This is a genomic window from Burkholderia sp. S171 (genome assembly GCF_009766085.1).
Taxonomy (GTDB): Bacteria; Pseudomonadota; Gammaproteobacteria; order Burkholderiales; family Burkholderiaceae; genus Caballeronia.
This window is the reverse complement of sequence record NZ_LMUF01000039.1, coordinates 189,607-234,519: the sequence shown is the minus strand read 5'-3', so window position 1 is coordinate 234,519 and position 44,913 is coordinate 189,607. Positions and strand designations below refer to the sequence as shown.

Annotated in this window: 40 protein-coding genes and 1 pseudogene; 23 read left to right on the top strand and 18 right to left on the bottom strand. The window is 59.8% G+C overall.

From position 1 onward, the window contains the following. Positions 1-260: 260 nt before the first annotated feature. A complete protein-coding gene (locus GSQ93_RS21740; RefSeq protein ID WP_158937698.1) occupies positions 261-1,538 on the bottom strand; it encodes an SGNH/GDSL hydrolase family protein in 1,278 nt (425 codons plus the stop codon). 384 nt (positions 1,539-1,922) lie between these two features. On the opposite strand from GSQ93_RS21740, the gene GSQ93_RS21735 reads away from it, so the two are divergent. After that, entirely contained in the window at positions 1,923-3,125 is a 1,203-nt protein-coding gene (locus tag GSQ93_RS21735; RefSeq protein ID WP_158937697.1) for a class I SAM-dependent methyltransferase, read from the top strand. 33 nt (positions 3,126-3,158) lie between these two features. On the opposite strand, the gene GSQ93_RS21730 is transcribed toward GSQ93_RS21735, so the two are convergent. Beyond that, positions 3,159-4,421, bottom strand: coding sequence for a TIGR03862 family flavoprotein (locus GSQ93_RS21730; RefSeq protein WP_158937696.1), 1,263 nt, complete (start codon positions 4,419-4,421; stop codon positions 3,159-3,161). 322 nt (positions 4,422-4,743) lie between these two features. Between GSQ93_RS21730 and paaA the strand changes: the two genes are divergently transcribed. The 8 genes from paaA to GSQ93_RS21690 all read left to right on the top strand — a co-directional run bounded on the left by paaA (position 4,744) and on the right by GSQ93_RS21690 (position 10,976). Further along, positions 4,744-5,742 (top strand): 1,2-phenylacetyl-CoA epoxidase subunit PaaA, encoded by a 999-nt coding sequence (paaA, locus tag GSQ93_RS21725; RefSeq protein WP_158937695.1) that lies wholly within the window; start codon positions 4,744-4,746, stop codon positions 5,740-5,742. 15 nt (positions 5,743-5,757) lie between these two features. Next, positions 5,758-6,042 (top strand): 1,2-phenylacetyl-CoA epoxidase subunit PaaB, encoded by a 285-nt coding sequence (paaB, locus tag GSQ93_RS21720; RefSeq protein ID WP_158937694.1) that lies wholly within the window; start codon positions 5,758-5,760, stop codon positions 6,040-6,042. A 16-nt stretch (positions 6,043-6,058) separates the two neighbouring features. Next, a complete protein-coding gene (gene paaC, locus GSQ93_RS21715) occupies positions 6,059-6,859 on the top strand; it encodes a 1,2-phenylacetyl-CoA epoxidase subunit PaaC (protein WP_158937693.1) in 801 nt (266 codons plus the stop codon). A gap of 8 nt (positions 6,860-6,867) precedes the next feature. Further along, positions 6,868-7,395, top strand: a complete 528-nt coding sequence (gene paaD, locus GSQ93_RS21710) for a 1,2-phenylacetyl-CoA epoxidase subunit PaaD (protein ID WP_158937692.1) — start codon at positions 6,868-6,870, stop codon at positions 7,393-7,395. Positions 7,396-7,403: 8 nt separating this feature from the next. Then, on the top strand, positions 7,404-8,492 hold the full coding sequence (gene paaE, locus GSQ93_RS21705; RefSeq protein WP_158937691.1) for a 1,2-phenylacetyl-CoA epoxidase subunit PaaE: 1,089 nt from the start codon (positions 7,404-7,406) through the stop codon (positions 8,490-8,492). A 135-nt stretch (positions 8,493-8,627) separates the two neighbouring features. Continuing rightward, positions 8,628-9,443, top strand: a complete 816-nt coding sequence (locus tag GSQ93_RS21700; RefSeq protein ID WP_158937690.1) for a DUF1835 domain-containing protein — start codon at positions 8,628-8,630, stop codon at positions 9,441-9,443. 35 nt (positions 9,444-9,478) lie between these two features. Beyond that, on the top strand, positions 9,479-10,084 hold the full coding sequence (locus tag GSQ93_RS21695; protein WP_158937689.1) for a TetR/AcrR family transcriptional regulator: 606 nt from the start codon (positions 9,479-9,481) through the stop codon (positions 10,082-10,084). A gap of 226 nt (positions 10,085-10,310) precedes the next feature. Next, positions 10,311-10,976, top strand: coding sequence for a GNAT family N-acetyltransferase (locus tag GSQ93_RS21690; RefSeq protein ID WP_158937720.1), 666 nt, complete (start codon positions 10,311-10,313; stop codon positions 10,974-10,976). Between the two features lie 125 nt (positions 10,977-11,101). Here GSQ93_RS21690 and GSQ93_RS21685 read toward each other — a convergent pair whose 3' ends face one another. Beyond that, positions 11,102-11,605, bottom strand: coding sequence for an Lrp/AsnC family transcriptional regulator (locus GSQ93_RS21685; RefSeq protein ID WP_089166070.1), 504 nt, complete (start codon positions 11,603-11,605; stop codon positions 11,102-11,104). Positions 11,606-11,762: 157 nt separating this feature from the next. Between GSQ93_RS21685 and hppD the strand changes: the two genes are divergently transcribed. Together hppD and GSQ93_RS21675 are read left to right on the top strand one after the other, a co-directional pair. Continuing rightward, complete coding sequence (gene hppD, locus GSQ93_RS21680) at positions 11,763-12,866, top strand: 4-hydroxyphenylpyruvate dioxygenase (RefSeq protein ID WP_158937688.1); 1,104 nt, start codon at positions 11,763-11,765, stop codon at positions 12,864-12,866. 607 nt (positions 12,867-13,473) lie between these two features. Next, a complete protein-coding gene (locus GSQ93_RS21675; RefSeq protein ID WP_158937687.1) occupies positions 13,474-17,073 on the top strand; it encodes an indolepyruvate ferredoxin oxidoreductase family protein in 3,600 nt (1,199 codons plus the stop codon). Positions 17,074-17,156: 83 nt separating this feature from the next. On the opposite strand, the gene GSQ93_RS21670 is transcribed toward GSQ93_RS21675, so the two are convergent. From GSQ93_RS21670 to GSQ93_RS21660, 3 genes are all read right to left on the bottom strand, one after another. Further along, the gene (locus GSQ93_RS21670; RefSeq protein WP_158937686.1) at positions 17,157-17,855 is read right to left on the bottom strand and encodes a C40 family peptidase; all 699 of its coding nucleotides are present in this window, start codon (positions 17,853-17,855) and stop codon (positions 17,157-17,159) included. 554 nt (positions 17,856-18,409) lie between these two features. Then, positions 18,410-20,968 (bottom strand): ESPR-type extended signal peptide-containing protein, encoded by a 2,559-nt coding sequence (locus tag GSQ93_RS21665; RefSeq protein ID WP_158937685.1) that lies wholly within the window; start codon positions 20,966-20,968, stop codon positions 18,410-18,412. Positions 20,969-21,303: 335 nt separating this feature from the next. Then, positions 21,304-23,595, bottom strand: coding sequence for an NADP-dependent malic enzyme (locus GSQ93_RS21660; protein ID WP_158937684.1), 2,292 nt, complete (start codon positions 23,593-23,595; stop codon positions 21,304-21,306). A 508-nt stretch (positions 23,596-24,103) separates the two neighbouring features. Between GSQ93_RS21660 and GSQ93_RS21655 the strand changes: the two genes are divergently transcribed. Continuing rightward, positions 24,104-24,790, top strand: a complete 687-nt coding sequence (locus GSQ93_RS21655; RefSeq protein ID WP_158937683.1) for an orotate phosphoribosyltransferase — start codon at positions 24,104-24,106, stop codon at positions 24,788-24,790. 88 nt (positions 24,791-24,878) lie between these two features. Here the strand turns inward: GSQ93_RS21655 and GSQ93_RS21650 are convergent, their stop codons facing one another. After that, complete coding sequence (locus tag GSQ93_RS21650) at positions 24,879-25,583, bottom strand: response regulator (RefSeq protein ID WP_158937682.1); 705 nt, start codon at positions 25,581-25,583, stop codon at positions 24,879-24,881. 396 nt (positions 25,584-25,979) lie between these two features. Between GSQ93_RS21650 and GSQ93_RS21645 the strand changes: the two genes are divergently transcribed. From GSQ93_RS21645 to GSQ93_RS21620, 6 genes are all read left to right on the top strand, one after another. Then, positions 25,980-26,507: a YbhB/YbcL family Raf kinase inhibitor-like protein gene (locus GSQ93_RS21645; RefSeq protein WP_158937719.1), complete on the top strand. Its 528-nt coding sequence runs from the start codon at positions 25,980-25,982 to the stop codon at positions 26,505-26,507. A gap of 168 nt (positions 26,508-26,675) precedes the next feature. Then, positions 26,676-27,242, top strand: coding sequence for a flavodoxin family protein (locus GSQ93_RS21640; RefSeq protein WP_158937681.1), 567 nt, complete (start codon positions 26,676-26,678; stop codon positions 27,240-27,242). Between the two features lie 149 nt (positions 27,243-27,391). Beyond that, positions 27,392-28,345: an N-acetyl-gamma-glutamyl-phosphate reductase gene (gene argC, locus GSQ93_RS21635; RefSeq protein ID WP_158937680.1), complete on the top strand. Its 954-nt coding sequence runs from the start codon at positions 27,392-27,394 to the stop codon at positions 28,343-28,345. Positions 28,346-28,841: 496 nt separating this feature from the next. Further along, positions 28,842-30,293: a DUF2957 domain-containing protein gene (locus GSQ93_RS21630; protein WP_158937679.1), complete on the top strand. Its 1,452-nt coding sequence runs from the start codon at positions 28,842-28,844 to the stop codon at positions 30,291-30,293. Positions 30,294-30,404: 111 nt separating this feature from the next. Then, complete coding sequence (locus GSQ93_RS21625; protein WP_254073986.1) at positions 30,405-31,622, top strand: DUF2957 domain-containing protein; 1,218 nt, start codon at positions 30,405-30,407, stop codon at positions 31,620-31,622. 108 nt (positions 31,623-31,730) lie between these two features. After that, complete coding sequence (locus GSQ93_RS21620) at positions 31,731-32,567, top strand: OmpW family protein (RefSeq protein ID WP_158937677.1); 837 nt, start codon at positions 31,731-31,733, stop codon at positions 32,565-32,567. Positions 32,568-32,722: 155 nt separating this feature from the next. Here GSQ93_RS21620 and GSQ93_RS21615 read toward each other — a convergent pair whose 3' ends face one another. From GSQ93_RS21615 to GSQ93_RS21605, 3 genes are all read right to left on the bottom strand, one after another. Then, positions 32,723-33,088, bottom strand: a complete 366-nt coding sequence (locus GSQ93_RS21615) for a response regulator (RefSeq protein WP_158937676.1) — start codon at positions 33,086-33,088, stop codon at positions 32,723-32,725. Positions 33,089-33,098: 10 nt separating this feature from the next. Continuing rightward, entirely contained in the window at positions 33,099-33,527 is a 429-nt protein-coding gene (locus tag GSQ93_RS21610) for a hypothetical protein (protein WP_254073985.1), read from the bottom strand. Positions 33,528-33,860: 333 nt separating this feature from the next. After that, entirely contained in the window at positions 33,861-34,739 is an 879-nt protein-coding gene (locus GSQ93_RS21605) for an NAD(P)-dependent oxidoreductase (RefSeq protein WP_158937674.1), read from the bottom strand. Between the two features lie 111 nt (positions 34,740-34,850). Here GSQ93_RS21605 and GSQ93_RS21600 point away from each other — a divergent pair, with 111 nt between their 5' ends. Beyond that, positions 34,851-35,630: a Mut7-C RNAse domain-containing protein gene (locus GSQ93_RS21600; RefSeq protein ID WP_158937673.1), complete on the top strand. Its 780-nt coding sequence runs from the start codon at positions 34,851-34,853 to the stop codon at positions 35,628-35,630. A gap of 106 nt (positions 35,631-35,736) precedes the next feature. Next, positions 35,737-36,006 carry a hypothetical protein gene (locus GSQ93_RS21595; protein WP_158937718.1) on the top strand — a complete coding sequence of 90 codons (270 nt, stop codon included), beginning with the start codon at positions 35,737-35,739 and terminating at the stop codon, positions 36,004-36,006. A 250-nt stretch (positions 36,007-36,256) separates the two neighbouring features. Here the strand turns inward: GSQ93_RS21595 and GSQ93_RS21590 are convergent, their stop codons facing one another. The 5 genes and pseudogenes from GSQ93_RS21590 to GSQ93_RS21570 form a co-directional block, all read right to left on the bottom strand. Next, positions 36,257-36,568 (bottom strand): cupin, encoded by a 312-nt coding sequence (locus tag GSQ93_RS21590; RefSeq protein WP_158937672.1) that lies wholly within the window; start codon positions 36,566-36,568, stop codon positions 36,257-36,259. A 52-nt stretch (positions 36,569-36,620) separates the two neighbouring features. Beyond that, a pseudogene (locus tag GSQ93_RS21585) lies at positions 36,621-36,815 on the bottom strand (hypothetical protein); the annotation flags it as partial. A 183-nt stretch (positions 36,816-36,998) separates the two neighbouring features. Next, positions 36,999-37,310 carry a high-potential iron-sulfur protein gene (locus GSQ93_RS21580; RefSeq protein ID WP_158937671.1) on the bottom strand — a complete coding sequence of 104 codons (312 nt, stop codon included), beginning with the start codon at positions 37,308-37,310 and terminating at the stop codon, positions 36,999-37,001. 142 nt (positions 37,311-37,452) lie between these two features. Next, complete coding sequence (locus tag GSQ93_RS21575) at positions 37,453-38,553, bottom strand: NAD(P)/FAD-dependent oxidoreductase (RefSeq protein ID WP_158937670.1); 1,101 nt, start codon at positions 38,551-38,553, stop codon at positions 37,453-37,455. Between the two features lie 200 nt (positions 38,554-38,753). Then, on the bottom strand, positions 38,754-39,731 hold the full coding sequence (locus GSQ93_RS21570; RefSeq protein ID WP_158937669.1) for an AAA family ATPase: 978 nt from the start codon (positions 39,729-39,731) through the stop codon (positions 38,754-38,756). Between the two features lie 358 nt (positions 39,732-40,089). Here GSQ93_RS21570 and GSQ93_RS21565 point away from each other — a divergent pair, with 358 nt between their 5' ends. Both GSQ93_RS21565 and GSQ93_RS21560 read left to right on the top strand, forming a co-directional pair. After that, the gene (locus tag GSQ93_RS21565) at positions 40,090-40,593 is read left to right on the top strand and encodes a hypothetical protein (RefSeq protein WP_158937668.1); all 504 of its coding nucleotides are present in this window, start codon (positions 40,090-40,092) and stop codon (positions 40,591-40,593) included. A gap of 100 nt (positions 40,594-40,693) precedes the next feature. Then, the gene (locus GSQ93_RS21560) at positions 40,694-41,500 is read left to right on the top strand and encodes an endonuclease/exonuclease/phosphatase family protein (protein WP_158937667.1); all 807 of its coding nucleotides are present in this window, start codon (positions 40,694-40,696) and stop codon (positions 41,498-41,500) included. Positions 41,501-41,508: 8 nt separating this feature from the next. Here the strand turns inward: GSQ93_RS21560 and GSQ93_RS21555 are convergent, their stop codons facing one another. The 3 genes from GSQ93_RS21555 to GSQ93_RS21545 all read right to left on the bottom strand — a co-directional run bounded on the left by GSQ93_RS21555 (position 41,509) and on the right by GSQ93_RS21545 (position 43,875). Next, positions 41,509-41,922, bottom strand: a complete 414-nt coding sequence (locus GSQ93_RS21555; RefSeq protein ID WP_158937666.1) for a response regulator — start codon at positions 41,920-41,922, stop codon at positions 41,509-41,511. A 70-nt stretch (positions 41,923-41,992) separates the two neighbouring features. Continuing rightward, on the bottom strand, positions 41,993-42,976 hold the full coding sequence (locus GSQ93_RS21550) for an aldose 1-epimerase (protein WP_158937717.1): 984 nt from the start codon (positions 42,974-42,976) through the stop codon (positions 41,993-41,995). A 98-nt stretch (positions 42,977-43,074) separates the two neighbouring features. Further along, the gene (locus tag GSQ93_RS21545; protein ID WP_158937665.1) at positions 43,075-43,875 is read right to left on the bottom strand and encodes a phytanoyl-CoA dioxygenase family protein; all 801 of its coding nucleotides are present in this window, start codon (positions 43,873-43,875) and stop codon (positions 43,075-43,077) included. A 279-nt stretch (positions 43,876-44,154) separates the two neighbouring features. On the opposite strand from GSQ93_RS21545, the gene GSQ93_RS21540 reads away from it, so the two are divergent. Then, on the top strand, positions 44,155-44,913 hold a 759-nt coding region (locus GSQ93_RS21540; protein ID WP_254073980.1), incomplete at its 3' end, for a LacI family DNA-binding transcriptional regulator.

Sequence of the window (44,913 nt, the reverse complement as noted above, 5' to 3'; positions counted from 1 at the left end):
GCTACCCGCCGCACAGTCCCAACCCTCAGAACCCTGCCGCTTTCGCGTCGCTGCATCTGCAGCACAGAAACGAGATTATGAAGAATCTTTTTCTCCTTGTCAACAAGTTTGTGAGCGTTTGCTTTCAAACTTACCGACTTTGGAGGCCACCTGTTTCTTTAGCGGCCCTCGTTGCGAAACGAGGAGACGAATAATAGGCGATGGCACCCACTATGGCAAGGACATCTTCAAACTATTTTCGGGAAAGTCCGAACAACCGTTCAACGACCCTTCGCCAGCCCCATTTCGTCGATGGGAACGGCTTCCGACATGGCCGCATAACCCGCGTCGCTAGGATGGATATGGTCGCCGCTGTCATAGCGTCGCTGGAGACGATCCGGATGGGCCGGGTCGCGGAGTGCCTGGTCGAAGTCAATCACGCCATCGAATGCATGGCTTGAGCGGATCGAGTCATTCACTGCCGTCCTGATCGCCTCACGTTCCGGAGGCAGCGAGGCCGGCGTCAAGGTCGCGCCGTAGATCCGGACCCCGCGCTGGTGCGCCTGCGCAATCAGCCGTTGATACCCGCGCAACAGCGAATCGGCGGTCACGGGCGTATGGGGATCGTCGCAATCCAGGCCGGCGTGGGGGGGCATCGCGGGGAAATTGATATCGTTGATGCCGATCATCAGGATCACCGTGCGGACCCCGGGTTGGCGCAGCGCGTCGCGGTCGAATCGCGTCAAAAGCGCATCGCCGTAGCACGGTGACCCGCTCAGCAAGCGATTGCCGCTGATTCCCGCATTGACGACCGCGGTGCTGTCGATGCCCTTTTGCGTCAGCCGGCGCCCCAATGCGTCGGGCCAGCGACGGTTCGCGTTCGGCGTCGAGCGCATGCCATCGGTAATGGAGTCTCCGATTGCTACCAGCGCCCGCGCAGGCGTTGCGTCGACGGAAACGCTTGTCAGCCATACAAATTGCGTGAAGCGGGTGCGAAACGCGGCGGCGTCGGTATCGGAGGAATGGTTGCCTGGCGTCGATACGTAATTCGTCTGGTTCGCCACCCTATGCCACGCGGCCATTTTTTGACCCGCTCCCATATAGGTGCTGACGGCGAGCGGCTGGTGGGCGGCGACATCGAAGGTAATCGGGTCGCTGTCCATCTGGCCACCCGGCGCGATGGTCACGCTCGCCTTGCCCGCGAACGTCACAGGACGGCTAGTGCCCGCTCGGATCGCCGCCGCGCCGCCGGACACGGCGCGCGCTACTTGTACGCCCTCGATCACCAGCGGCGCCGTGCCGTACACATTGCTGAAGCGCAGCCGAACGTGGCGGCCGTCGATGGCGGGATACACAATCTGCCGAACCGTCCGGCCGCCAATCTCAGGCGCGCGATACAGCGCCGGCAAATCCGTCCGCTGCGGAATGGCCTGCAACGCCGTGCCCCAGGCGCTGACCCAGTGTTCGGCCGGTGCGTCGTCGGCGAGAGCGCAGGTGGATGACAGCAAGGAAGCAAGCAGCGTCGCGGCGGCAACGGCGGAAAGGGCGCGAAGGTTCATCGGGGAACGGGTGTTTTTGAGGGAAAAAACGATTGTGCCTGAACAGGCAAACCAGGCGCTTACAGTTCAGCGGATGATTCGCGGCGGCAGATGTGCGGTTTGGCTCGGCCTTGTGGCATGGCTTTCAGGACAAAGAGCCGCGGCGTCGTTCGGAGACCCGGAGACGGGGAACTCCGCGTACCGGAATCGAATTAGCGCCTGCGTTCATCCGACGCTAAATGTGCAAACGGACCTGCTTTCGCGCCGGTTGAAATCCCGTGGCGCAATTCCCAAACGTGTCTACCAGACGTCTTTTGTCGTCGAAAATCGGACCATTTTGTGAAAAGCCCTCAGAATGTCGGCATTCCGCCTCGCGGTTCTCACTTTGTCCGGTACTTATTCAGCATGCATTCCAAAACTTCTCCCAGCACCAGCGCCGCACCCTCCCAGATCCAATGGGAGGAAAAAGGCGAGAACCGTTCGGCGCTCTGGCACTCGGAAAGCGGAATCGCGCCGCCCAAACGCGTAGTGATCGGCGATGACCAGATGACCGCCGACTCCGCCTATCGGCTAGCTTGCGAAGGCACGGCCATTCTCTGGCGCGGCGATTTCCAAAATGCACGCCAATTGTTGCAGGCGGTTGCCCGACGCATCGAAACGCGGCCGAAAAAGTCCGCCAAAGCCAAAGCGAAGGAACGCAGCGCGGCCCCCGATGCACCGCCGGCCGCGCCGCCCGCCCCTGCAGAAGCGTTCAATTTGCATCGGCTCGCCCAGTCGCAGCGGGCGCGCACGCTCGGCATGCTGCTGTTGCCGCTGGACGCCGAATACGCCATTCCGCTGCGCCGTGCGCCGGTTGTGAAGGAGGCGTGTGAAGAGGCTTACGGCGCGGCAGCTGGTGAGTCGGTTGTGTCGCTGCGGGAAGTGCTGGGGCTGGTCGGCGCGCACGAGTGGCGCAAAAAGGGCGTGGACGTCGAGGCGCTCGGCGCTCGGATTCATCCCTACTACGGCGTGTTTTCGCCGGTGCGCGGCGAGTACATCAAGCTGATCGCGGATCAGCCGTTGCCATCGAAGGAACTGGCTTTCGATATCGGCACCGGCACGGGCGTGCTCGCTGTCTTGCTGGCCCAGCGTGGCGTGAAGCGGGTGATTGCGACGGAAATCGATGCCCGGGCGCTGGCGTGCGCACGCGAAAATATCGAATTATTGGGATATGACCAACAAGTAAAGGTGATTGAGGCCGACCTGTTCCCGGAAGGCCGTGCGCCGTTGATTGTCTGCAATCCGCCGTGGCTGCCGGCCCGGCCCAGTTCGGCGATTGAACACGCGATCTACGATCCGGAAAGCCGCATGTTGCGCGGATTTCTCGATGGCCTTGCTGCGCATCTGACGCCGGGCGGCGAAGGCTGGCTGATTCTTTCCGATATAGCGGAACATCTTGGTTTGCGAACGCGTGCGGAATTCCAGGAGTGGGTCGACCGCGCCGGATTGAAGACGGACGGCCGGATGGATATTCGTCCGCAACACCCCCGCGCCGCAGATAAAACCGATCCGCTTTATCACGCGCGTTCGGCCGAGATTACGTCGTTGTGGCGCCTCGTTCCGGCCTGAGCTTGTAGTTTCACGCGGGCGTTTGAACCCGGTTCACGCCCGCTGCTGCACATAAGCCAGCGCCGCCTCGCCCGCCACCAAACCGCTCGCGAAACACGCCGTGAGCAGATAACCGCCCGTCGGCGCTTCCCAATCCAGCATCTCGCCCGCGCAGAAAACGCCGGGCAGCGCCTCGAGCATCAGGTGCGAATCGAGCGACTCGAACCGCACGCCGCCCGCACTGCTGATCGCCTCGGCGATCGGCCTTGGGCGCGTCACGGTCAACGGCAACGCCTTGATACGTTGTGCAAGGCGTTCTGTATCGGCGAAATCTTCGCGGCTCAACACCTCTCGCAGCAAACCCGCCTTCACGCCCGTCAGGTTCAGACGACTCTGCAAATGGCTCGACATGGACCGAGCGCCGCGTGGATGCGTCACTTCATCGTGAACACGCTGCGGCGTCAGAGCCGGCAATAGATCGAGGAAAAACGTGCCATCGCCGGCGGCCAGGCGATCGCGGATACGCGCCGACATCGCGTAGATCAGACTGCCTTCAATACCTGTCGATGTCAGCAAACACTCGCCCGTGCGCCAGTCGATACCACCCTCCTCTCGCGGCAAACCGATCGCCACGGCTTTCAGCGGTTCGCCTGCAAAACGACTGCTGAAATGCTCGCTCCAGTCGATATCGAAACCACAGTTGGACGGCTTGAACGGCGACACGCCCACGTCCCGCGCTTCCAGATGCGGAATCCACGCGGCGTCCGACCCAAGTCGCGGCCAGCTTGCGCCGCCCAGCGCGAGGACAACGGCGTCAGCTTCGACCGAGCGCTCGCCCTCCGGCGTAGCGAACCGCAAAAGGGGTAAAGCTTCATCACCCCAGCCAAGCCACTTATGCCGCATATGGAACCGTACGCCCGACCCGCGTAGCCGATGCAACCAGGCTCGCAGCATCGGCGCGGCTTTCATGTCGGTCGGAAATACGCGGCCCGAACTGCCAACGAAAGTTTCCACGCCCAATCCGTGAACCCATGCGCGTAACGCGGTGGTATCGAAACGACGCAGCAACGGTTCAATTTGCGCCCGGCGCTCCGCATAACGCGACAGGAATAGTTCGGCAGGTTCCGAATGCGTGAGATTCATGCCGCCCTTGCCGGCCATGAGGAATTTGCGGCCGACCGACGGCATGGCGTCATATAGATCCACTTCTACGCCACCCGCCGCCAGCGCTTCCGCGGCCATCAAGCCAGCAGGGCCGCCGCCGATAACGGCAACGCGCGCGCGACGAATTTCTGAGGAGGAGGGCGATGACGGCATGCGGGGGAAGACGGTTGAAAGCGAAGCCGCATTGTCGCATTCGGCGTCGGGGAACCGCGACCCTTCCCGGGCTAGTGCCGAGGCCGACTGAGTAAGCCACGTCTCCCGCTGAATGCTCTTGGGGAAAATTACAGGCGGGTGTTTGAAGCGGGTGTCTGAACATTAGGCCGTTCAGATACTACCGCGTCAAAGTCACGCTATTCAGGATAGGGAACACCGCTGCTCTGCCCTCATCCCGCCCATCTCAAAAAAATAACTATTAACCGACCGGACGGTCGGCTTATAATTGCAGCACAGTGACTTCCTAGAGCGAGCGATCGTCATGTACACGCAGTCCCTCGATATCCCCGGCAACGTGCAGTCCATCGATCCGGCGTCCACATCGCCGGAACTCAGCCGTTTTGACGCCGTGATGGCCGTCGACGGCAAGATCGAGCCTCAGGACTGGATGCCCGAGGCTTACCGCAAGACGCTGGTCCGCCAGATCTCGCAGCACGCACATTCAGAAATTGTCGGCATGTTGCCCGAGGGCAACTGGATTTCGCGCGCGCCGAGCCTGAAGCGCAAGGCGATCCTGCTCGCGAAGGTGCAGGACGAAGGCGGCCACGGCCTCTATCTATATAGCGCGGCAGAAACCATGGGCGTGTCGCGAGACCAGCTCGTCGATGCCCTGCACGCTGGCAAAGCCAAATATTCGAGCATTTTCAATTACCCGACGCCCACGTGGGCGGATGTCGGCGTGATCGGCTGGCTGGTGGACGGCGCGGCGATCATGAACCAGATTCCGCTCTGCCGCTGCACGTACGGCCCGTATGCGCGCGCCATGATCCGCATCTGCAAGGAAGAGTCGTTCCATCAACGGCAAGGTTTCGACGCCCTGCTTTCCATGATGAAGGGCACCGCTGCGCAAAAGGAAATGGTTCAGCAAGCGGTTGACCGCTGGTGGTGGCCGGTGCTGATGATGTTCGGTCCGAGCGACAAGGATTCCATCCACAGCGGCCAGTCGTTCAAATGGGGCATCAAGCGGATATCGAATGATGATTTGCGCCAAAAATTCGTCGATGCCACCGTCGAGCAAGCCAAGATTCTCGGCGTGACGCTGCCCGATCCCGACCTGAAGTGGAACGAAGAACGCCAGGCGCACGACTACGGCGAGATTGACTGGGAAGAATTCTGGCGCGTCGTGAACGGCGACGGCCCGTGCAACAAGGAACGCCTCGCCACGCGAGTCAAAGCGCACGATGACGGCCTTTGGGTTCGCGATGCCGCCCTCGCCTATGCCGCAAAACAAGCCGCGCGCGCCCAAAAGCAAGCTGCATAAAGTAAGGAGCAAAAAATGAACAACGAATGGCCGATCTGGGAAGTGTTCGTGCGCAGCAAGCAGGGCCTTGACCACAAGCATTGCGGCAGCCTGCATGCGCCGGACGCACCGGGAGCGCTGCGCATGGCACGCGATGTCTACACGCGGCGCCAGGAAGGCGTGAGCATTTGGGTTGTGCCGTCGGCAGCAATCACAGCCTCCGATCCCGCCGATAAAGCCGAGTTCTTCGAGCCCGCTGGCGACAAGATCTACCGTCACCCGACGTTCTTCGTGCTGCCCGACGAAATCAACCACATGTGATTGAAGGGTCAAGCCCATGACGACGCCCCAACATCTGTCCTACGTGCTGCGCCTCGCCGATAACGCCCTGATCCTCGGTCAGCGCAACGGCGAGTGGTGCGGCCACGGCCCGGTGCTCGAGGAAGATATCGCGCTGGCCAATATCAGCCTTGATCTGATTGGCCAGGCGAGATTGCTTTACTCGCACGCGGCCACGCTCGATGCCGAACTTTACGGCACGAAGAAAACCGAAGATGACTACGCGTATTTCCGCAACGAACGTGATTTTCGCAATTACACGCTGACGGAGTTGCCGCACGCGGGTCCGTTATCGGGCACGGCGCGTTCAGATCGGGACTACGCAGTGACAGTCGTGCGCAATTTCCTTTATTCGACGCTGATGGCGCATCTGTGGACAGCGCTCACGCAATCGACCGACGCGCAACTTGCCGCAATCGCGTCGAAGTCGATCAAGGAAACGCGTTATCACCTGAATCACGCCAGCGACTGGCTGCTGCGTTTCGGCGATGGCACCGACGAATCGCATCGTCGGGCTCAGGCCGCGGTGGACTACCTGATGCCGTACACGCGCGAGTTCTTCAGTACCGATGACGTGGAAACGAGCATCGCCGATGCAGGTATCGGTCCGCTCACCGCGGATCTGGAAACCGCGTGGCGTGAAGACGTGGACGCGACGCTTGCGCAAGCCACGCTGCAAAAGCCCGTCGATGCCAAACACGTGACCACCGGCAAGTTGGGCGAGCATTCCGAGCACATGGGTTTCCTGCTTGCGGAATTGCAGAGTATCGCGCGGCAGCATCCAGGCGCCACGTGGTGAACGCGACGATGACCACCGCCGAAGCTTCGCTCGATCGCGTATGGGAAGTGCTGGACGCCGTGCCCGATCCGGAAATTCCGGTGGTATCCATCCGTGAGTTGGGCATTCTCCGCGATGTCCGCCGCGCCGCCGACGACACATTGGAAATCGTCATCACGCCCACGTATTCGGGCTGCCCGGCGATGTACCAGATCGCCGAAGACATTGGTGCAGCATTGAACGGCGCGGGCTTCACGAAGCATCGTATCGAGACAGTTCTGGCGCCGGCGTGGACCACCGACTGGATGACCGACGCAGCGCGCGACAAGCTCAGGCAGTACGGCATCGCCCCGCCAATGGGCAATTGCGGTTCAAACGAACACGCGCCGCAAGAACGGCCAATCCGCTTCGTGCCACGCGTCGTGGATAAACCCGCGTGCCCCCGCTGCGGTTCATCGCATACCGAACGCCTTGCCCAATTCGGCTCGACGGCATGCAAGGCGCTGTATCGCTGCATGGATTGCCGCGAGCCGTTCGACTACTTCAAACCGTACTGAAAATGACCATGGCGACTCCGCAATTCCACTCGCTGCGCATCCGCGATGTCCGTCCCGAAACCGCCGACGCCGTCACGGTTTCCTTCGATGTCCCCGACACCCTGCGCGACGCATTCCGTTTCACGCAAGGCCAGTTCGTCACGTTGAAGACGCATATCGACGGTGAGGAAACGCGGCGCTCATATTCTATTTGCGTCGGCGTGACCGATTACGACCGCGACGGCGAATTGCGGATTGGCATCAAGCGCGTGCGGGGCGGCCGCTTCTCAAACTTCGCTTTCGATACGCTGAAGCCCGGTCACGAAATTGAAGTCATGACGCCTGATGGCCGCTTTTTCACGCACCTGAACGCCGATCACGTGAAGCACTACGTGGCGTTCTCGGGCGGTTCGGGCATCACGCCGGTGCTCGCGATCGTCAAGACGACGCTGGAATCCGAGCCGACGAGTCGTTTCACGCTCATCTACGGCAATCGCAGCGTCGACGCGATCATGTTTGCCGAGGAGCTGGAAGACCTGAAGAACCGCTTCATGAGCCGGTTCTCGCTGTATCACGTGTTATCGGACGATTTGCAGGATGTCGAGTTGTTCAACGGCGTGCTGAACCAGGAAAAGTGCGCGGCATTTCTAGAAGCGCTCGTTCCCGCCGATGAAATCGATGAAGCCTTCATTTGCGGTCCCGGCCCGATGATGGACGCCGCCGAAGCCGCGCTGAAAAGCGCAGGCGTATCGCCGAAGCAGGTCCACGTCGAGCGGTTCGGCACGCCGCTGCCGCAAGCCGGTGTGCCGGCAATCGAAATCACCGACGACACCCCGGCAGCGGATCTGGAACTGATCATCGATGGGAAAAAGCGCAAGTTGCGTCTGCCGTATCAGGGCGTGAGCGTGCTCGACGTCGGGCTGAAAGCCGGGCTTGCGCTGCCCTATGCGTGCAAGGGAGGCGTGTGCTGCACGTGCCGCGCGAAGGTGCTGGAAGGCGAAGTGCGCATGGAGAAGAACTACACGCTGGAGCAGCATGAGATTGACGCGGGCTTTGTGCTGACTTGCCAGTGCCACCCGATTTCGGATCGCGTAGTTGTGAGCTATGACGAACGTTGAGCGCTGTGTTGGCGGATTGGGCTGATTCGATTCGCTTACACTAGGGGCCGCCCGTTCCGAATGCGGTGTGCCGCGCCTCGTCGCCGCACTCGCCGCGCGCGGGCAGCCTACTTACGTTTGCGGTCACCGTTACTGATGAGCACCATTCACGTTACCAACGGCGATCACGCCGCCGATATTCTGCGCGAAGCCCTGCAAACAGCAGCCCGCGACGAACGCGTCATCCCACTGAAGGACGACCTTGCGGTCGGCCAGCTAAGAGGCATAGACGACAACCCGGAAACCCGGGCGCTGTTCTGGCAGCAGGTGCTGAACGAACAGAAGTTCGACTTTATATCGAAGCTCAAGGAACAGGACGCGCTCCTGCGCGATCTCGCGCAAGACAACGGACAGGTCGTGGTCTGGCACGGCCAGAGCGCCAGTGATCAGCTCACATTGCGACGAGTGGCCTACACGCTGCGCAACGCGCCGCAGCGCTTGAACGAAGCCAAGCTCACCCACGAAGACCTGCCCCTTGTCACCGCGAGCGACGGCACGCAGCAGCGCCGCGGCCGTGAAGACGACGCGACGGCGGTCGGCATGTTCACGGTGGCCGAACTGGGCGCCAAGCTGCCGACGGCCGCACCCATTTCGGTGCTGCGCATCAGCCGCCTTGCGCTGGAATGGCAGGAGGTGAAGCAGATCAACAGCGAGACTCGCCGATGGCGTGACAACACGTTTATTTCCGGCACCTATTCCGACGTCGATGAAACCATCCTCCAGATAGCCAGCGACGGCTGGCAGGAAGCGCGCCGGCTCACCGGCCAGGTGATGGGCACGAGCTTCGGCTTTCTGGTCAGCGATTCCATCGCGTTCTGGCGCTGTCGCGAACTTGTTGCGGCGGGCAAACTGGAGATTCGCGGCGATCTCGCCAAGATAGCCGAGGCCAAACTTCGTCGCGCCACGCATTAGAATCCCCGATCGACCCAGCAATTCTCCGAGACTCAATGGCCCGTACAAGAGCGCCTGACCACGACACGCAACGCGAGCAGATTCTCGAACTCGCCGCAGCCAAATTTGCGCAGACCAGCTACCCGAGCACGTCGATGGCCGATCTCGCTGCGGCCAGCGGAACCTCCAAAGCGCGGCTCTATCACTACTACGCCAGCAAGGAAGCCATCCTTTTCGACCTGCTCGACCGCTACACAAAGCGGTTGATGCTGATCATTGCGGAAGTGGAGGGAGCAAGCCAACGGCGCGGATTGACGGAGCGCGAGGCGTTCGCCGAGCTGATTCGCGCGTTCCTTGCAGAGTACGAAACGTCCCATAGCCGGCACGTTGCGTTGCTTAACGACGTCAAATATCTTGAAGATACGCAGCGTGAAATCGTGCTGGAGCGCCAACGCGGCATTGTCGCGGCGTTCGCCCGGCAACTTGCGCGCGCGTATCCGAAGCGTGCGACGAAGGAGAACCAGACCGCGCTCACCATGATGGTGTTCGGCATGATCAACTGGACCTTCACGTGGCTCAAACCGGACGGGAAGCTGGGTTACCGAGAGTTCGCGGAACAGGTTGTGGGCGTGATCGAGCACGGAATGAACGGCGACAATTGAGCGAAATGGTGCGATGCGTCATTTCGTCGCCGCACAGCCGTCTGATTCACGCAACATCATCCAAGTCTTTGTTTATAAACAAAACATATTCATAATACTTGAAAGTTAGACTGGATACTCCATAGCGTATTACGGGTTTTCCCTAGTACTCCCACCGTGGTTCGGCTAAAATCCGTTTTGCGACGCACTATGTCGCGCGACGAATCAAGGAGCCACCATCGTGAACATGCCTTTCAACCGCAACACTGCATCGATCTTCGCAGCAGCCGATCGTTCGCAACCGGCTGCCGGTCGTTCGCCCGTTCTCGTCCGTGAGTTGTCCTCGAGCGATCGCGAGCGTCTGCTCAAACACTTCCTCGCTCTCGACGAAGACGATCGCCTCCTGCGTTTCGGCCAGATCGTGCCGGATCGTGTGATCGAGAACTACGTCGCGAATATCGATTTTTCGCGCGATACGGTGTTCGGCGTGTTCGACGAACAGTTGAACGTGGTTGGCGTCGGCCACTTGGCTTATCTGCCGGCTGAAGGCGACAAGCGCACGGCGGAGTTCGGTGTGTCGGTGCTGGAAAGCGCGCGTGGCAGAGGCGTGGGTAGCCGCTTGTTCGAGCGCGCCGCCATCCGCAGCCGCAACACGCATGTTTCAATGCTCTACATGCATTGTTTGTCACGCAACTCGACCATGATGCACATTGCGAAGAAGTCGGGCATGAAGATCGAGTATGCGTATGGCGAAGCCGACGCTTATCTGTCGCTCACGCCCGCCGACCAAGGCAGCATTCTCACGGAGATGTTGCAGGAACAGGCAGCGGTCTTCGATTACGCGGTGAAGCGCCAGGCGCGCCGGGCATCGCAAATGTTTCAGGCGTTCATGCCTACTGCCGACGCGGCCTGATCGGGACCTCGAGTTCTGATTCCCAGGCACACATCAGCAAGCATGCGCAAAAGCACGAAAGGCGGCGAAAGCCGCCTTTTTTGCGTCTGCAGGTTTTGGATCGATTACGCGGCGCAGCCGGGGACTTATCGAATGGGAAGCGCCGTCGTTTCCTTGAAGCGCTCCAGCGAGAAGCTGCTTTTAACGTCGATCACTGATGGATGGTGCAGCAACTCGTCCTGCATGAAGCGCGAAAAGTGCTCCATGTCTTCCACCTGGACGCGCAGCAAATAATCCATATCGCCGGTCATGGCGTCACAGGCCACGACTTCCGGCCACGCGCGAACGGCTTCGCGAAAGCGGTCGGCGTGCGTCGGCGGGTTTTTCATCCCCGCAGATACCGGCGTCCCGCCGCGTTTTTCCAGCCGCACGTTCACGTACGCGAGCAGCCCGAGTCCGAGCAGACGCGGCTCCAGCAGCGCGACATAACCGCGGATCACGCCCTCTTCCTCCAGCCGACGGATGCGCCGCAAGCAGGGACTTGGCGAGAGGTTCACCTGATCGGCGATATCCTGGTTCGACAGCCGCCCGTTGACCTGAAGAATGGCGAGAATTTTCCGATCGATGGCATCGAGTTCGACTTGAGCCATTTTCTGCCCTCAATAGCCGTATCGACGGCATGAACATGCGCCATCGTAGTAATACGCGATTTAATTCGCAAGTATCCACCGCGCTTCCGTCGATAAACTTTGTCCCAATAACCGCCGATTAATCATCGAATCATCCTCACGGTTCAGGAGACAAAGCATGCAGGCAACGACTTGGGACAATCCCGTTGGCACGGATGGTTTTGAATTCATCGAATACACGGCGCCGGATCCCGTGGCGCTCGGGCAATTGTTCGAGCAAATGGGGTTCACCGCGATTGCCCGCCATCGTCACAAGAAGGTGACGCTTTATAGACAGGGCGAGATCAACTTTCTGGTCAACGCCGAGCCTGATTCCTTCGCGCAGCGGTTTGCGCGTTTGCACGGCCCGTCGATTTGCGCGATTGCATTCCGTGTCGCCGATGCGGGCAAGGCGTACAAACGCGCGCTCGATCTCGGCGCCTGGGGCTTCGACAACAAGACCGGCCCGATGGAACTGAACATTCCTGCCATCAAGGGCATTGGCGATTCGCTGATTTATTTCGTGGACCGCTGGCGCGGCAAGAATGGCGCGGAGCAGGGCAGCATCGGCGACATCAGCATCTACGACGTCGACTTCGAACCCATTCCCGGCGCCGAGCAAAATCCGGTCGGCCACGGCTTGACGTATATCGACCATTTAACGCACAACGTTCATCGCGGACGGATGATCGAATGGGCCGAGTTCTACGAGCGCTTGTTCAATTTCCGCGAGGCGCGTTACTTCGATATTGAAGGCAAGGTGACCGCGGTCAAGTCGAAAGCGATGAGTTCGCCGTGCGGCAAGATCCGCATCCCGATCAACGAGGAAGGCTCGGATACGTCTGGCCAAATCCAAGAATATCTGGACGCTTATCACGGCGAAGGCATCCAGCATATTGCGCTCGGCAGCGACGATATCTGCAGCATCGTCGACAATTTGCGCGGCGCCAAAATCGCGCTGCTCGACACCATCGATACGTATTACGAACTCGTCGACCGGCGCGTGCCGAATCATGGCGAATCGGTGGCGGAACTGCGCAAACGCAAGATCCTGATCGACGGCGAGCGGGACGAAATCCTGCTGCAAATCTTTACGGAAAACCAGATTGGCCCGATCTTCTTCGAGATCATTCAGCGCAAGGGCAATCAGGGGTTCGGTGAAGGCAACTTCAAGGCGCTGTTCGAATCGATTGAACTCGACCAGATACGGCGTGGCGTAGTGAAGGACACGAGCGCCAGCTAAAAGGTGTGGTGCGAATAAAAAATGCCGGCGATTCAAAGATCCCCGGCATTTTTTGTTCATTTGCGCGAACTGTTCCTCGCGCATCCAAACCCTCAGGCGTCAGCGTCGTCCTTGTTTTGCGCCGTCTGTTTATTCGAAACCTGTTCAACCCGAACCTGCGTCATTCGCGGTCTGCCGGAGATTGTTACCTCCGATCCAGCCGGGGTGCCAACGCGAACGGGCGCGTTCATCGCAAAAAATGCTGCGGAAACCATCAAAAAACTTTGGATGTATCGTTGTTTCACTGCTTTCTCCTTCAACTGCGTGCATCGGTGTGTCCAGCAATCGTGCTCGTCCCGCCGGCAAAGCCGACACGAATGTGCATCGATCGCGGGTTTGAAACCCCTCGGCGCGTGCGGTTCCCCGATGACATCGAATGACATCCAAATCCGGCCGTTTTTACACGTCGTAACATCGGTGCAATGTTGAAATTACTTTTCAGCGGGTTTTTACCAGTGCTGAAAAAAAGTCAAAACGGGCACACTCAGAATCCCGGCCGACGCGTCCACAAGACGCCAAGGCCCTAAAGTGCTTTGGTGATCCCAAACGTTGGCGGAGAGACCCCACAATGAATGCCCCTCTTGACGCGGAACAAAAAGCTTCCCTAGAAGCCGCGCTGAATTCCGTCACTCTCGACGACAAATACACCCTGGAACGCGGTCGCGCGTACATGAGCGGCATACAGGCGCTGGTTCGGCTGCCGATGCTGCAACAACAACGCGATCACGCCGCGGGGCTGAACACCGCCGGCTTCATTTCCGGCTATCGCGGTTCTCCGCTCGGCGCACTCGATCAACATCTGTGGAAAGCGAAGAAACATCTCGCTTCGCATCAGGTCGTGTTCCAGCCCGGCGTGAATGAAGACCTCGCGGCCACCGCCGTGTGGGGCTCGCAGCAGGTCAATCTTTATCCCAGCGCCAAATACGACGGCGTGTTCTCGATGTGGTACGGCAAAGGGCCGGGCGTCGACAGAACCGGCGATGTGTTCAAGCATGGCAATTCGGCGGGCTCATCGCAGCATGGCGGCGTTCTAGTGCTCGCCGGTGACGATCACGCCGCCAAATCCTCCACGCTCGCGCACCAGTCCGAACACATCTTCAAGGCGTGCGGGCTACCGGTGCTGTTTCCATCGAATGTGCAGGAATATCTGGACTTCGGCCTGCATGGCTGGGCGATGAGCCGTTACTCCGGCCTCTGGGTCGCGATGAAATGCGTGACCGACGTAGTGGAATCATCGGCTTCGGTTGATATCGATCCGCATCGTACGCAAATCGTTCTGCCCACTGATTTCGCAATGCCCGATGGCGGTCTCAACATCCGCTGGCCTGATCCGCCGCTGGTTCAGGAAGCGCGGTTGCTCGACTACAAGTGGTACGCGGCGCTCGCCTACGTGCGCGCGAACAAGCTGGACAGAATCGAGATTGAATCGCCGAATGCGCGCTTCGGCATCATGACGGCGGGCAAGGCTTATCTCGATGTGCGTCAGGCGCTGAGCGATCTCGGTCTCGACGATGAAACCTGCGGGCGCATCGGCATTCGTTTGTACAAGGTCGGTTGCGTGTGGCCGCTTGAAGCGCAAGGTGCGCACGCGTTCGCGCATGGGCTGCAAGAGATTCTGGTCGTTGAAGAAAAGCGTCAGATCCTGGAGTACGCGATCAAGGAAGAGCTCTATAACTGGCCCGATGCGCAACGACCACGTGTTTTCGGCAAGTTTGACGAGAAGGATGGCGCGGGCGGCGAATGGTCCGTGCCGATGGGCAACTGGCTTTTGCCGGCCCACTACGAATTGTCGCCGGCGATCATCGCGAAGGCGATTGCCACGCGGCTCGACAAGTTCGATCTTCCCGCCGATGTCCGCGCCCGCATCGCCACGCGTATCGCGGTGATCGAAGCGAAGGAAAGAGCGCTGGCGCGGCCCCGTGTTGAAGCCGAGCGCAAGCCCTGGTTCTGCTCGGGCTGTCCGCACAATACATCGACGAACGTGCCGGAAGGATCGCGCGCGTTGGCCGGCATCGGTTGCCACTACATGACCGTCTGGATGGACCGCAGCACGAGTACGTTCAGCCAGATGGGCGGCGAAGGCGTCGCGTGGATCGGCCAGGCGCCGTTCACCCACGACAAACACGTGTTCGCCAATCTGGGCGACGGCACGTACTTCCACTCGGGGCTGCTCGCGATCCGCGCGGCGATCGCGTCGAAGACGAACATCACGTACAAGATCCTCTACAACGACGCTGTCGCGATGACCGGCGGCCAGCCCGTAGACGGCGTGCTCACCGTGCCGCAAATCACGCATCAACTGGCGGCCGAAGGCGCGACGAAGATCGTGATCGTCACCGATGAACCCGAGAAATATCAGGCAAACGTGGGACTGGCGCCGGGTATCGATGTATTTCATCGCGACAAGCTCGATGAAGTTCAGCGCGCGCTACGTGAGATCACCGGCACCACGATCCTAATTTACGACCAGACGTGCGCGACGGAAAAACGCCGGCGCAGGAAACGCGGCGCGTACCCCGATCCGGCGAAGCGCGTGGTCATCAATGAAGCCGTGTGCGAAGGCTGCGGCGATTGCTCGGTGAAATCGAACTGCCTGTCGGTCGAACCACTCGACACTGAATACGGCACGAAACGCCAGATCAACCAGTCGACCTGCAACAAGGACTACTCGTGCGTGAACGGTTTCTGCCCGAGCTTCGTCACGGTTGAAGGCGGACAGTTGAAGAAGCCGAAGGTATCGAGTATTTCCGGCGATGCAATGCCGCCCTTGCCCACGCCCGAACTACCGTTGATCGATCGGCCGTACGGCGTGCTGGTCACAGGCGTAGGCGGCACGGGCGTTGTGACCATTGGCGCATTGCTCGGCATGGCCTCGCACTTGGAACAAAAGGGCGTGACCGTGCTCGATGTCACCGGTCTCGCGCAAAAAGGCGGCGCGGTGATGAGCCATGTGCAAATCGCCACGCATCCCGGCGATATCCACGCCACCCGCATCGCGATGGGCGAAGCGGATCTGGTGATCGGTTGCGATCCGATCGTCACCGCCAGCGACGAATGCGGCTCGCGCATGCAACCGGGCCATACACGCGTGGTGGTCAACAGCGCTGAAACGCCGACTGCCGAATTCATCAAGAATCCCAATTGGCGCTTTCCCGGCGCGAGCGCGGAAGCCGATATCCGCACGGCCGCGGGCGAACACGTTGCACTCGTCGATGCAAATCGCTTCGCTGTCGCGCTCCTCGGCGACGCCATTTACACCAATCCGTTCGTGCTCGGTTTTGCGTGGCAACGCGGCTGGGTGCCGTTGCGGCATGAATCGTTGGTTCGCGCTATCGAATTGAATGCAGTGCAAGTCGAAAAGAATCTCGCTGCGTTCGAATGGGGTCGCCACGCAGCTCACGATCTGGACAGCGTGAACCGGCTGGTCAAGGCACAAGGTCGTGGCGGGATATCGTCAGGATCGGAAGGGGGCAGCAAGATCATCGCGCTGCATACGCCGAAGGCGCTGGACACGTTGATCGAAAAGCGCATCGCTTATCTCTCCGATTACCAGAACGAAGCGTACGCGGCACGTTACGCCCGGCTCGTGACCGAAGTGCGTAAGGCGGAAGCGGCGCTCGGTTTAGGCGACGGTCAGTACGCGTTGACCGAAGCTGTCGCGAAGAACCTGCACAAGCTGATGGCGTACAAGGACGAGTATGAAGTCGCGCGCCTTTACGCCGATCCGGCGTTCGTGGAGCGGTTGAAGGGCAGCTTCGAAGGCGAGTGGAAAGTGAAGTTTCACCTTGCGCCGCCCATGCTCTCGAAGAAGGACGCGCACGGTCATCTGATCAAGAAGCAGTACGGCCCGTGGGTCTTGTCCGCCATGAAGGTTTTGGCGAAGATGAAGTTCCTGCGCGGAACATCGTTCGATATCTTCGGCAAGACTGAAGAACGGAAGATGGAACGGGCGCTGATCGCGGATTACGACGCGCTGGTGAAGGAGTTGATTGGTGGATTGACAGCGGAGAAGTTGCCGCTGGCAATAGAACTGGCGAACCTGCCCGATTCAATGCGCGGTTACGGTCACGTGAAGGACAACAACGTGAATGCGGCGCGTATAAAGTGGAATGCGCTGCTCGCGAAGTGGCGTACGCCGGCAGGTGGTGAGACGCGACAAGTAGCCTAAGTTCTTAGCGCAACGCACGACAAAACAAAACGCCCGATAGCAACATCGGGCGTTTTGTCTTCCAAGGTTCCTGGATTCAACGCTTACGCGACTCGGCGCGCACCGTAATATCGATGAGTCCAATAGGCGCTTTTCATCGATTCGATGCGAACGAACGCACCTTTCTTCGGTGCGTGAATAAACTGATTCTCACCGACGTAAATGCCAACGTGCGTTGCTGTACCGCGAGTTGTATTAAAGAACACGAGGTCACCGGGATGCAAGTCGCTTTGCGCCACCGCCACGCCTTGACGGCTGATTTGCGCTGAAACTCTCGGCAATAAAATTCCCGCTGCCTTCGCGTAGACGTAGCGCACGAAGCCGCTGCAATCCAGTCCCTGCGCCGGTGTATTGCCACCCCACACGTAAGGAACGCCAATCATCGTCTCGGCCTTTTCCAGAACCCCCGACAGTCTGGCACTGGGCGCAGTCCCGGCTATGTCCTGTTCCTGGGTGGCAGATTCCTGATTTCGGGCAGGATCATAAAGTAACGCATCGCCATCGAGAGAAACCGGCTCCCTGACTTCAACCGCGCCCGCCGCGATATGTCTATTGCTCGCGAGCTCCAGTGCCGGTGATAGTGATAGCGACCGTGCCCGCGCGAGTGACTGCGACGGCGACAGTGCCGTTGCCGGAACCGACGCAAAGACCGGTCGCTGCGCCAACAAGCTCGCCAAATCCGCCGTCGATGCCGATACAGGCGCCGATGCTGCGGCGACGATCAATCCGCCGACCACGGTCATTAACTGGGCCGAATGCGTTTTCCGCAATCCGTTTCTGACATGTATGCCTGGCGATTGTCGACGCACACCATGAGACAGATCGTTTTTCATTTCAGTCCGCCTCATGACAACGACCACAATCGAAGATTTGTTGCTTGTGCAGTCTTCGACGGAGCCGCTAAAGGAATGCCACGTTTCCGTTCAAAAAGCTTGTAACCGTCCGCTGGTTTTTGACTAATTACTTCACGCTTGGTGGAGACCTCGTTCAATACCGATTTATATTTCCTTTTCATGATTTATACGTATTCCTAATATATTGATTGATTTTAAAAACTACGGCGGATTCAACATATTTCGGAACCGCACCTCTTACAAACGCCTGGCCAGCAGTGACGCCGCCTAAGCTTTCCTCTATTTGTATTTTATTGGGAGGTTATGAGAATCCTCATAGGCGCACTCCCAAAGAAATCATTGAATGAGGGATATGGTCTGTTCAACTCAAGCGAACACCGTGACGTCAAAAAAGGGCGATCCAAAATTCGGATCGCCCCTCTTACTTCGTGGAACAGCGGGGTTTAAAACTCGTAGCCCGCTTGAGCACGCACGCCTGCGTCACCATTCGGCGTAACCGATACCGCCCCGTTCACCAGCCATTTGCTGTTTTCCGATCGATACGTCGCACCGGCAGCAAACGCGTTGTAGCCCTTGTAGTTGGCCACGCCCGCACCGACTACCGTCTTGCCAGGTGAGCTCGGCATCAGGTTCGGCATTGCCATGGCTGCAGCAACGCCACCCAGTGCAGCTCGTCTTAGCGACGTCATGCTCGTGCTCACATCATCACGCAAGGCGTTCAACTGGTTCACGTTTGTCGCGTCAGTACCATTCACGCCTGGCGCTACGTTGGTCACGCGGCGCTCGTTGCCAGCCGATCCGACAGACACCGTGTTCGCTTCATCGGCGACCGAATTCGCGCCCAACGCGACCGAGTTATCAGCCGTCGCGCTGCTGTTTCCACCGAATGCAACCGAACCGCTTCCCGACGCTTGCGAGTTTCCACCGATCGCGACAGCGTTGCTTCCCGAAGCCGCGGCGTTTCCACCGAATGCCGCCGATGCATCGCCGGAGGCTGTCGCATTAGCGCCGGCTGCGGTCGAGTTATCGCCAGAGGCTGTGGCGTTGCCGCCCATTGCCGTGGAGTCGTTTCCCGATGCCGTCGAGTTCGATCCTGCCGCCATTGAGCTGGCGCCAGAAGCGTCCGCATTTGTTCCGATTGCCGCTGCCCCGTCTCCTGTGGCTGACCCTGTCGATCCTGCAAAACCCGAGCTCTCGAAGTTCGTGATTGCGGTTTCGACTGCCGAGACGCGTGCGTTGGTCGCGCCAAGTTGGCTGCCGTTGACTGCATCCGTGCTGGTCGCCGAAAGATCCCCGTCCGCTACGTTGGTCAACTGCACGGCGGCACTTGCATCGGTTCCGCCGAGCGTGACCTTGCTGTGATCGGTGGAATCGTAGGCCACTGCGTTCGCAGCCGTCTTCGATACATCGGCGAGATCGCCTTTCATGCCTGCGATGTCCGCGCTATTTTGCGTGACGCGTCCATCGAGGTTGCTGACGGCTGAACCGACATCGCTGACCTGTTTGCCGTCGACCGTGTACGAGGGCGCCGTGACGCCGCCGTTTGCGTCGACGCCTGCGCCGCCACCCAATGCCGCGGCAACGCTTGTCGATGAATGGAACAATTGCGAGCCATTGACCGCATCCACACTAGCGCTGTTCACCGCACCGTTCGCCACGCCGGTGAGGACGCGAGCGCCATCCAGCCCGGCGAAGCTGAATACGCTGCCGCCCGTATTCGCGCCGACGCTGAGCGCCAGGGTGTCCGCATCCTGGCGAACGAGCCCGGACGTGCCGTTGTTCAAATCGTTCATCGACGTGTTGAGGCTGGCGATATCCGCGGTGTTTTGCGTGACGTTTTCCGTGACCGAGTACAACTGCGAACCGTTCACTGCGTCCAGGCTACTCGCCGATACATCGCCGGCCTTGACGTTCGTCAGCGCGACCGGTCCTGCCGTCGGATCGCCGAGCGTGATCTTGTCGTGACTGCTTGAGTCGTAGCGAACCGAGTCGGCGAGAATCGCGCCCTGCTCGCCGACGCTTTGTTGCACGGCGAACAATTGCGAACCGATCACGGCTTCCGTGCTGTCAGCCGTCATTTGTCCGGCAGCGACGTTCTTGATAACCGTACCGGCCGTGCCGGTGAGGGTCATCGAGGCGTGTGACGCGTCATCGTATTTCACGGCGTCGGCCATTTGCGTGTTCAGCGTGCCGATATCGCTGGTGTTTTGCGCGATGGCCGTTACGTTCGTCGCGATATCGCTCGTGTTTTGGGCGATGTTGCTCGTGTTAGCAGCAATCGCCGACGTGTTTTGAGCCACGCTTTGGTTCGTTGCGTAGAGCTGCGAGCCGTTTACCGCGTCCGTGCTGGTAGCCGATGAAACATCGCCTGCCGCCACGTTCGTGATCTTCGTTCCACTCGTGCCGCCGAGCGAAATTGAGTCGTGCTCGGCGCTATCGTATTTCACCGCATCGGCGATTTGCGTGTTCAGCGAACCAACCTGCGTGTTGATCGAGCTGATATCGCTCGTGTTTGTAGCGATGGCCGACGTGTTGGTCGCAATGTCGTTCGTGTTCGCGGCGACGGCCGAAGCGTTGGTCGCAATGTCACCCGTGTTCGCGGCAATGGCCGAAGCGTTGGTCGCAATGTCGCTCGTGTTCGCGGCAATGGCTGAAGCGTTCGTCACGATGTCACTTGTATTTGCAGCAATCGCCGTTGCGTTCTGAGCCACGCTTTGGTTCGTTGCGTAGAGCTGCGATCCGTTTACCGCGTCCGTGCTGGCACCCGCAGCGCCGTTGGCGTACGATCCGTCTCCTAACGCGTTGTCGGCAGGACCCACTGTCGTGGCCCCATTGCCACTGGTAGTCGATGCCATGACCCCGCCGGCAGCGAGGACCAGCGCTACCGCTGCCACCGCCCGCGCCACCTTCCCGCCGCCCTTCCCGCGCCCGCGACACAATTCCGATGCAGCAACCCAAGCACCGAGAGCTTCGCTCCAAACTGATTTAAAGACCTTGTTCATACTGAATACCTGCCAAGAGTTGTGCGGAATGTGTCTGACGCGAAACAAATCTACGAAACGACTTGTCTTTACGAACAGGAAAGTGAAACGATCCGCGACTCTACTCAGCACAACTTGACATTCGAATCAGATTTGTCCTAATAAGAAAGGTGCCGTTGTATGCGCCACACCCTTTCTATCTCTTTAAAGATTCATCAAGCGTCGTTAGCGCATTTGCGTTACATGTGGCGAGGACATGCCCAAAAAAAGCGGTGACCCATACCCTCGGTCACCGCTTGGTCCACATCTCAGTCAACCGTTATCCAATAGTCAGGATGACGGATAAATTCTCCTGCTTACCCCCCGTTGCTCACCGCCTTCCCCACCCGCGCATTCGCCGACGCCACCGCCGTCATGTTGATGATCCGCCGCACGGTCGCGGCCGGCGTGAGAATGTGCACCGGTTTATCCGCGCCAAGCAAAAACGGCCCAACCGTCACGCCTTCGCCGCTCACCATCTTGAGCAGGTTGTACGTGATATTCGCCGCTTCCACGTTCGGCATGATCAGCAGATTGGCCTCACCCGTCAGCTTCGACGCCGGGAACGCAGCCTTGCGCACAACCTCCGACAACGCGGCATCGCCGTGCATCTCTCCATCCACTTCCAGATCCGGCGCACGCTCGGCGATCAGCTTGCGCGCCTCGGCCATGCGCTTCGATGAAGCCGTCGGCACGCTGCCGAAGTTCGAGTTCGACAGCAACGCGACCTTCGGCGCAATCCCGAACTTCTCGATTTCACGCGCCGCCAGAATGGTCATATCGGCGAGTTGCGTGGGCGTTGGGACCTCGTTGACGTAGGTATCGCTGATGAAGAGGTTGCGTCCCTGCAGCATCAGCAGGTTCATCGCGGCAAAGTTCTCCACGCCTTCCGCTTTTCCCAACACTTGCTCGATGAATTTGAGATGGTCGTGATACGTGTCGATCATCCCGCAGATCATGCCGTCGGCATCGCCCAGACGAACCAGGATCGCGCCGATCAACGTATTGAACTTGCGCAGCGCGGCCTTGGCGTTGTCCGGCGTCACGCCCTCGCGTGCAGCAATATTGTGATATTCCTGCCAGCACTTCTGGTAACGCGGATCGTCTTCCGGATTCACTATCTCGAAATCGGTTCCCGGTTTCAGCTTGGAGCCCATCTTCTGCAGGCGCATTTCCACCACCGCCGGCCGCCCAATAATGATCGGCTTCGCGATCTTCTCCAGCAGCACGAATTGCGCAGCGCGCAGCACGCGCTCGTCTTCGCCCTCGGCAAACACAATGCGCGCGGGCGCTGACTTGGCCGCCGCGAACACCGGCCGCATCACCATGCCCGTACGATAAACCGTCGTGCCCAGTTCCTCCCGATACGCGTCCATGTCGTGGATCGGACGCGTCGCCACACCAGAATCCATCGCTGCCTGTGCGACGGCCGGCGCGATCTTGATGATGAGTCGCGGATCGAACGGCTTCGGAATCAGGTAGTCCGGACCAAACTCAAGCGAATGACCTTCGTAGGCCTTCGCGACTTCATCGCCTTGATCCGTCTCTTCGGCCAGTTCCGCGATCGCGCGCACGCACGCGAGTTTCATCTCTTCGGTGATCGTGGTCGCGCCCACATCCAGCGCGCCGCGGAAGATGAACGGGAAGCACAGCACGTTGTTGACCTGGTTCGGATAGTCCGACCGGCCAGTGGCGATGATCGCGTCCGGGCGCACTTTCTTCGCTTCTTCCGGGCGGATTTCCGGTTCCGGGTTGGCAAGCGCGAGGATCAACGGCTGCGTGCCCATGACCTTGACCATTTCCGGCTTGAGCACGCCGGCGCTCGAGCAGCCGAGGAACACGTCGGCTTTGTCGATAGCATCGGCGAGCGTGCGGTCCGTCGTATTCGCGGCGTACCGTTCCTTCGATGGATCCAGGTTGCCGCGTCCTTCGTAGATCACGCCTTTCGAATCGCAGACCAGGATGTTGGCTTTGTTCAAGCCCAGGTGGACGAGCAAATCGAGACACGCGATAGCCGCAGCGCCCGCGCCGGAACAGACCAGCTTCACTTCGTCCAGCTTCTTGCCGACCACTTTCAAGCCGTTGAGAATCGCCGCCGATGCAATGATCGCCGTGCCATGCTGGTCATCGTGGAAAACGGGGATCTTCATGCGCTCGCGCAGCTTCTTCTCAATATAGAAGCACTCCGGCGCCTTGATGTCTTCCAGGTTGATGCCGCCGAGCGTGGGTTCGAGCATGGCGATGGCATCGACGAGTTTGTCCGGATCGGTCTCGGCGAGCTCGATATCGAACACGTCGATGCCCGCGAACTTCTTGAAGAGACAGCCCTTGCCTTCCATCACCGGCTTGGCGGCGAGCGGCCCAATGTTGCCGAGACCCAACACAGCCGTACCGTTGGTCACCACGCCGACCAGATTGCCGCGCGAGGTGTATTTCTGGGCGTCGAGCGGATCGTCGAAGATTGCCATGCAGGCAGCGGCCACGCCCGGTGAGTAAGCCAGCGACAAATCCAGCTGGTTGGACAAGGGCTTGGTCGGCGTGACCGAGATCTTGCCGGGCTTCGGATACTGGTGATACGCGAGGGCGCTGAGCTTCAGTTGTTCGTCCATGATTGACCTGAGACGTTTAGGAAAAGAGTGAGAAAAATAGGCGAAATGGAGGGCTAGGACACTGCGCTCGGGACGGTCAAATCTCATGTGGCCGCCCGGCCAGTCTGATGACGCTGCGCACTGGCGGGGCGTATCGGAGACAAGCGCGTGTGCGCTGACAGTGAAACACCTGGCCGTAGCATTTTTCGGGGATAAATAGTGTACACCGCGCGAAAAAATTGACGCGCAGCACCATTTTCGACAGAAAGAGCGCGTAAGCACGCCAAAGCGCGTGCACCGATTGCTCAGCAAGTCGCGGCAACGCCAGAAACAACAAGACAAATTCCGGCAACGAACGGCGGTTTTGCGTTTCGTTCGTGTCATGTCAGTCGGGTAAAATCCCGGCCTACGCGCGCATCGAACGCCGTCGACATCTGCTCGACCGGACACTACCGCTGCGCCACGCCGTCGCTTGATCGCCGCCCCAGACGGGCTCCCCGCGCCAACTCAAAATTGCAAGGATTCGCCCATGACAGGCTTCGACCGCCAGACGATCTCCGACACCACCGCCAAGATGCTGCTCGAAGTCCAGGCCGTGCATTTCAACGCGGACAAGCCGTACATTTTTACGTCAGGATGGGCGAGCCCGGTTTATATCGACTGCCGCAAGCTGATCTCGTATCCGCGCGTACGACGCGCCCTGATGGAGATGGCCGAGACCACAATCCTGCGTGACGTTGGCTATGAGCAAATTGACGCAGTCGCAGGCGGCGAGACGGCCGGCATCCCGTTTGCCGCGTGGCTGTCGGACCGGCTGATGGTGCCCATGCAATATGTGCGCAAGAAGCCGAAGGGTTTCGGCCGGAACGCGCAAATTGAAGGGTTGTTGACTGAAGGCCAGCGCGTACTGCTGGTGGAAGACCTGACCACCGACAGCCGCAGCAAGATCAATTTCATCAACGCGCTGCGCACGGCTGGCGCAACAGTGAATCATTGCTTCGTCCTGTTTCACTACAACATCTTCAAGGAAAGTGTCTCGGTGCTGAAAGATATCGACGTGGAATTGCACGCGCTCGCCACGTGGTGGGACGTGCTGCGCGTCGCGAAGGAAGCGGGCTATTTTGAGACAAAGACGCTGGATGAAGTCGAGAAATTCCTGCATGCGCCGGCACAATGGTCGGCCGCGCATGGTGGCGTAACCGTGGCACCGCAATAATCCCGTTTCGCCTAAATATTGTGTAATAAAAAAAGCCGCCCGTTTTTTATAAACGGGTGGCTTTTTTATGCAACAAGACAAATGATAATTACGTATTCACGGGAATAGTATCGTCGAGATTTCCATCACCTACATATGCCGATAGATTCAATAAACCATTGCTCTGGGCATATTGAAACAATTCAGAATCCCGTTCAATTCCCAGCTTGCGCATGGCGGTATTCTTTTGCGTACTGATCGTTTTAATACTGCGTTTCAACTGGGCGGCAATTTCAGTAATGGTCATGCCGGACACGAATAAACGCACCACTTCCAGCTCCCGTTTCGACAACACCACGTCGCGCTGCTGGCCACTCGCCGACAAGCCCATGCTGTCGAGCGCCAGACGCACCGACGGCCCAATATATTCCTGCCCTCGCATGACGTGAACGATGGCCAGTCCGATGTGGCTCAGATCGTCAGATTTATTGATCACGGCCGTCACACCCACCTCGCGCAAGCGTTTCAGGAGCGCGGGATTTTCCAGCATGGTGAGCACGACGATGCGCACCGTCGGAAACTGACGTCCGATATAACCCAGCAATGGCATGCCGTCGCCATATTGGCCGCCCGGCATCGCAAGGTCGGACACGACCACGTCGCAGGGCGATTTTTGCAAAAGCTGAATCAATTCCGTCGATTGACGCGCTTGCCCAACCACTTCGATCTCGGGAAACTTCAATAGCGCCTGCGCGGCGCCAAACAGAATAACAGGATGGTCATCGGCAATAATGACTTTTATCCGTTGACCCATTATTTACCCCTCGCTCGTAAATGAACAAATCCCTCGCGCATTATAGGCAATGTGCTCTTACTCATTACATTGGCCCTTCAGCCGAATGAGCGAAACTGCGGCTAAACCCGAAGTCACGGTGTTGACCCTTACTGAGTCTTGTTTTTAACATTTGAAAAATTTTGTCCTTTCCCGCGATGTTAAACTTGAATCCAGCTCTAAGCCAATTTCTGAGACAAAATACATCGTTACAGTGGGTGAAACGCCAGATTTGGCCGCGCCCGTGACCGGAGAACTCGCACCATGCGCTTGGGGATCGGGCTTGTGGTTTGTGCTGTGTACCGCGCTGTTGATTGGCGTGTCGATAAGTTCCGAATTTTCCGCCGGGTGGTGCTGCTGCCGGTTTTCTGCGCCGCGATGGTATCAAATGCGCCGCGTGCGGTCGCTGAAGTTATCGCCACGGCCCCTTTCACGTTGACAAGTACCGACCTCCGCCCGAACCAGGCCGTGCCGCTCGCGCTCGTGTTCGACCAGACCGACTGCAAAGGCGGCAACCGTTCGCCGCAATTGTCCTGGCGCGGCGCGCCTGCAGCCACGCAAAGCTTCGCGGTCACCATCTTCGACCCGGACGCCCCCGGCCGCGGCTGGTGGCACTGGGCCGTCGCGGGCATTCCCGCGAACGTCTCGCAGTTGCCGTCGAACGCAAGTGCCTTGGGCGTCTTGCGCAAGATGGGCGCAGTGGAATCGCGCAATGACTTCGATATCGACGGTTATGCAGGCCCCTGCCCACCACCGGGCAAACCACACCACTACATCATCACGGTCTACGCACTCAACAGCAGCGACTTGCGCCTGCGCCAAAGCAGCCCTTCGCTCATGTTCGAGCACGAAATCCGAACGACAACCATCGCCAGCGCGCAACTCGTGGTGACCTACGGGCGCTGAACGTCCTTCATGGCCTGTCGGCAGGTCCAATTTGGCTTTGCTAGACTCGCCGGTGAACTGTCGTTTGCCAGCGTCGTTTTTTGGCAGCCGGCAAAGTTATCGCGAAGACGCATGGTTCCGGTTGTTCTTGCGCAACCCGCGGCATTGTGTCGCAAACGGGGAAATGAAATGCCGAAAATCGTTATCGTTTATCACAGCGGCTACGGCCACACGAAAAAAGTCGCCGAAGCCGTGCTGACCGGCACGATCGACGCCGGCGCGGACGCGAAGCTCCTTGCCGTCGGCGACCTGGACGACGCCGGCTGGGCCGAGCTCGACGCAGCGGACGCCATCATCTTCGGCACGCCCACTTACATGGGCGGTCCGTCAGCAGACTTCAAGAAATTCGCCGATGCCAGCTCCAAACCGTGGTTCGCGCAATCCTGGAAGGACAAGATCGCGGCCGGGTTCACCAACTCGGCAACCATGAACGGCGACAAGCATTCGACCATTGCCTACCTCATCACGCTTGCGATGCAGCACAGCATGGTCTGGGCCGGCACCGGCATGATGCCGTCGAACACAAAGGCGGCCACGCGCAACGATCTGAACTTCGTCGGTGGTTTTTCGGGCTTGCTGACGCAATCGCCGGCGGATGCATCGCCTGACGAAGCTCCGCCACCCGGCGATCTGGAGACGGCCAAAGTGTTCGGCGCACGGATCGCGGCCGTGACCGCGCGCTGGAACGCAAAGTAGTTTTTTCGGCGGCATTGCAACGTTTTTCAGGCCGATCGGCTGATGTGCCCGGCAATGCCATCGCGTTGTCGCGGAAGCGCATTAAAATGGTGTTTTGACCGCGCTCGGACACCATGACGTCCGGGCGCGACCGACCCAGCGAGATCGAGATGACCACGAAAGTATTTGTCGACGGACAGGAAGGCACCACCGGCCTGAAGATTTTTGAATATCTGTCCGAGCGGCGTGACGTCGAGGTGTTGCGTATCGATGAAGCGCGGCGCAAGGACGTGGAGGAGCGCCGGCGGCTGATCAACGCGTCGGACGTTACGTTCCTGTGCCTGCCGGACGCGGCTTCGCGCGAATCGGTTTCGCTGGTGAACGCGGAAAATCATCGCACGGTGGTGATTGACGCCAGCACGGCGTTCCGCACGCACGACGACTGGGCATACGGCCTTCCCGAACTCATGCCGGCGCAGCGCGAGCGTTTGCGCACTGCGAAGCGCATCGCGGTGCCGGGTTGTCACGCGTCGGCGTTCCTGCTGGCCATGAAGCCGTTGGTGGCAGGTGGACTTGTTTCCACCGATTTCGCCGCGCACGCGTATTCCATCACCGGTTACAGCGGCGGTGGCAAGAAGATGATTGCGGACTATGAAGCGGGCGGGAATCCGAAGCTCGACAGCCCGCGGCCGTACGCTTTGGGGCTTGCTCACAAGCATCTGCCGGAAATGGCGGTGCGTTCGGGACTGAAGCACGCGCCGGTGTTCACGCCTATTGTCGGCAACTTCCTGAAGGGACTCGCCGTCACCACGTACTTGTCGCCGAATCAACTGTCGCGCGCCGCCAAGCCGCAAGACGTACAGGCATTGTTGGCCGAGTACTACGCGAATGAACCGTTCGTGCGCGTGCTGCCGTTCAACGCGGACAGCAATCTCGACGATGGCTTCTTCGACGTCCAGGCTTGCAACGACACCAACCGGGTCGAGCTGTTCGTCTTCGGCAACGAAGAGCGATTCGTCACCGTTGCCCGCCTGGATAACCTGGGCAAAGGTGCGTCCGGCGCGGCGATCCAATGCATGAACCTCGCGATTGGTACCGACGAGGAATCCGGGCTCGCGCGCTAAGCGACTATCTGGTCGAGTAAAAGCTGAGCGCGTCAGGCGCTCAACTTAGCCAAAAGCCAAAAGAAAAAGCCGGTTTCCGCCATTGTGCGAAACCGGCTTTTTCACGCCTGCGTTTTCCTCGGCCGCATTTCCAATCACTCGATCAGCACCTCGGCTTAGTTTTCAAATCCCGGCCTCGCAATTCTCAGGCAGGTCAAACAGAACTTCCGTCGCGTTTTCCATAGGGATTATCCTAATTTATTTACGAACGTTCGTTCGTCGATGATTACGCGTTTTCGCACTTAAACCTTCTTCGTTTTGCATCTTATTGCGACAGATTTTCTCCAATTTACCTTACGGATAAACTTTTGTTTCAATACGCCGTCAGCGCCTTATCAGTCAAGGCACCGCCGGAACACTGCTGTTTGAATCGACGTTTTAGACGTTTCAGTCGATTGACACACGAAAAGACGACAGCGAAATTACACGCGCAAAACTAGATAAGGGAGACAGCGGTATGCCGTATGCCATTTCGAAAGGACTCGCGCTCGCACTTGCGACCGCGCCGTTGTTTGTTGCGTGCGGTGGCGGCAACGCCGACAACCCGGGTCCGATCAACACGCCGCAATGTTCCGGCGCGAGCTGTGGCACGCAAGGCGCGCCGGCTGTCGGTGCGGGCGCCGCGCCGTTGTGTCCGGCTAACGCGGACATTGTCTCGAGTACGTATCTGGGCGGTGCGGGCAGCGGCGAGATCGTGAGCCTGAACATCGACGCCGTGAACATGAAATACACGCTGAAGTGGCTCGAGTCGCCCATTCCGCTTGTCACCGGGACCGTCAACCCAACCCGCAAGGGCACGACGATAGTCGGCGCAGTCGTGCACCCGCCGGCAGGCACGCTGCCCACGGCGGAGCAAACGCGTTGCGCGTTCGTGCTGACTCCGGGCGGCGGACAGGCATCGGATGGATCGATCTACACCACGGCGGCCGCGTTCAACCAGGCGAATCCGCCGACCATTTTTGTTGGCCAGGGCGTGGCCGGCGGCGGCATTCCGGGTGCGACCGTCCAGTACAACGGCGCGACGCTGACCGCTGACGGCGTCCACGCCATCCCCGGTTTCCCGCCACTGTTCCCGGTACCGAACCGTCACTTCGACTTCTATCCGTTCATCGGTTTTTCAACGGTGAGCACGAACGTCGCGGACCTCAAGGGCACGTATAACGCGCTGCTGTACCACTCCGTTCCGTCGAACAACTACTCGACCACGACCACGCAGGCGCAAGAATCCTTCGATACCGCCGGCAATTGCACGGTGCCCGTGCCGGCATCGAATACGTCTTGCCAGACGACGGGCGGCGCGTGGACAACCAACGCCAACGGCCCGTACTTCACCAGCGCAGTCGCGCCGCAAGTGCAGGGCAAACGCTCCTCAGCGGCGTTGACGGGCCTCGGCTTCCCGGCGTTCCCGGCGGTTGCGAACGCGAACATGGTGATCGGCAAGGTCAACGGCGTCATCGTGCCGATTGTCGTGCGCACCGGTCAGGTCTTCGTGCCATCGCCGCTCACGCCGCTGAACGCGACCGCATCACAAGTCGACGATGAATCCGGCATCGCGATGCTTGCTCCGAACACGGCGCTGGCGTCAGGTGCGTTCGATGGCGGTTACGTCGGCGCGGATTCGAACTTCAAGTACACGGCGACGCTGCTGCAAGGTCCGGTCGGCTCGTTCATCAATCCATCGACGCAGGCTTCCGAGACCGGTTTTGGCATGAGCTACGCGCAGCAGTTGCCCGGCTTGATCGGCGTGCAGGACCAGAACGGCGGCCAGGGTGCGTTGATCTCGGCGGGCGGCTTGTACGGAATTTTCATTGCCGGCAGCACGGTGAACGGCGGTCTGACTTCCACGTCCGCTAACGCCGATACCCCGGCAAGCCCGTACTTCGGCATCGGTGCGCTGCTCAGCAAATAAGCAGTACCGAGCACTCAAGACCAGGGTAGCCGGCACGCGCCGGCTACCAACGAACGAACAAATGTGGATGGAGACAGCAGTATGAAATGGAGAATTTTTGCGTTGGGTGCGATGGGTGCGTCAATCGCCAGCGTCACGCCGTTCCTTGGCGGCTGCGGCGGCGGCAGCGATGCGCCTCAGGCGCCGGTCGTCCGGCTGTGCCCGGCATCGCTTGACTACACGACCACCTTCACCGGTGGCGGCGGCAGCGGCGAACTCATCAAGCTGCAACTCGACACGACGAAACTCACGTGGCAAGTAACCTACGTGGAATCTCCAATTCCGGCAGTCACCGGCACGGTCTCCCCGACCCGCGCCGGCACGTCGCGGAACGGCACGCTGACGATGGAAACCGGCTTGCCCACGCAAAAGCTCAATCAGTGTGCGTACCAGTTGAACGGCGCGACGCTCGATCCGACGCGTCCCGCGCGCATCTTCGTGGGCGAAGGCGTAGCGGGCGGCACGATCCCGGGCAAGGAACTGCAGTTCGGCGGGATTCTGGGCCAAGGCGTTGTGCCTGACCGGGTCTTTCCGTACTACCCGTTCATCGGTTTCTCGACGATCGAGACCAATCTCGCCAACGTCGCCGGGACGTATAACCAACTCGGTTATCACGAGATTCCGTCGCAAAACTACGCGCGTATCTCCGTCGATTCGAAGATCACCATCAACGCCGACGGCACCTGGCAAGAGTGCGACAACACCGGTGTGAACGCCGGCAAGTGCCAACAAGCCGGGTCGAACTTCGCGCAATCGCCGGATGGCAGCGGCGCGTTCGTCACCAACAACTTCCTTGGGCAAGGCAACCCGACACTCGCAGCCGGTCCGCTGGGCAAGGGCTACATGATCGTGGGCAAGCTGCGTGGCCAGAACGTGCCGATCCTCGTGCGCACGGGCACGGCGAACGCCACGATCACCACGGGCATTCCGCCGTTCGCCGACGACGAATCCGGCATCTCGATGATGTCGCCGCAAACCAGCGTGGTATCGGGATCGGTGAACGGGGAATACGTCGGCGTGGATAACGCCTTCGATTACCGCACGACCGCGCTCGCCGGCACGCAGGCCACCTTGATCGATCCGTTCCAGCCGTCGCAGGTCGCGTTGTCGCGCGCGCTGAATCTGGATTACACGGAAGCGGTTCCGGGTCTGGTGACATCGACGGTGGTGGGTGCGTCGACCGGCACGACGCCGACCGGCAAGTTCATCTTCTCCGGCGGCGTGTTCGGTTACCTCGACCAGAGCGACCCGACGACACCGTATTTCACCATCGGCTCATTTGTGCAGTGACGCAGTGACCGTCTGGCAGCCCATCAAGAACGGCTGCATGCGAACAACGCCCGTCTTTACGAAGACGCGCTGCGTTCGCATGACGGCCTGTAACCGAAGAGAGATGAAATGAAAAAGCTTTTGGCTGCGGGAAAACCGTTGGCGGTAGCGGTAGCGGCATGTGCGTCGCTGTCCGCCCATGCGCAAAGTGCCGGCGATAACGTCGTGGGACTCGGCTGGTTTCACGTCATGCCGCAGGATTCGAGCGACGAGCTGACCACGCATGTGGCGCCCACGCCGATCAATACGCCGCTGCGCTTGCCGTCGCAATTCACGTCGGCGGGAACGAGTTTGTCGACGAAAAGTGCCGATACGTTCGGCCTCGTCTTCACGCACTTTTTCACCGATCACATTGCGACCACGTTTGTAGGCGGTGTACCGCCCGAGTTCGAACTCGATGGTCACGGCACGATTCAACCGCCGGGGCCGGCGGGCGCGCTGGGCAACCAGAATCTCGATCAGACCAATCCGATCGTGAAAAGCGTGCGGCAATGGAGCCCGGCGCTGATTTTCCAGTATTACTTCAATGCGCCGACTGCTGCGTTCCGGCCGTTTGCGGGGATTGGCGTGTCGTATAACTTCTTCACGAACATCAAGCTCACCAACGGTTTCACGACATCGACGCAAAATAATCTGGGCGCCGTGCTGGCCGCGGGCGCGGGCAAACCGGGACCGACATCGGTGGAGGCGAAGGCTTCATCGTCGTGGCAACCGGTGTTCAATCTTGGCGCGACGTATGCCTTCGACAAACACTGGGGTTTGATTGCTTCGCTAACCTATATTCCGTTGAAGACGACATCGTCGTTGATTATCAAGGCGGCCGATGGGAGCGAACTGGCTACAACGAAGACGCGGCTGAAAGCCGATCCGCTGATTACGTTCCTGGCGGTTTCGTACCGGTTCTGAGGGCTTTTTTCGGATAAAAAAAAGCCCGCCTAAGATGGGCGGGCTGAATCCATATCAGTGGAGACATGGAGGAGACAACCCCACTGTACCAAAACCATTGGTGCAGCGCAACATCTCCGCATCGATCCACGTTAATTTGTTGCGAACGCACAACATCAAGGCTGCGTCATCGACAGAATAAAGCCCAACTGATCGATAGAAACCGGTTTCACCAGATGAATATCGAAGCCCGCTTCCTGCGTCATCGCATGATGTTGCGGCTGGCCCCAGCCAGTCAGTGCAACCAGTAGCATCGCCGCACCCTCGGGCAATGCTCGCAAAGCACGCGCAGCAGAAAGGCCGTCCATTGGCGTCATGCCCAGATCCAGAATCACCACATCGGGCGTGAATTGCCGCGCCACATCGAGTGCCTGAACGCCGCACGACGCCTGCGCCACTTGATGGCCCAGCCCCGTCAACAAGTTCGCGAGGCAACTCAGGGCATCGTCGTCATCGTCGGCTATAAGAACACGCTTGGTCACGACCGTCCCCTCATTTGCCCGACACCGCGAGCATCAACTTTCTACCACCAACGGTCGTTGCCGTAATCTGCGTGCGCTGCCCGCGCGCACCCATATAAAAATGCTGCCGAACCGGCGAGTTCTGATCGTGTGTAGCGTCCGGCAAGCACGCGGCAATGTCCGCTGCCACGCCTTGCAAGGCATCCGCCGCCGAGCCGGCGTTCGCCCCCTTCGTCCACGTGCAGCTATACGTGCCGGCTTTCGTCGTGCACTGCGCGTCGCGGCCATAAGGCTGCGCGACAGCTTTGCCATCGTCGGGACGCAGGGAGGTGAAACCATCGGGTGCGGCCGCCACAATGCGCTTGAGGGCGTCGCAGGGATTAGGGGTGTCGTCGGCGAGAGCGATCGCTGGCGTACTCAGACAAGCCCATGCAAGGCCAGCCGATGCAGCCACGAACATGAGGCCCCGAAGAGTGCTTTTCATAATGGGCGCTGTCCCGTCTCCGCTTCATCTTTTTATAAGCTGGCCTGGAAACCGACCGGAAACCCGCTTCCCAGCTGGTTTGGTCGCCGACGAGACCTTTTGAAAAGCCTGCACCGGCGGCGTGTGTCCGTATGTGCGCCACCGAATGCTGTCCAGAATGCTGTCGAATTCGAAACGATCTCGAGCCTGAGGCAAACGGCGCGACAAGTATAAGGAACGTTCCCGACCATTGCCTCTATTTATCGTCGATACAACGCCGCTGCTTCCGGGCTTTACTTTTATCGGTGAGCAAAAATCAAACCGGATTGATCACACCTTCTTCCCCGCGCGCCGCGCTGCGACCTTTCCCAGCACGGCCAGATCCTTGTCGCCATCGCCCTGGGCAAGAACGTCGATCAGGTTGTCGCGCACCAGGCTTGCCACGGGCAGCGCCACGTTCACGGCATCGCCGGCAGCGAGCGCGAGCCGTACGTCCTTCAAGCCGAGCCGGGCCTTGAACAACGCCGGTTCATAGCGGTTGTCGGCGATCATCCGGCCATAACCCTGGTACACCGGGCCCGGGAACAGCGTGTTCGTGATCACGTCGAGGAATGCGTGCGGATCGATGCCATGCCCCGCCATCAGCGATGCGGCCTCAGCGGTTGTTTCGATCGCCGACGCCAGCATGAAGTTCGCCGCCAGCTTGAACACATTTGCGTGTTGCGGTGCAGTACCGACGCGCCATGTCTTTTGGCCGATGACATCGAAGACAGGTTGCACACGCGCGATGGCGTCATCGGCGCCCGCCGCCACGATATTCAGCTTGGCCGCCGCCGCCACGTCCGGCCGCCCGAGCACGGGTGCCGCGACGTACGCTATGCCGTGCCGCTCGTGCAGGCTCACCAACTCCTCGCAGAACGCCACCGAGATCGTGGCCATGTTCACGTGGACCAAGCCTTTCGGCGCGCGCTCGAGCAGGCCGCTGTCCAGCAACACGGTGCGTAATGCGGAGTCGTCGGCGAGCATGGAGAACACTGCGTCGCCCGCGAAGGCTTCATCCGCCGATGCAACCACGCGCGCGCCTTGTTCGGCGAGCGCTTTCGCGGCATCGGGCGAACGGTTCCAGACGCGCACCGTGTGGCCCGCCTTTAACGCGTTTAGCGCCATCGCGCCGCCCATGCTGCCGAGTCCAATAAATCCAATATCCATGTCGTTCTCCTTGCAACTTTCGTTGCGGTTGACGAATACGCTACCCCCGCGACTTCCCCGCATCTACGCGCTTCAAAGCAGCCGCGTCAAAGCGATGCGATACTCGAATCCATGACGACTGCCACGTTCCGTTTTCATCGGGAGTTGAATGAGTTCCTGGCGCGGCCGCAGCGCGAACAGGCGTTTGCGTGCGTGTGTCCGGTGGCGTCGACGACCAAGCATATGATCGAAGCACTCGGCGTGCCGCACACGGAAGTAGCGCTGATTCTACGCAACGGCCTGCCCGCCGGCTTCGATACCCTCATGGAAGACGCCGATTCTATCGATGTCTATCCGCCCGGCTTGATGCCTCGCGCGCTCGAAATCGTGCATCCGTTGCGTGCGCCGCTGCGGCTGGAAACCCTGCGTTTTATCGCCGATGCGCATCTTGGCGGCCTGGCTCAACTGCTTCGGCTTGCCGGTTTCGATACCCGCTACGACAACCATTTCCCCGACGATGAAATCGAGCAGCTTGCGCTCGCCGAACATCGCGTGGTGCTCACGCGCGATCGTGAATTACTGAAGCGCCGCTCGCTGGTCCACGGCTGCTACGTGCGCACGTTGCAACCCGATGCGCAATGGCGCGAAGTCGCGACACGGCTCGGACTTGCGCAGCATGTCCGCCCGTTCCGCCTGTGCCTGATGTGCAACGCGCCGCTGCGTAGCGCGAGCGCGGATGAGGTGAGCGACCGGGTGCCGGAAGGTGTACTTGAACGGCATGCACGGTTTGTCACATGCGATGTGTGTCGGCGGGTATTTTGGGAAGGATCGCACTGGAAGCGGATGCGGGCGCGAATCGAAGAATTGATGGAGGGCGCGACCGGCAAGCCGCCTGTTCCGGCGTCCGGCTAATCGCCCAATAAAGGCTCAAAGCTGGCTCAAGCCCGGAGGTGCGTACAATACGCGCCTCGGCCCTGTGCCTCTATAGCTTTTGGAGCTTCGCGTGAAAAAATTCGATATGGAAAAAAACAAGGCGCTCAAGCTCGCCAACGGCCTGAAGCAAAACAGCGCGTCGAGCTTCGGCCCGCAAGCTGGCCAACCCAAGCTGGACAAGCGCGAACAGCGCCGGCTGGATCAGGAAAAAGGACTCGTTCCGTTCGCCTGCAAGCTGGACAGCGATCTCGTCAGGCAATTGCAGGAACATGCCGCCAAGCATGAAGGCGGAATGTCGGAAGCGTTGTCGGAGCTGTTGGTGAAGGCTGGCCTGGAACGCAAGGCAACGGTTTAAGCCGCCCGAATCGGCGCAGTTCGGCTCAAAGCGGCGTTATAACCGCAGATTATTGTGGAGCGAAAGCGCCGCGCGGATATATTGTCTGCTGAATAAAGAGCCGTTCCGGCGTATCGCGGGACGGTTTTTTTACGCGCTTCGTCAGTCGAAGCGGCGCTCGCCAGCCTGAAAATCACCGCAAATCCTGCATGCGTAGAAGCCAAGCGCGCTCTCTAGCCGGTAAACCTCAGCATCCGCGCACGACCCTATTTCAAACGCTCCCTTCTTTCTCAATCACCAAAATTCGCGCGATACCCACCGGCTCGGCGACATGTTCATCGCCGATCTGGGCGTGAAAGATATCGCCAGCATCGAGCAGGACTTCTTCCTCCACGCCGTCTCGCCTCACACGCATTCGCACTTGACCCTGCATGACCGCGAAGACTTCCTCGCCGTCGTTGACGTGCCATTTATAGGGCGCGTCCGTCCAGTGCAAGCGGCATGAGACGCCGTTCATCGTGGCGATATCAAGTGCGCCCCACGCGCGCTCGGCAGTAAATTCACGGCTTTTAACAACTTTCATGGGTCATCCGGCAAGAGATCGAAACATCAAAACATCAGGGACAAGACCCGGATGCGACGCCGAAGGTCGCGGTGGTCAGGAGGATCGAAGAATAGTCTCTGGGGGTGCGGAAGAACAGCGTCGAGATCACGACCGTCATGAAGCTGGAGACCACGAAGTCATACCCTTCGAGCGCGTTGCCAATCACGGCCGCCACGACCGCGCGCCTGTTCGGCGTTTTGCTGCTGCCTGATCTCACCATCGCCATGTCGCCTTCGCCCGTGGGACGTTTCGGTTGCGCTGGGTTGTGTCGCGCCCGGTCTCCGATGCCTTCGCGAGCGTAAAGAGCCCTGAGATCGTTTTCAAGCGACGATAAAAAAACGCGCCCGGCCTGTCTGGCGGGGCGCGTTTCGATGATCATCGCCTACGTTGCTGGTCTGTTCCGGGCTGCTCAGGCTTTCTTGTTATAAGCGTTGCACCAGCCCTTCGATGCAACCTGCTTACCCGCGAACATCGGGCAGCCGGCAAAAGCGTCCGTGGCCTTGCCTTGATAGAACGAGCAATTGCCGCAATCCTGGCCGGCGGCGTAGCGCGGGAATTTGGCTTTATCGACGGTTGCGGCATCGAGCTTATAGCCGAGGCTTTGCGCCATTGAATCCGATTCCGCCAGTTTGACGGGGTCAGCAAATGCGGTACGCGATACCGCCAGTGCAGATGCCACGCCAATGCTCGAAATCAGGAACGTGCGTCGTGATGACTTCATGAGATGTGCTCCGTTGTATTGTAGTGGGGGTGTGCGCCGTTCTTGTCGACGACGATCTCCAAAGCATATCAACGCGAAGCACGACAAACTAAGCCAAATCTTATAGATAACCGATGACGAAAGGTCGCAGCGGACGTTGCCCTCAACCCAGCATTTTCGCGACCTTCTCCGCAATTGCCAGCGACGCCGTCAACCCGGGCGACTCAATTCCGAACAAGTTCACCAGCCCCGCCATGCCGTGCGCCGCCCGTCCCTGAATCAGGAAATCGGCCGCCGGCTGCCCCGGCCCGGAAAGTTTCGGCCGAATCCCCGCGTAAGCGGGTTGTAGTGCATCGTCGGGAAGATTCGGCCAATACGCACGAATAGCGGCGTAAAAACTCGCGGCGCGTTGCGGATCGACGGCGTAATCGATCTTCTGGATCCATTCCACGTCAGGACCGAACTTCGCCTGCCCACCCATATCGAGGGTGAGATGCACGCCGAGTCCGGCTTCATTGGGCATCGGGTAAATCAGGCGATCGAACGGCGTCCGGCCGCTGACGGTGAAGTAATTGCCCTTCGCAAAATACAGCGGCGGCACATGGCGAGAGTCAAGTCCGCGGATCGCGCGCGCGATCCGGTTCGCCGATAACCCCGCGCTGTTGACCACGCAGCCAGCCTGAAAGGCCATCGGCGCCTCGCCCCCCGTTTCCACGATAAACGCACCGTCGCGGGCATCGATATCCGTGACCGGCGTATGAAACGCCACCGTCGCGCCGTCGCGTTCCGCGTCGCCTTGCAGCGCGAGCATGAATTGATGGCTATCGATAATGCCGGTCTGCGGCGAGAAAAACGCTTCCACGCACTGGAGTTGCGGCTCCATCTCCATGGCTTCGGCGCCGCTTACGCGTACCAGGTCCGTTACCCCGTTTTCGACAGCCTTGTTCTGAATGGCCGTCAGTTGCGCCAACTGGTTGCGCGCGGTGGCAACGAGTAATTTGCCGCAGCGGTTGTACGGGACGCCATGGTCGTCGCAATACTCGTAGAGCATCGCCCGGCCGCGCACGCACAAGTCAGCCTTCAGCGAGCCGCGCGGGTAATACAGCCCGGCGTGGATCACCTCGCTATTGCGCGAACTCGTGCCTGTGCCGACCGCTTCGCCCGCCTCGAGCACGATCACCTCGCGGCCGCGCGCGGCCATCGCCCGCGCAACAGCGAGTCCAACCACGCCGGCGCCAATCACCACACATTCGATTCTGTCCATCTCACTATTCTAGGCCAGCCTGCAGGACCGCTCCGCCCGCTTTATTGCGCTTTTTGTGCGATTGGCAATACTGAGCCGCATAAGGCATCATTTTCCGAAATAATCCGGGCCAAATCAGGAAATATGGCCTTTTTGCCCGGAAAAAGTCAGTTTCATGCCATATTTTGAAGGGTTTTTGCAGATTTCTCCAAAACGCCCCGTCAAAACCCGATCGATTTCTTTCGTCCACCATTGCCTAATTCGATGTCCCGGGCCTGCACTTCATGCCGGTTATCAATACGGGCGTTGCCAAAAGCATTGAGCATGGCGCGCCGCATGGCTCGCGGGGAAGCCTGCGTCAACGCGTCGAGCGGCGCGTCGCCGAGTGTTTCCGGGAAGCGTGCGCCCCACGCATGCGCGCTACGGATCTCGTGATAAATCGACTGCGCGATACGGCGCGCGCCATCGCGATCCGGCGGCGCGATCTCGTAGACGTTCATCCGGTTCAACAACGGTTCGGGAATCGTGTTTGCCTGATTCGCCGTCGCGATCCAGACCACATTCCCGGCATTGATCGGAATTTCAGCGAATTCATCGATAAAACTCTGCGCCGTATCGTGTTCCAGCAGCGCGTATAACGCGCCGAGCGGATCGTATTGGGCGTCGCCGGTGGCTTTATCGATTTCATCGACGGTCATCACCGGATTGGCGTAACTGCCGTTCACCAGCGCGTCGAACACCTTGCCCGGCTTCGCGTTGCGCCATTGCGACGACGCGCCCGACAAGATCCAGCCCGCGGTCAGCGAACTCATCGCGAGATAATGGCTCGACGTGCCGAGCAAGCGCGCCAGCTGTTTCGCGAAATGCGTCTTACCAATACCGGGATCGCCGAGCAGCAGCATGGGCATCAATTCGAGCCTGTCCTCGGTTTCAAGGCACAGCGCGATCTGCTTGCGGATGTCGTTGAGCGGCTCCTGGAAATTGGGTAAATCCGCCACCAGATCGTCTATGGACGGCATCCGGTTCGGTTTGACGCAAAAGCGCAGATTGCCCGCTTTCAGCATCTTTTCGTACGTCGCGCGCAGCGCCTCGCTGCCCCCTTCGCTCAGGTCGTTCAACGCAGTTTCGACTTCGTCCAGGTCGTAGACCTTGCTGAACGACGCCACGGCGAGTTCTTGTTTGACTACGGCGGTGGTCATCGCGTATCCCCGGTTTTGTTGATCGGCAAATCCAGTTTATCGGCCATAAAGATGCGCGCAAGCGAGCAGTCCCGGGCGTCTGCTGCTAATCGCTTAAAAATGCGATGGCTTCGGCAGACGGGCCCAAGCGCTTGTATGATCGTCAGGTTGCGCTGCGGAAAAAGCCGCTGCGAGCGGGTGCGAAACGTGCGTCGCGGGATTGAATGAAACGCACAACGTTGCTGCTGGTTTTGCGTTTGCTCGGGCTTTTGTAAGCACCCGGCGATGAACCCGCGCACCGCACCGTTGTCAGAAACAAGCTACCCGGATCGAACGGGCCATGGCCCAGCCGCAATAAGGGATCAGGAGAAAAGCACACATGTTGAAACACCCTATGGCAGCGCTTCTGTTCTGCGCCGCAATCGCCGCGCCTTTCAGCGCCCTTGCACAAGGCACGCAGCCACAGCCGGTCAAATGGGAGCTGCAGGTTTTGCAGGATGGTCAGCAGATCGACAGCTTCACCGGCACGACCAGCGTCGGCCAAGCCCGCACCGACACCCATCATCACGTGGTAAAAAACAACGTAGGTTGCGCGGACAAACCCGCCGGCGACATCGACCTGCAGCGCACCCTCACCATTTCCCCCGTCCACGCCAACAGCGACGACATCACGTTGCAGATCGACGCGCAGGAAACCTTGCAAAGCAATGACGCGCCGGTGACCGTGGCGGGTTGCAAGCTGCCGCCCCAACCGCGTCAGGTCAGCGCCACGCACCCCGGGCTGGTATTGAAACCGGGCGAATGGTCGACGTGGCAGATCGTCGATAAAAATCCGTCGCTCACCTACAAGGTTCGTGCGACGCTGGCAACGGCTGCGCAGTAGCGCGCCGCGCGTCGGTTACTTGACGCCGCCGCGTCCCACACCGCGACGTTCATCTTTGCGGTCAACTCGCGGTTAACTTCGCGGTTAACTTATTCATCGCATGCGAAATCCAGAACATTTCACTTCCGGCATTCCCTCCGTTCGCGACACACCCGACTTCGTGGCCGTGAGCTGGAACCTGCACAAGGGCCGCTCACCGCTCGGCCTCCAGGCGTGGAGCGCGATGCAGCGCTGGGTTCAGTCAACCAAAGCCGATGCTTATTTCCTGCAGGAAGCCATGGCGCGCCGGATGCCGCAACCGGTGCTGGCAGCGAGTTTCGGCAATCCGCTCGATGCCCCGGTCGATGACATCTGGCATTGCCAGGCGACGGAAATCGCCACATCGCTCGATTTGCAGATTGCGCTCGGGCAGAACGTGTTCAAACCATCGTGGCGGCATGGCAACGCAATTCTTTCGCCGCATCCGCTGGATCTGGGTGGAAGGTGGGATATCTCGGCGCATCGGTTCGAGCGGCGTGGCTTGCTGGTCGCGCGCGCCACGTTTGCCGGGCGCTCGGTGACGTTGTTGTGCGCGCATCTCGCGTTGACGCGGGCGGCGCGGCTGCGGCAAATGAACTGGATCGCGTTGTGGATTTCGAAGGAAGCGCCTGAAGGGCCGCTCGTTTTGGCGGGCGACTTCAACGACTGGCGCAATGATTCGGTGGGGGTCTTCGGCGAACTGGGGATGAGCGAAGTGGCGACCATGCTCGGTGAATCTGGGCGGACCTATCCGGCGTTTTCACCCGCGCTCGCGCTCGACAAGATGTTTGTGCGCGGAATGAAACCGGTTGAATGGATCACACCGACGCAGGACACCGCATGGCTGTCCGATCATCTGCCGTATATGGCGAAGCTGCGGGTGGAGTGAGCCAAGGTTTACTTCGAGCCGCCTGCAAACGACGCGGCGATCACGGTTTCTATCGCGGTGAACGACACGGGTTTGACCAGATGATGATCAAAACCGGCGTCGCGAGCTGCCTTCTTGTCACTGTCCGCGCCATAACCCGTCAACGCGATCAGCAACGCTGTTTTAGTCACCGCGCGCGTGCGCATCTCCCGCGCGACTTCAAAGCCATCCATGCCCGGCAAGCCGATGTCCAGGATCACGACATCGGGCGCGAAGTCATCGACCATGGCAAGCGCGCTCGGGCCGTCGTGCATCACACGAACTTCGTGGCCTAGCGTTTCGAGCAGCATCGACATGGCTTCTGCTGCATCGACGCTGTCATCGACGAGCAAGACCCGGCGCGGTTGGGTCGATTCGCCTGGCGCGCTGTCGATCGTCGTCATGATACTTTCCTGGATTTTTGAGAATTCTGAAGGTGCTCGCGCGCCCAGTGAGACAGGCGTGCGGATAATTTCAGGATGATACCGGGAAAGTGGAATCGTTCCATTTAGCGTCAGGTTGAGCGGACTCGCCCGGCATCCAGCTGAAGCGCGCTTGCATCGTTTCTCCGGGCATTAACACCCCGCCGCCGATGTCCTCTCGCGGCGCATCGAGATTCAGGAAATCCACCGTATTCGTGACAGGTTCCACGCACAGCAGGTCCGGATGCGAGGCGGGCGCGAAGAGGACCATGTGATCGAACGGCGCGTCGGCGCAAAGCGTCACGCTACGGTGTTCATCCGGCCAGTCGATGGTCGCCGACCTCGACCAGCCCGCGAAGTTGTTGTCCAGATCGAAAGCATTAGCGGCCAAGCCTTCCGGCGACGCCAGCGCATCAATGCACGGATGCGCGCCAAGAAACGTCGGCAGGAGATCCTGAGTGGCGTGCCACATCGCGCGGACGTTCGTGTGGATCCGCGTAGCCGGCGTGCGAGGGTAATAGGGATGATGGCCCATGCCGAACGGCATAGGCTGATCGGCGAGATTGCGTATCGACATGGTCACGAACAGGCCTGAATTATCGAGTTCGAAACGCTGTGTGGCTTCGTATCGATACGGCCAGTGATGCGCCGGTTCGCTGCCGGGTTCGTGGTTCAGATGCAATTCCACCACATTCGACGACACCAAACCCACGCGCCATGGCCGCCGCCACGCGTGCCCGTGCAGCGCATGATCGAATGGGTTGCCATCGGCGGAAAGATCGACCTCGCGGCCGTCGAAAGCAAACCGCGCGTCGCGCAGACGGTTGCAGTACGGCAGCAACGGAAAGCTCGCCATGCCGAGCGGATTGCACGCGGCGAGCGCGTCGGCCGATGCAGGGCGCAGCCAGTGCAATGCTCCACTATTTTTGCCGCCATCCGGCAGATCGTAGAACGCCGCGATCGCGCCGCCGACGTGCGGCGCCAGCAACACCCGCCGATCCTCAAAGCGCAACTCGATCAGCGCAGCATCATTCAACGCGATGCGAAATGCGTCGTCAGCGGCCGGCGCGGGCTGAGTGGGCTGGGTGGATTGAGCAGCGGCGCTTTTATCCGCGCTTGCCCGTTGATCGGTGTTCAATATGCAAACCGCTGATAACTTTCATCGAAGGTCCGCGACGTCTTGTCGACTTGCGGGCTATAACGCAGCAACCGTTTCGCGCGGGCAGGCAGCGCGGCGAATACGTCGCGCGGCACTTGCACCTGCACTTCCGGCCTGAAATACCACGAACGGCTATAACCAATCACGACCATCGGACGCGGGGTATCGGTGAGATTCGGTGTCCCGCGATGCAAAGCGCGCACATCGCGGATCATCACGTCGCCGAGTTGCATGGGAACGCGTTCCGCCGGGAATCGGCCCTCCGCCAAACCGGCAAGCGCGTCCTCACGCGATATCCGATGCGTCCCGCGCGTGGTCTCCAGCGATCCGTTCTCGTCATTCACATCGATAAGCGGAAAATTCACCGCCAGCTGGAACGATGGCGTTTCCGGCACGCTATCGAACAAAGGCGGGGTGTCGCGATGCCAGTCCTGAAAGTTGGAACCGCGCACGGGGGTATCGGTGGCGAGCTGGCACATCACGGGGTCCGGTCCGGCAATTCGCTCGACGATCCCCAGTACGTCGTCGTCGCAAAAAATGGCCGGATCGGCGAACTCACATTCAAACGGCAACGTGACGTAATAGCGACCCGGCCCGCGATTGCCGCTGCCGCCCTGCTTGCGCGCCGCGGTTTCATGCGGCTGGAACAGCGGTGTGAAAGCCGCGCGCCACGCTTCAAGCGTCGCGCGCGCGAAATGTCCGGGCAGCAGCACGCAGCCGTCACGTTCGAAATCCACCGCAAGCGCATCGCGAGCGCGCTCGTCGTAGCGGGCCATCGTCGTCTCCTTAATTAATTGCGCCACGCGAGCAGGGCGCGGTCGGTACACGTGGCTTTCATTGATCCGACAGCCCCGCGTGCGCCCCGAGAATCGCATGATCGCCACGAAGTAGTCAATATTATTAGTAATAACACTTAGGCCAATCACAGTGCCGATGAAGGTAATACGGGCGATGGTTTGTGAGCGTTGTCGGTAGAAAATATTAGTGGTACCGTCGTTGGCATCCGCAGAACGTTTCAGCGCAACAACAACGCCGCCTTTTTGCGGCCTCAAACAATGAAAAAATCCACGCAACGCCGTCCGACGATGACCGACATCGCGAAGGTGACCGGCGTTTCGCAATCGACCGTCTCGCTCGTACTGAACAACGCGACCGGCGCGAAATTCTCCGATGCTACGCGCAACAAAGTACTGAAGGCGGCACAGGATCTCGGCTACCGCATGACGTCCCGCGAACCGCTGGACGCGGCGATCACGGCGAACGAGAAAAACCTGATCGTGTATCTGGCCGATGAAATTTCCACCAGCCCGCATCCGGTGGTGAACATAGACGGAGCACGCGATACAGCGTTCGCCAACGGCCGGATGCTTGCCGTTTACTCGACGCACGGCAACGCGGAGATCGAGCAGCAAGTGCTCGACGCCACGCTGACAAACCCCAACGTGCTCGGCGTGATTTACGCGACGGTCTACACGCGCAAGGTGACCTTGCCGGCGGCGCTTTCGAAGGTCCCAACGGTCTTGCTGAACTGCTACACCAGTGACTCCGAACTTTCGTCGGTGGTGCCGGCGGAAGTCACCGGAGGCCATACCGCGACGGACTATTTGCTGAACGCGGGGCATCGAAGAATTGGGTATGTGAATGGCGAACCCTGGCAAGACGCGTCGCGTGACCGGCTCAAAGGTTATCGGATGGCGCTCTCCACCGCGGACTTGCCGTTCGCCGCCGAGCTTGTCCGCGAGGGCGACTGGAGTTCCGGCTCCGGCTTCGAACACACGCTCTCACTGATGCGCCAGCCCAACCCGCCAACGGCC

Coding starts and splice junctions, on each gene's coding strand:
- GSQ93_RS21740 (WP_158937698.1), bottom strand. CDS start 1,538: ATGAACCTTCGCGCCCTTTCCGCCGTTGCCGCCGCGACGCTGCTTGCT.
- GSQ93_RS21735 (WP_158937697.1), top strand. CDS start 1,923: ATGCATTCCAAAACTTCTCCCAGCACCAGCGCCGCACCCTCCCAGATC.
- GSQ93_RS21730 (WP_158937696.1), bottom strand. CDS start 4,421: ATGCCGTCATCGCCCTCCTCCTCAGAAATTCGTCGCGCGCGCGTTGCC.
- paaA (WP_158937695.1), top strand. CDS start 4,744: ATGTACACGCAGTCCCTCGATATCCCCGGCAACGTGCAGTCCATCGAT.
- paaB (WP_158937694.1), top strand. CDS start 5,758: ATGAACAACGAATGGCCGATCTGGGAAGTGTTCGTGCGCAGCAAGCAG.
- paaC (WP_158937693.1), top strand. CDS start 6,059: ATGACGACGCCCCAACATCTGTCCTACGTGCTGCGCCTCGCCGATAAC.
- paaD (WP_158937692.1), top strand. CDS start 6,868: ATGACCACCGCCGAAGCTTCGCTCGATCGCGTATGGGAAGTGCTGGAC.
- paaE (WP_158937691.1), top strand. CDS start 7,404: ATGGCGACTCCGCAATTCCACTCGCTGCGCATCCGCGATGTCCGTCCC.
- GSQ93_RS21700 (WP_158937690.1), top strand. CDS start 8,628: ATGAGCACCATTCACGTTACCAACGGCGATCACGCCGCCGATATTCTG.
- GSQ93_RS21695 (WP_158937689.1), top strand. CDS start 9,479: ATGGCCCGTACAAGAGCGCCTGACCACGACACGCAACGCGAGCAGATT.
- GSQ93_RS21690 (WP_158937720.1), top strand. CDS start 10,311: ATGCCTTTCAACCGCAACACTGCATCGATCTTCGCAGCAGCCGATCGT.
- GSQ93_RS21685 (WP_089166070.1), bottom strand. CDS start 11,605: ATGGCTCAAGTCGAACTCGATGCCATCGATCGGAAAATTCTCGCCATT.
- hppD (WP_158937688.1), top strand. CDS start 11,763: ATGCAGGCAACGACTTGGGACAATCCCGTTGGCACGGATGGTTTTGAA.
- GSQ93_RS21675 (WP_158937687.1), top strand. CDS start 13,474: ATGAATGCCCCTCTTGACGCGGAACAAAAAGCTTCCCTAGAAGCCGCG.
- GSQ93_RS21670 (WP_158937686.1), bottom strand. CDS start 17,855: ATGACCGTGGTCGGCGGATTGATCGTCGCCGCAGCATCGGCGCCTGTA.
- GSQ93_RS21665 (WP_158937685.1), bottom strand. CDS start 20,968: ATGAACAAGGTCTTTAAATCAGTTTGGAGCGAAGCTCTCGGTGCTTGG.
- GSQ93_RS21660 (WP_158937684.1), bottom strand. CDS start 23,595: ATGGACGAACAACTGAAGCTCAGCGCCCTCGCGTATCACCAGTATCCG.
- GSQ93_RS21655 (WP_158937683.1), top strand. CDS start 24,104: ATGACAGGCTTCGACCGCCAGACGATCTCCGACACCACCGCCAAGATG.
- GSQ93_RS21650 (WP_158937682.1), bottom strand. CDS start 25,583: ATGGGTCAACGGATAAAAGTCATTATTGCCGATGACCATCCTGTTATT.
- GSQ93_RS21645 (WP_158937719.1), top strand. CDS start 25,980: ATGGTATCAAATGCGCCGCGTGCGGTCGCTGAAGTTATCGCCACGGCC.
- GSQ93_RS21640 (WP_158937681.1), top strand. CDS start 26,676: ATGCCGAAAATCGTTATCGTTTATCACAGCGGCTACGGCCACACGAAA.
- argC (WP_158937680.1), top strand. CDS start 27,392: ATGACCACGAAAGTATTTGTCGACGGACAGGAAGGCACCACCGGCCTG.
- GSQ93_RS21630 (WP_158937679.1), top strand. CDS start 28,842: ATGCCGTATGCCATTTCGAAAGGACTCGCGCTCGCACTTGCGACCGCG.
- GSQ93_RS21625 (WP_254073986.1), top strand. CDS start 30,405: ATGGGTGCGTCAATCGCCAGCGTCACGCCGTTCCTTGGCGGCTGCGGC.
- GSQ93_RS21620 (WP_158937677.1), top strand. CDS start 31,731: ATGAAAAAGCTTTTGGCTGCGGGAAAACCGTTGGCGGTAGCGGTAGCG.
- GSQ93_RS21610 (WP_254073985.1), bottom strand. CDS start 33,527: ATGTTCGTGGCTGCATCGGCTGGCCTTGCATGGGCTTGTCTGAGTACG.
- GSQ93_RS21605 (WP_158937674.1), bottom strand. CDS start 34,739: ATGGATATTGGATTTATTGGACTCGGCAGCATGGGCGGCGCGATGGCG.
- GSQ93_RS21600 (WP_158937673.1), top strand. CDS start 34,851: ATGACGACTGCCACGTTCCGTTTTCATCGGGAGTTGAATGAGTTCCTG.
- GSQ93_RS21595 (WP_158937718.1), top strand. CDS start 35,737: ATGGAAAAAAACAAGGCGCTCAAGCTCGCCAACGGCCTGAAGCAAAAC.
- GSQ93_RS21590 (WP_158937672.1), bottom strand. CDS start 36,568: ATGAAAGTTGTTAAAAGCCGTGAATTTACTGCCGAGCGCGCGTGGGGC.
- GSQ93_RS21580 (WP_158937671.1), bottom strand. CDS start 37,310: ATGAAGTCATCACGACGCACGTTCCTGATTTCGAGCATTGGCGTGGCA.
- GSQ93_RS21575 (WP_158937670.1), bottom strand. CDS start 38,553: ATGGACAGAATCGAATGTGTGGTGATTGGCGCCGGCGTGGTTGGACTC.
- GSQ93_RS21570 (WP_158937669.1), bottom strand. CDS start 39,731: ATGACCACCGCCGTAGTCAAACAAGAACTCGCCGTGGCGTCGTTCAGC.
- GSQ93_RS21565 (WP_158937668.1), top strand. CDS start 40,090: ATGTTGAAACACCCTATGGCAGCGCTTCTGTTCTGCGCCGCAATCGCC.
- GSQ93_RS21560 (WP_158937667.1), top strand. CDS start 40,694: ATGCGAAATCCAGAACATTTCACTTCCGGCATTCCCTCCGTTCGCGAC.
- GSQ93_RS21555 (WP_158937666.1), bottom strand. CDS start 41,922: ATGACGACGATCGACAGCGCGCCAGGCGAATCGACCCAACCGCGCCGG.
- GSQ93_RS21545 (WP_158937665.1), bottom strand. CDS start 43,875: ATGGCCCGCTACGACGAGCGCGCTCGCGATGCGCTTGCGGTGGATTTC.